Annotated in this window: 51 protein-coding genes and 4 pseudogenes (1 of these 55 running past the window's edge); 26 read left to right on the forward strand and 29 right to left on the reverse strand. The window is 60.7% G+C overall.

Going from position 1 to position 56,850, the window contains the following annotated elements; genetic code table 11:
- Positions 1–51: 51 nt before the first annotated feature.
- Both J4G43_RS05510 and J4G43_RS05515 read right to left on the reverse strand, forming a co-directional pair.
- On the reverse strand, positions 52–363 hold the full coding sequence (locus tag J4G43_RS05510) for a c-type cytochrome (protein WP_028151330.1): 312 nt from the start codon (positions 361–363) through the stop codon (positions 52–54).
- A 97-nt stretch (positions 364–460) separates the two neighbouring features.
- The gene (locus J4G43_RS05515; protein WP_038944204.1) at positions 461–1,024 is read right to left on the reverse strand and encodes a hemerythrin domain-containing protein; all 564 of its coding nucleotides are present in this window, start codon (positions 1,022–1,024) and stop codon (positions 461–463) included.
- Between the two features lie 630 nt (positions 1,025–1,654).
- Here J4G43_RS05515 and J4G43_RS05520 point away from each other — a divergent pair.
- Positions 1,655–2,359: a hypothetical protein gene (locus tag J4G43_RS05520; protein WP_225004633.1), complete on the forward strand. Its 705-nt coding sequence runs from the start codon at positions 1,655–1,657 to the stop codon at positions 2,357–2,359.
- A 96-nt stretch (positions 2,360–2,455) separates the two neighbouring features.
- Here J4G43_RS05520 and J4G43_RS05525 read toward each other — a convergent pair whose 3' ends face one another.
- Positions 2,456–2,908 carry a pyridoxamine 5'-phosphate oxidase family protein gene (locus J4G43_RS05525; protein WP_028151327.1) on the reverse strand — a complete coding sequence of 151 codons (453 nt, stop codon included), beginning with the start codon at positions 2,906–2,908 and terminating at the stop codon, positions 2,456–2,458.
- A gap of 208 nt (positions 2,909–3,116) precedes the next feature.
- On the opposite strand from J4G43_RS05525, the gene J4G43_RS05530 reads away from it, so the two are divergent.
- The 4 genes from J4G43_RS05530 (at position 3,117) to J4G43_RS05545 (ending at position 8,739) form a co-directional block, all read left to right on the forward strand.
- Positions 3,117–3,341 (forward strand): hypothetical protein, encoded by a 225-nt coding sequence (locus tag J4G43_RS05530; RefSeq protein ID WP_155257917.1) that lies wholly within the window; start codon positions 3,117–3,119, stop codon positions 3,339–3,341.
- Between the two features lie 128 nt (positions 3,342–3,469).
- Positions 3,470–3,709 (forward strand): c-type cytochrome, encoded by a 240-nt coding sequence (locus J4G43_RS05535; RefSeq protein WP_321576345.1) that lies wholly within the window; start codon positions 3,470–3,472, stop codon positions 3,707–3,709.
- Between the two features lie 15 nt (positions 3,710–3,724).
- Positions 3,725–6,010 carry a heavy metal translocating P-type ATPase gene (locus J4G43_RS05540; RefSeq protein ID WP_208084218.1) on the forward strand — a complete coding sequence of 762 codons (2,286 nt, stop codon included), beginning with the start codon at positions 3,725–3,727 and terminating at the stop codon, positions 6,008–6,010.
- Positions 6,011–6,120: 110 nt separating this feature from the next.
- The gene (locus J4G43_RS05545; protein WP_225004635.1) at positions 6,121–8,739 is read left to right on the forward strand and encodes a cation-translocating P-type ATPase; all 2,619 of its coding nucleotides are present in this window, start codon (positions 6,121–6,123) and stop codon (positions 8,737–8,739) included.
- Positions 8,740–9,065: 326 nt separating this feature from the next.
- Here the strand turns inward: J4G43_RS05545 and J4G43_RS05550 are convergent, their stop codons facing one another.
- Genes J4G43_RS05550 through J4G43_RS05560 form a run of 3 tightly spaced genes read right to left on the reverse strand, consistent with a single transcriptional unit; the run spans position 9,066 to position 10,652 of the window.
- Positions 9,066–9,761: a VIT1/CCC1 transporter family protein gene (locus J4G43_RS05550; RefSeq protein ID WP_038944201.1), complete on the reverse strand. Its 696-nt coding sequence runs from the start codon at positions 9,759–9,761 to the stop codon at positions 9,066–9,068.
- Positions 9,762–9,802: 41 nt separating this feature from the next.
- On the reverse strand, positions 9,803–10,369 hold the full coding sequence (locus J4G43_RS05555; protein WP_208084219.1) for a cytochrome b/b6 domain-containing protein: 567 nt from the start codon (positions 10,367–10,369) through the stop codon (positions 9,803–9,805).
- 10 nt (positions 10,370–10,379) lie between these two features.
- Positions 10,380–10,652: a PepSY domain-containing protein gene (locus J4G43_RS05560; RefSeq protein WP_028151323.1), complete on the reverse strand. Its 273-nt coding sequence runs from the start codon at positions 10,650–10,652 to the stop codon at positions 10,380–10,382.
- A gap of 147 nt (positions 10,653–10,799) precedes the next feature.
- On the opposite strand from J4G43_RS05560, the gene J4G43_RS05565 reads away from it, so the two are divergent.
- Together J4G43_RS05565 and J4G43_RS05570 are read left to right on the forward strand one after the other, a co-directional pair.
- Positions 10,800–11,114 (forward strand): PepSY domain-containing protein, encoded by a 315-nt coding sequence (locus tag J4G43_RS05565; RefSeq protein WP_028151322.1) that lies wholly within the window; start codon positions 10,800–10,802, stop codon positions 11,112–11,114.
- Positions 11,114–11,778 (forward strand): annotated as a pseudogene (locus J4G43_RS05570) (response regulator transcription factor). Before J4G43_RS05565 ends, J4G43_RS05570 begins: the two are co-directional and overlap by 1 nt.
- On the opposite strand, the gene J4G43_RS05575 reads toward J4G43_RS05570, so the two are convergent.
- Entirely contained in the window at positions 11,751–11,918 is a 168-nt protein-coding gene (locus J4G43_RS05575; RefSeq protein ID WP_225004637.1) for a hypothetical protein, read from the reverse strand. The pseudogene J4G43_RS05570 and the gene J4G43_RS05575 sit on opposite strands and share 28 nt — an antisense overlap.
- 45 nt (positions 11,919–11,963) lie before the next feature.
- Here J4G43_RS05575 and J4G43_RS05580 point away from each other — a divergent pair, with 45 nt between their 5' ends.
- From J4G43_RS05580 to J4G43_RS05595, 4 genes are all read left to right on the forward strand, one after another.
- Positions 11,964–13,160, forward strand: coding sequence for a sensor histidine kinase (locus J4G43_RS05580; RefSeq protein ID WP_225004639.1), 1,197 nt, complete (start codon positions 11,964–11,966; stop codon positions 13,158–13,160).
- Between the two features lie 1,046 nt (positions 13,161–14,206).
- Positions 14,207–15,331 (forward strand): efflux RND transporter periplasmic adaptor subunit, encoded by a 1,125-nt coding sequence (locus J4G43_RS05585; protein WP_028151318.1) that lies wholly within the window; start codon positions 14,207–14,209, stop codon positions 15,329–15,331.
- Between the two features lie 2 nt (positions 15,332–15,333).
- Positions 15,334–18,408 carry an efflux RND transporter permease subunit gene (locus tag J4G43_RS05590; protein WP_028151317.1) on the forward strand — a complete coding sequence of 1,025 codons (3,075 nt, stop codon included), beginning with the start codon at positions 15,334–15,336 and terminating at the stop codon, positions 18,406–18,408.
- Positions 18,405–18,728 carry a DUF3240 family protein gene (locus tag J4G43_RS05595; protein ID WP_038944196.1) on the forward strand — a complete coding sequence of 108 codons (324 nt, stop codon included), beginning with the start codon at positions 18,405–18,407 and terminating at the stop codon, positions 18,726–18,728. Before J4G43_RS05590 ends, J4G43_RS05595 begins: the two co-directional genes overlap by 4 nt.
- Positions 18,729–19,031: 303 nt before the next feature.
- Here the strand turns inward: J4G43_RS05595 and J4G43_RS05600 are convergent, their stop codons facing one another.
- Positions 19,032–19,481 carry a c-type cytochrome gene (locus J4G43_RS05600; protein WP_028151316.1) on the reverse strand — a complete coding sequence of 150 codons (450 nt, stop codon included), beginning with the start codon at positions 19,479–19,481 and terminating at the stop codon, positions 19,032–19,034.
- A gap of 330 nt (positions 19,482–19,811) precedes the next feature.
- On the opposite strand from J4G43_RS05600, the gene J4G43_RS05605 reads away from it, so the two are divergent.
- From J4G43_RS05605 to J4G43_RS05620, 4 genes are all read left to right on the forward strand, one after another.
- Entirely contained in the window at positions 19,812–20,234 is a 423-nt protein-coding gene (locus J4G43_RS05605; protein WP_408581405.1) for a baeRF12 domain-containing protein, read from the forward strand.
- A gap of 113 nt (positions 20,235–20,347) precedes the next feature.
- Positions 20,348–20,470, forward strand: coding sequence for a universal stress protein (locus J4G43_RS05610; protein WP_321576311.1), 123 nt, complete (start codon positions 20,348–20,350; stop codon positions 20,468–20,470).
- 121 nt (positions 20,471–20,591) lie between these two features.
- Entirely contained in the window at positions 20,592–21,014 is a 423-nt protein-coding gene (locus J4G43_RS05615; protein ID WP_233465584.1) for a CBS domain-containing protein, read from the forward strand.
- A 59-nt stretch (positions 21,015–21,073) separates the two neighbouring features.
- On the forward strand, positions 21,074–22,168 hold the full coding sequence (locus J4G43_RS05620) for an OpgC domain-containing protein (RefSeq protein ID WP_162137017.1): 1,095 nt from the start codon (positions 21,074–21,076) through the stop codon (positions 22,166–22,168).
- 30 nt (positions 22,169–22,198) lie between these two features.
- On the opposite strand, the gene J4G43_RS05625 is transcribed toward J4G43_RS05620, so the two are convergent.
- The 3 genes and pseudogenes from J4G43_RS05625 to J4G43_RS05635 form a co-directional block, all read right to left on the reverse strand.
- Positions 22,199–23,794: an MBL fold metallo-hydrolase gene (locus J4G43_RS05625; RefSeq protein ID WP_208084220.1), complete on the reverse strand. Its 1,596-nt coding sequence runs from the start codon at positions 23,792–23,794 to the stop codon at positions 22,199–22,201.
- Between the two features lie 85 nt (positions 23,795–23,879).
- Positions 23,880–24,710: pseudogene (locus tag J4G43_RS05630) on the reverse strand (ribose-phosphate diphosphokinase); the annotation flags it as partial.
- Complete coding sequence (locus tag J4G43_RS05635; RefSeq protein ID WP_208089247.1) at positions 24,707–26,239, reverse strand: thymidine phosphorylase family protein; 1,533 nt, start codon at positions 26,237–26,239, stop codon at positions 24,707–24,709. The gene J4G43_RS05635 and the pseudogene J4G43_RS05630, both read right to left, overlap by 4 nt.
- A 257-nt stretch (positions 26,240–26,496) precedes the next feature.
- On the opposite strand from J4G43_RS05635, the gene J4G43_RS05640 reads away from it, so the two are divergent.
- Positions 26,497–27,150 carry a DUF6064 family protein gene (locus tag J4G43_RS05640; protein WP_028154432.1) on the forward strand — a complete coding sequence of 218 codons (654 nt, stop codon included), beginning with the start codon at positions 26,497–26,499 and terminating at the stop codon, positions 27,148–27,150.
- Positions 27,151–27,197: 47 nt separating this feature from the next.
- On the opposite strand, the gene J4G43_RS05645 is transcribed toward J4G43_RS05640, so the two are convergent.
- Positions 27,198–28,085: an MBL fold metallo-hydrolase gene (locus J4G43_RS05645; RefSeq protein WP_038953836.1), complete on the reverse strand. Its 888-nt coding sequence runs from the start codon at positions 28,083–28,085 to the stop codon at positions 27,198–27,200.
- Positions 28,086–28,168: 83 nt separating this feature from the next.
- On the opposite strand from J4G43_RS05645, the gene J4G43_RS05650 reads away from it, so the two are divergent.
- From J4G43_RS05650 to J4G43_RS05660, 3 genes are read left to right on the forward strand one after another with little or no spacing between them, the layout of a single operon-like run.
- Positions 28,169–28,507, forward strand: a complete 339-nt coding sequence (locus J4G43_RS05650; RefSeq protein ID WP_193375979.1) for an ArsR/SmtB family transcription factor — start codon at positions 28,169–28,171, stop codon at positions 28,505–28,507.
- Between the two features lie 24 nt (positions 28,508–28,531).
- Positions 28,532–29,080 carry a rhodanese family protein gene (locus J4G43_RS05655; protein WP_038944633.1) on the forward strand — a complete coding sequence of 183 codons (549 nt, stop codon included), beginning with the start codon at positions 28,532–28,534 and terminating at the stop codon, positions 29,078–29,080.
- A gap of 29 nt (positions 29,081–29,109) precedes the next feature.
- Positions 29,110–29,889, forward strand: coding sequence for a sulfite exporter TauE/SafE family protein (locus J4G43_RS05660; RefSeq protein ID WP_208084221.1), 780 nt, complete (start codon positions 29,110–29,112; stop codon positions 29,887–29,889).
- 91 nt (positions 29,890–29,980) lie between these two features.
- Here J4G43_RS05660 and J4G43_RS05665 read toward each other — a convergent pair whose 3' ends face one another.
- From J4G43_RS05665 to J4G43_RS05675, 3 genes are all read right to left on the reverse strand, one after another.
- The gene (locus J4G43_RS05665; RefSeq protein WP_210387310.1) at positions 29,981–31,066 is read right to left on the reverse strand and encodes an Acg family FMN-binding oxidoreductase; all 1,086 of its coding nucleotides are present in this window, start codon (positions 31,064–31,066) and stop codon (positions 29,981–29,983) included.
- Positions 31,067–31,167: 101 nt separating this feature from the next.
- The gene (locus J4G43_RS05670; RefSeq protein WP_155258122.1) at positions 31,168–31,314 is read right to left on the reverse strand and encodes a hypothetical protein; all 147 of its coding nucleotides are present in this window, start codon (positions 31,312–31,314) and stop codon (positions 31,168–31,170) included.
- Positions 31,315–31,334: 20 nt separating this feature from the next.
- Positions 31,335–31,550: a hypothetical protein gene (locus J4G43_RS05675; RefSeq protein ID WP_208084222.1), complete on the reverse strand. Its 216-nt coding sequence runs from the start codon at positions 31,548–31,550 to the stop codon at positions 31,335–31,337.
- Positions 31,551–32,005: 455 nt separating this feature from the next.
- On the opposite strand from J4G43_RS05675, the gene J4G43_RS05680 reads away from it, so the two are divergent.
- Positions 32,006–32,560, forward strand: a complete 555-nt coding sequence (locus J4G43_RS05680) for a S1C family serine protease (RefSeq protein ID WP_162136548.1) — start codon at positions 32,006–32,008, stop codon at positions 32,558–32,560.
- A 113-nt stretch (positions 32,561–32,673) separates the two neighbouring features.
- Here J4G43_RS05680 and J4G43_RS05685 read toward each other — a convergent pair whose 3' ends face one another.
- The 5 genes from J4G43_RS05685 to groL form a co-directional block, all read right to left on the reverse strand.
- Positions 32,674–32,850 (reverse strand): hypothetical protein, encoded by a 177-nt coding sequence (locus J4G43_RS05685; RefSeq protein ID WP_193375980.1) that lies wholly within the window; start codon positions 32,848–32,850, stop codon positions 32,674–32,676.
- A gap of 22 nt (positions 32,851–32,872) precedes the next feature.
- The gene (locus J4G43_RS05690) at positions 32,873–33,595 is read right to left on the reverse strand and encodes a CBS domain-containing protein (protein WP_208084223.1); all 723 of its coding nucleotides are present in this window, start codon (positions 33,593–33,595) and stop codon (positions 32,873–32,875) included.
- A gap of 83 nt (positions 33,596–33,678) precedes the next feature.
- The gene (locus tag J4G43_RS05695; RefSeq protein WP_028153580.1) at positions 33,679–34,200 is read right to left on the reverse strand and encodes an Hsp20/alpha crystallin family protein; all 522 of its coding nucleotides are present in this window, start codon (positions 34,198–34,200) and stop codon (positions 33,679–33,681) included.
- A gap of 238 nt (positions 34,201–34,438) precedes the next feature.
- The gene (locus J4G43_RS05700; protein WP_080586738.1) at positions 34,439–34,657 is read right to left on the reverse strand and encodes a ChaB family protein; all 219 of its coding nucleotides are present in this window, start codon (positions 34,655–34,657) and stop codon (positions 34,439–34,441) included.
- Positions 34,658–34,734: 77 nt separating this feature from the next.
- The gene (groL, locus tag J4G43_RS05705) at positions 34,735–36,357 is read right to left on the reverse strand and encodes a chaperonin GroEL (protein WP_038953839.1); all 1,623 of its coding nucleotides are present in this window, start codon (positions 36,355–36,357) and stop codon (positions 34,735–34,737) included.
- 205 nt (positions 36,358–36,562) lie between these two features.
- Between groL and ftsH the strand changes: the two genes are divergently transcribed.
- Positions 36,563–38,362, forward strand: coding sequence for an ATP-dependent zinc metalloprotease FtsH (gene ftsH / locus J4G43_RS05710; RefSeq protein WP_208084224.1), 1,800 nt, complete (start codon positions 36,563–36,565; stop codon positions 38,360–38,362).
- A gap of 46 nt (positions 38,363–38,408) precedes the next feature.
- Here the strand turns inward: ftsH and J4G43_RS05715 are convergent, their stop codons facing one another.
- Positions 38,409–38,933: a hypothetical protein gene (locus tag J4G43_RS05715; RefSeq protein WP_049807895.1), complete on the reverse strand. Its 525-nt coding sequence runs from the start codon at positions 38,931–38,933 to the stop codon at positions 38,409–38,411.
- Positions 38,934–39,334: 401 nt separating this feature from the next.
- Between J4G43_RS05715 and J4G43_RS05720 the strand changes: the two genes are divergently transcribed.
- The gene (locus J4G43_RS05720) at positions 39,335–39,553 is read left to right on the forward strand and encodes a DUF6894 family protein (protein ID WP_028153577.1); all 219 of its coding nucleotides are present in this window, start codon (positions 39,335–39,337) and stop codon (positions 39,551–39,553) included.
- 129 nt (positions 39,554–39,682) lie between these two features.
- Here the strand turns inward: J4G43_RS05720 and J4G43_RS05725 are convergent, their stop codons facing one another.
- The 3 genes from J4G43_RS05725 to J4G43_RS05735 all read right to left on the reverse strand — a co-directional run bounded on the left by J4G43_RS05725 (position 39,683) and on the right by J4G43_RS05735 (position 41,468).
- Positions 39,683–40,147: a hypothetical protein gene (locus tag J4G43_RS05725; RefSeq protein ID WP_225004643.1), complete on the reverse strand. Its 465-nt coding sequence runs from the start codon at positions 40,145–40,147 to the stop codon at positions 39,683–39,685.
- Positions 40,148–40,293: 146 nt separating this feature from the next.
- Positions 40,294–40,635, reverse strand: a complete 342-nt coding sequence (locus J4G43_RS05730; RefSeq protein ID WP_049807892.1) for a c-type cytochrome — start codon at positions 40,633–40,635, stop codon at positions 40,294–40,296.
- Positions 40,635–41,468 carry a universal stress protein gene (locus tag J4G43_RS05735; RefSeq protein ID WP_208084226.1) on the reverse strand — a complete coding sequence of 278 codons (834 nt, stop codon included), beginning with the start codon at positions 41,466–41,468 and terminating at the stop codon, positions 40,635–40,637. Before J4G43_RS05735 ends, J4G43_RS05730 begins: the two co-directional genes overlap by 1 nt.
- Before the next feature lie 125 nt (positions 41,469–41,593).
- On the opposite strand from J4G43_RS05735, the pseudogene J4G43_RS05740 reads away from it, so the two are divergent.
- Positions 41,594–41,929 (forward strand): annotated as a pseudogene (locus J4G43_RS05740) (SDR family NAD(P)-dependent oxidoreductase); the annotation flags it as partial.
- 9 nt (positions 41,930–41,938) lie between these two features.
- Here the strand turns inward: J4G43_RS05740 and mgtA are convergent.
- Positions 41,939–44,482, reverse strand: a complete 2,544-nt coding sequence (gene mgtA / locus J4G43_RS05745) for a magnesium-translocating P-type ATPase (protein ID WP_208084227.1) — start codon at positions 44,480–44,482, stop codon at positions 41,939–41,941.
- Between the two features lie 126 nt (positions 44,483–44,608).
- Here mgtA and J4G43_RS05750 point away from each other — a divergent pair, with 126 nt between their 5' ends.
- Positions 44,609–46,246, forward strand: coding sequence for a PHA/PHB synthase family protein (locus tag J4G43_RS05750; RefSeq protein ID WP_208089249.1), 1,638 nt, complete (start codon positions 44,609–44,611; stop codon positions 46,244–46,246).
- Between the two features lie 9 nt (positions 46,247–46,255).
- On the opposite strand, the gene J4G43_RS05755 is transcribed toward J4G43_RS05750, so the two are convergent.
- The 4 genes from J4G43_RS05755 to J4G43_RS05770 all read right to left on the reverse strand — a co-directional run bounded on the left by J4G43_RS05755 (position 46,256) and on the right by J4G43_RS05770 (position 49,249).
- Positions 46,256–47,239 (reverse strand): zinc-dependent alcohol dehydrogenase family protein, encoded by a 984-nt coding sequence (locus J4G43_RS05755; RefSeq protein ID WP_028154412.1) that lies wholly within the window; start codon positions 47,237–47,239, stop codon positions 46,256–46,258.
- A 141-nt stretch (positions 47,240–47,380) separates the two neighbouring features.
- Positions 47,381–48,085, reverse strand: coding sequence for a helix-turn-helix domain-containing protein (locus J4G43_RS05760; RefSeq protein WP_028154411.1), 705 nt, complete (start codon positions 48,083–48,085; stop codon positions 47,381–47,383).
- 102 nt (positions 48,086–48,187) lie between these two features.
- Positions 48,188–48,607, reverse strand: a complete 420-nt coding sequence (locus tag J4G43_RS05765) for a response regulator transcription factor (protein WP_208084228.1) — start codon at positions 48,605–48,607, stop codon at positions 48,188–48,190.
- 45 nt (positions 48,608–48,652) lie between these two features.
- Positions 48,653–49,249 (reverse strand): LuxR C-terminal-related transcriptional regulator, encoded by a 597-nt coding sequence (locus J4G43_RS05770; RefSeq protein WP_225004647.1) that lies wholly within the window; start codon positions 49,247–49,249, stop codon positions 48,653–48,655.
- On the opposite strand from J4G43_RS05770, the pseudogene J4G43_RS05775 reads away from it, so the two are divergent.
- A pseudogene (locus J4G43_RS05775) lies at positions 49,173–50,298 on the forward strand (IS3-like element ISRj2 family transposase). The gene J4G43_RS05770 and the pseudogene J4G43_RS05775 overlap by 77 nt on opposite strands.
- A 195-nt stretch (positions 50,299–50,493) precedes the next feature.
- Positions 50,494–56,850, forward strand: the 5' portion of a protein-coding gene (locus J4G43_RS05780; protein WP_208084229.1) for a hypothetical protein. It continues 567 nt past the right edge of the window; the window shows 6,357 of its 6,924 coding nt (coding positions 1–6,357); it begins with the start codon at positions 50,494–50,496; the stop codon falls past the right edge of the window.

The following is a 56,850-nucleotide window of genomic DNA, read 5'->3' on the forward strand; positions in this document are numbered from 1 at the left end:
TCAACTCAACGCGCAGCATACCTCAACCACGCCGATGCGTTTCGGCTTTTCTTACTTGAGTGAGCGGATGTACTCGGCCAAATCCGATATTTCTGATCGCTGGAGCGACAGGCTTGGCATATTGGGGTGCGGCTTGAGCAGCAGGAACGCGAGTTTGTTCTGATCGAACTCGGGCATTCGCGCGATTTGGCTGAATGGCGGCGCATGGTCGATGGCACTCGTCTGGCCGGACTCGACGACATGACAGATTGAGCACCAGCGTTTTGCGATGTCCTTGCCGTGTTGGGGATCGGCCACCGCGGATTGCGCCAGAATCGCGAACACGAGCAATACCAAGAAGGAGGATTTGAGTGCTTCGGACATAGTAGGTCTTTTACGTTTCGGCTAGATGGCTTATCAGCCCTTCTGCATTTGGTCGGCGTATTCGCTATTAGGAACCTTATGGCCAGAGAAAACGCGGCTACTTTCGTTCGGCTTCAGCCTCTTGCTCCAGCCGCAGAATATGTGCGCGTAGCGCATCGAACCGCTCTTCGGCAACATCGCTGAACAGCGGATCCTTAAGACCGGTTTCCGCCGAGGCGATCTCGGTCCAATCCTGTGGCTTGAGTGCATTAAGCGCAGCGGGAAAGAAATCGCGATCTTCCATCATCACGTGACGGCGCTCGTGCGCGATAAAATCGCGAACGATGATATCCACATTTTCACGAAGGATTTCCCGATCTGCGAGTACGTTGTCGACCGCCCGAGCGACGCGGCCTAAAAGCTGGGCCCCTTTCTGGTGTTCGCGAGCCAGATCACCGACCTTCGCAGCAGCAGCTGGATCGCGTGTTTTTAGCTTGGCAAAGACGCGGTCTTCCTGGGGATGGTGATAAACTTCCGGGTAGACTTCGAAATAGCTAATCACCGCGCGAATGACCTCGTAGTCGGGACGTTCTCCGCGGTCGAACACCTCGAGTTCCCGCTCGAGGATGGCGAGCAGCGTTTCGATATTGCGATGCTCTTGGGATAGGCGTTCGATGATCATGGCAACACCCCACTGAGTGAACCGTTTTGAAGAATGATCCTCTGGCCCGTATCTGCTTTGCGACAGATCAAATCTGGTCAGATTTAGCATGCAGCCACGCGCTGAAATGAGCTTTGCCCGGGCAGGCTCGGCGACCAGCCGCACGCCATCAGGAGACCGTACACGAAGCCGGGATCGATTGTTTTGGATTAGGTGCTTCTAAATAGAAGTCATGTGGTCGAGGACTGCGCCTCTACGTCAGCTGCCGGAGAGCGAGCAAATCGTTGATCTAGATCATTTCGCCATACTGCCAACATCGCATGCTGCGCACCGGACATGAGGGAGGTTCCATATGGCACCGGTCTCAGCACTACACAACGAAAAATGCCCTCGCTGTGGTTCCGGGTTAGTGCACCTCGAGTGGCACGAACGCATTACTGCTCAGGAAGCCCAAGAGCTCTGGCGCTGCTGGAATTGTAAAAGCGAATTTGTCACCGCTGTCGAGTCGGACGGGACGGAGTCGTCAGCTGCCGACATCACCCAACCATTCTTTACGAACCTGCTTGTCTGATCAAATAGGCCCGATCCGCTCCACAGGGATGCTATCGTGCCCCATCCATTTCAAGCGCTGCCATGAAGTTACGGACTCTGATGATCGCCGCGATTGCTGCGATGCTTCCGCCATTCAATGCGGGAGCACAGGTGAATTTGCCTGCCGGCAGCACGTCAACCCAACTATCCGACCTCATGATCGCGCTGCAATTCCAACACATCAAGTTGTGGTTTGCCGGAAAGTTCAGCAACTGGGATTTGGCGAATTATGAGCTTCGACAGATCCAGATAAATTTGCGGAGGGCAATGCCGTCTCCCTCCGAAAGCTTGCGATCATCCCAAGCCACCGAACAGCTGCAAGCTCTGGATCGCGCCATCCAACAGAAAGATGGTGCAGCTTTCGCCAAGGCTTATTCGGATATCACGAACGGATGCAACGCCTGCCACCGGGCCAGCGGATTCGGTTCGATCACCATCCAGGTGCCGGCCAACTCGCCGTTCAGCGATCAGCTGTTCGCGGATCAGATCGCGCAGGGGCGCGCGCTCGCCCACGGGGCCTGCGGCCTCTGTCACGTCATCTCGGATTCTTCAATGGAGACGCCGGCCTTTCGTTTCCCCGCGCCAAGCTTCAGCGAAATTGCCAGCCGCCCATCTTTTTCAGCCAACGATCTCCGACAACTATTGACGTCAAACCACCGTCGCGTGGGCCCGAACCAGGCAATGCTCAAGCCAAAGCTCGTCGAATACCAGATTGACGCGATCGTGGCGTTCTTCGAGACCTTGCAAGCCGACCGGGCTCGCTAAGACCTCAGCTTACGGTCACGGTTTGGGCCGATCTGCCTTCTAATCCTGAGGCTTTAGGCTAAGGATAAAGTTCGAGAGAGCATCGGTCGCAGCTCTTTAGCACGCGATAAGGTCGGTATGTCCAAATCCCCTTGAGTAGTCCAGCAGCGAGACGATCGTGGGTGTCAGGCGAAAGACGCAGACCTCGGATGTTTTCGGCATGGGGAGATCGAGGCCTTTCTGGTTCGGATATCGCGAGATCAAGAGCCGCAAGGCTTTTTCGAATTCGGCGGGATCCGTCACAAGCTTCGCACGTGCCGCCATCGATAGACCCGCGATGTCCATCACCTGGGCGGGATCGTCGTCCACCGTTAGCGAGACCCGATCGTCCCTCGCAAGGTTGGCGGCCTTCTGGCTGTCCGCTCCGCAAAGAAAGTAGATGACGAGTCCATCGTTGGCGTAGCCGACGGTGGTCACCTGGGGCCAGCCGTCAGGTCGTACCGTAGCGATCCTCGTGGTCCGGTGCTGATTCAAAAGCCGAAGGATGTTCCGCCTGAACTTTTCGTCCATTGGTCGCCTCTGATTTAGACCAGTTTAGCTCCCGAGCCGCGGGCGCGTTTTGAGGCAGGTCAAGTATCAATGAAGCCGGCCGCCAAGTCTGGGCGCAGTCGGCCTATTCATACGCCTGAGGGCAATTGTGCCAATGCTCCCGGAGGAGGCGCTGCTATTTGGCGGGTACGTTTGTCGCTATAGCGGACCCATCCACCGAGCTGACTCGTTGAGCTGCATCAAGCTGGCTTTTAACAGCGGTGACATCGTGCGAGTAGGGAGGGCTGCTCTGATGCGCCGAGTTGCCCTGAAGGCTCTATTTACGGCCTTGGCTTTTAGAAGAGTCGAGAAGGAGCGAGTCGATTGGGATCGAAATATTTTGATCTTCTCGACGGCGGTGACCGTCGGGTTGGTTGCGCTCTATGTTTACGGCAAGACAACCTCGCGCTGGTGAACTGTTTCGCGGGAACGACTGCGACGATGCGATGCTTACTGATACTTTCGACAATAGTTCTCTGGTCGAGCACCGGCGCCCGCGCGCTCGACGAGGAACAGCAACATGGTAAAGAGTTGCTACAAAGAATGTGCGCACGCTGTCACTCTGTTGGCAGGACCGGGGCAAGTCCTAACAGGCAAGCGCCGCCCTTTCGCAGCTTTAGCGAAACCAAGCTCTACGATAGCGACTTCCTGGAGCGACTGCAGGAGGGCTACAGCAGCATTCATCCCTCGATGCCGACCTTCCGCTTCAACAGGGAAGATGCGATAGCAGCTCTGAACTACATGAAATCAATTCAGGAACCACCTAAACCGGGACGCAAGTAGCTGCGGAATGAGACCATGTCGTTTGAGCGGGTTCTGCGATGGGCCCTGGTTGCGATCGCAATCGCGGGATTGACCGCGGGTATTCTTGCGCGAGCCGCGGGTCGGCCTGATCTGGCCGGCCTCGCATGGGCAATCGGCACGGCGCCCGTGATAGGAGGACTGGCGGTCTCGATCGTCAGGGATCTACTGAGCGGTCGCCTTGGTGTGGACGCTATTGCGCTGTTGTCCATGAGCGCGGCGTTAGCCCTTGGCCAACCGCTTGCAGGGGCCGTGGTCGCGTTGATGTATTCCGGCGGCAACGTGCTGGAAGACATCGCGGTCGCTCGCGCGGAGCGCGACCTGCGGTCGCTGGTGGATCGTGCTCCGCGCCAGGCCCATCGCAAGAGCGGCGAACGGATTGAAGATGTTCCGGTTGATGCAATATCGGTCGGCGAAGGACTCCTGGTCCGGGCCGGTGAGATCATTCCGGTCGACGGAATCGTAGGCTCGGCTTTGGCCACCATCGACGAGTCCGCCGTTACTGGCGAACCAATCCCGGTCGAAAAAGCGCGTGGGAGTGCCGTTCTGTCAGGTTCGCTGAACGCGGGTGAGACTTTCGAATTGACCGTGACTGCGCCGGCCGGCGAGAGCACCTACGCTGGCATCGTGCGTATGGTGACGGCGGCGCAGACGGCAAAGGCTCCCTTTATACGGATGGCCGATCGCTATGCTCTGATCCTTCTACCGGTGACGCTCGTCATCGCCTTCGTGGCGTGGCGCATCTCGGGAGATCTGACCCGCAGTCTCGCCGTGCTGGTGGCGGCGACGCCTTGCCCGCTGATCTTGGCTGCGCCGGTCGCTTTCATTGCCGGCGTCGCGCAAGCGGCGCGCCGCGGCATCCTGGCCAAGGGCAGTGGGGCGCTGGAGGCGCTGGCGCGCGCGCATACGGTGCTGTTCGATAAAACGGGCACCCTGACCGTCGGAGGGGCGCGGTTGCTTTCGATCGAGGTTGCACCGGGAGGGGACCCGGATGAGGTTCTCAGGCTCGGGGCATCGCTTGAGCAGGCTTCGCATCACGTGCTTGCCAAGACCGTGGTGGCGGCGGCCGTCGAGCGCGGCCTCGAGCTGAAAGCACCCGAACAGGTCAAGGAGGCGATGGGCTCCGGTATGAGCGGCCTGATCGATGGACAGCAGGTCATGGCCGGCGCGCGACAGATGTTACCCTCGAATTCAGAGCTGTCGCCGTGGGAGCTGCGAGCAATTCGGCGCGCCTCGTGGCGCTCGGCGTTGATCGTCTTTGTCGCCGTGGATGGGCGTACAATCGGTGCGTTGCTTCTGGCGGACGAGCTGCGCGCCGATACGCCGCGGGCTATCCGGCTGCTGCGCGATGCGGGCGTCGCGCGCATGGTGATGGTCACCGGCGATCGCGCCGCGGCGGCGCAGGCCATCGGTGCGGCACTCGACCTCGATGCCGTGCTGGCCGATCGCGTCCCTTCCGACAAAGTCGAGGCGGTGCGGGGCGAGCAACGGCTGCGTCCGACCATCATGGTCGGCGATGGTATCAACGACGCCCCGGCGCTGGCCGTAGCCGACGTCGGGGTCGCGCTCGGGGCGCGGGGCGCCAGCGCTTCGTCTGAGGCGGCCGATGTGGTGATCCTGGCTGACCGCCTCGACCGCGTGGGCGAGGCGATCCTCATTGCGCAGCGGGCGCGGCGGATTGCCCTGCAAAGTATTGTCGTCGGCATGGGGTTGTCGCTCGTCGCGATGGTCGCTGCCACTCTGGGTTGGCTCGCCCCGGTGCCGGCGGCGATTACGCAGGAGGTGATCGATGTCGCCGTTATTCTGAACGCGCTACGCGCGCTCACTCCGGCCCTCGGCGCTGGTGGCCGTCGCATCACCCCGGAGCAGGGGCTGACATTGCGTCACGATCATCAGACCTTGTTGAGGGACCTGGACCGGCTGCGCAAAATCGTCGATGCCCTGGACGACGTGACGCCCGAATTGGCCGGGACGTTGATCGGGGAGGCCCAGCGGCTGGTTCAGAGCAGCGTCGTGAAACACGAGCGCGACGACGAAGACAGCGTCTATCCGAAGCTTGCGCAGGTGCTGCGCGAGCGCCATGGCCTCTCAGCCATGAGCCGCGCCCATCGGGAGATATTGCATCTTGCCCGGCTGCTCAGCCGAATCGTCGAGGACATGCCCTCGGAGAAAATCGACCGCTATATCGTGCGAGATGCGCAACGGGTGATCGAGGCCATCGAGACGCTAGTGCGCATGCACACGGCTCAGGAAGAGGACATCTACGAAGCCGTGGCGGCTTAGGCCCGGCTTAGCGACACAATATGTCCGTTCGGGCGCAAAGGAGGTTAGCCATCGCGAAGAAGGAAGTCGTTGGCCCGCTGATACTCCCGAAATTTCCGCATGCTCTGTCCGTGACGGAACTGCTCGGGCAGTTCCGGGTGACCGGCACGGAGGGGCTGTCCGAAGCCGAGGTCAACGCACGGAGAAAGCATTTCGGTGCGAACACCATCGCCTCGCGGCGTTCAGCCGGCGTGCTGCGCCTGCTGGTGCACCAGTTCAAGAGTCCAGTCGTCTATCTCCTGAGCGGCGCAGCCGGCCTGGCGTTTTATTTCGGCGAACTCGAGGAGGGCAGCGCCATCTTTGCGGTGCTTGCCATCAACACGCTGATCGGGTTCGTGACCGAGTTGAAGGCGGTCCGATCGATCGAGGCTTTGCGCGCGCTCGGCACGCGGACCGCCCGTGTCCGACGCGAGGGGCGGGTTCATGTGATCCCGGCCGAGGAGCTCGTTCCGGGCGATGTCGTGGTCTTGGAAGCTGGTGATGCCGTATCGGCCGACCTGCGCCTTATCGAGACATCTCGGCTTTCAACGGACGAGTCGTCGCTGACCGGAGAATCCGTCGCCGTCGACAAGCAGTTCGAGCCGGTCAGCGCAGACACCCGTCTCGGCGATCGCGCGTCGATGGCGTTCAAGGGCACCGCGATTACGCGCGGCACCGGCGCTGGTGTCGTGGTCGCGACCGGAATCATCACGGAGCTCGGGCGGGTGACGCGGCTAGTTCTCGAGGCCGATCCGGGTCATTCACCCCTTGAGCGCAAGCTCGAGCGTCTGTCGGTGCAACTCGTCTGGGCGACTATCGCTGTCGCCGCCATCATCGGTGGCATTGGTCTATTGAGTGGCAAAGACCCTCTCCTGATGATCGAGGCGGCCATCGCGCTCGCCGTCGCCGCGATTCCGGAAGGTCTCCCCATCGTCGCGACGCTTGCGCTTGCCCGTGGCATGTGGCGCATGGCACAGCAAAATGCACTGATCGAACGTCTCTCGGCAGTCGAGACGCTTGGGGCGACAACGGTCGTTCTCACCGACAAGACCGGTACCCTGACCGAAAATCGGATGACGGTGCGACGGCTCTGCACACCCTCAGGCGAGATCGAGTTCGGGACCGGCGCTCCAGAGGGGGGCGAGGGTCAGCAGGTCGCAGGCGATCCGCAGGCGGCCGAATTGCTCCGGATCGCGGTTCTATGCAACGACGCGCATCTCGATGGTCCCGAGGAGCGCGGCAGTGGCGATCCCATGGAGATCGCGCTTCTGCGTGCTGGGCTACGCGCCGGCTTCAGGCGGACAACCTTGCTGGAGGGGCGCGGCGTCGTGCGCAAGCATGCTTTTGATCCCCTCGCCAAGATGATGGCGACCGTTCATGAGCATGGGGAGGGTGTACTGATCGCCGTGAAGGGGGCGCCCGAGGCGGTCCTGGCGGCGACGACGCGCGTAGCCGTCGGCAATGGCGAGGTCGCGCTTGATGACACCATGCGAGCGGAGTGGCTCAGCCGAGCCGATCGGCTCGGCCATGACGGCCTGCGGGTGCTCGCCTGCGCGACGAGAATCGACCAGGTGGCCGATGCCGCACCCTATGACAGGCTGGTGCTTGCTGGTCTTGTCGGCTTGGAAGACCCCGCCCGGGCCGACGTGCCACCGGCCATCCAGGACTGCCGGCAATCGGGAATTCGCGTTGTCATGGTCACGGGCGATCACGTGGTGACGGCGAAAAGTATCGGTCGAGCCGTCGGTCTTGGGGAGAACGTTTCGAATGTCATGGAGGGCAAGAATATCAGGCAGATGATTGAAACCGGGCAGCCTGCCCTCCAAGACATCGGAATTTTCGCGAGAGTAACGCCAGATGAAAAACTCGCTCTCGTTCGGACGTATCAGGCTGCGGGCGAGATTGTCGCCATGACGGGGGACGGGGTGAATGACGCCCCCGCTCTGCGGCAGGCCGATATCGGAGTGGCGATGGGCTTGCGCGGCACCGATGTCGCGCGCGAAGCGGCTGCCATGATCCTGCTCGACGATGCGTTTCCAACCATCATCAAGGCGATCCACGAGGGGCGCGTGATTTTCGCCAATATCCGTCGCTTCGTCGCCTACCTCTTGTCCTGCAATCTCAGCGAGGTGTTGGCGGTCGGCCTCGCCGTGTCGCTGGCGCTTCCTTTGCCACTCCTGCCGCTGCAAATTCTGTATCTCAATCTGGTGACGGACGTATTCCCCGCTTTCGCGCTTGCCATGGGCGAGGGCGAGGAGGGCATCCTCAAGCGGCCGCCGCGGGATCCAAAGGAGCCGATTCTGGGCCGCCGGCAATGGATCACCATCGTCCTGCACGGGGCGGCGTTGACCGCAGGCACTTTCGGGGCGCTGGCTGCGTCGGCCTGGCTCGCTCTCGATGCCCGATCAACAGTCACTATCACGTTCCTCACGCTCGCCTTTGCCCAGCTCTGGCACGCGTTCAACATGCGTGATCCGCGCTCGCCGCTCTTGGTCAACGAGGTGACGCGGAACTCCTGGTTGTGGGGCGCGCTTTTGCTATGTGCAACGCTGCTTGCTGTGCCACCCTACCTACCGTCGGCTGCGGATTTATTGCAGCTTGCGCCTCCAAGCTCTGAAATGTGGTTGATCGTGATTATCTTCAGCGTGGTGCCGCTAATCGTCACGCAAGCTGGCAGCGCGGTCGTCGGATGGATTGCGAGAGTGCGATAGCAACAAAGGAAGCTATTTTTCCTTTCGTTTTCGAAACTTCTTCGGCCGCGGGGAAGCATGCAATTACTTGTCGAACGCGCGCCGACTGTGGCGGGGCTGCGCGGCTAAGGCGTCACCCTGATGAGGTCGCACCTTGTGATGCCTATACGTACCCAAAACTGCAAACACTCGGGAGGTTGAGGTGAGGCCAATGTTAAGCTACTTGCTGCCTCACATGATTGGCGTCATCTGCATCGGGGCTGTCATCTGGCTGATTAGTCGCGGATAACGTGTGGGCGCGCTGCGTTTCTGACCTTCGAGATGGGAGAACGACGAGGGTACAGGGCCTATCCGAACAGGTGGGCGAGCCAGTACGCTGCTCCGGCGGCCAATCCGCCTACCAGCAACGTCTGCAGGGCAGACTTGGTCTTGTTGACGCCGGTGAAGTGTCCTTTGACGGCTCCGAAGCAAAGCAGGGCGGCGCCAGTCGCGGCGACCGAGATCTGCAGGGCCGTTCCGATGTTCTGAGTGAACATGTAGGGCACGAGCGGAATCAGGCCGCCGACCACATATGAGCCTCCGATAGTCGCGGCGCTGATCGGCGCGCGCTTCGGATCCGGACGCTCCAATCCCAGTTCGAAGCGCATCATGAAGTCGACCCATCGCTGACGATTCGCCGAGACCGCGCCGACGACCGACTTGAGCGCATCTCCTGCAAGGCCGTACTCCCGGAAGATCTGCTCCACCTCCTCGATCTCCCGCTCGCGAAGCTGATCGATCTCACGGTGCTCGCGCTGTTCCTCGGCAGCATAATGTTCCGCGTCGGTGCGCGCAGCGAGATACCCGCCGAGGCCCATCGCGATCGCGCCAGCGACAACTTCGGCCAAACCGGCGGTGACAATCACGTCTGTGCTAGTGACGGCGGCCGAAAGACCCGCCGCCAGCGCGAACGGGACCGTCAAGCCGTCGGCCATCCCAATCACGACGTCACGTACGCTTCCAGTGGCGGTGAAGTGCTTTTCTATGTGAGGGGTGGCTGGCACAGGGACGCTCCTGGTTGCGGTTTCGGTTTGAAGAGAGCTGCCTAATCAGCAGTTCTCTTGCGGCCGGAGATCATGGAAGCCACCAAGTTCTCGCGATGCTCGAAGCTCGCGATGAGCACGCCAAGGACATGCGCCACGACCAGGCCGACGGTTAGGTTGGCCTGGAATTCGTGGACGTGTTCGATCATCTTGGAGCCCCAGTAGGCGTCCGTCGTCATCATGTAGCCCGTCGCGCACGTGCCGACCAGCGCGGCGAGGAGCGCCACGATCATGGCACCGCCCGCGGGGTTGTGCCCTAGGTAGCGGGTAGCTCTGAGCATTACGACATCACGAAGATAGGCGAGCACCTCGCGCGGCGGACGAACGAAGTTCGAAAAGCGCGCATGCCTCGGGCCGACGAACCCCCAGATGATGCGGAGCGTAAGGAGGGCGGCGATCGCGTAGCCGGCCGCGAGGTGGACCCGCTCGATCTCGTCGCCGGTGGCGTAGGCGATCACGAAGGTCGCCACCAGCGACCGATGGAAGATCCGGACGAACGGATCCCAGACCTTGACCGTGGCCGGCGGCATCGCGCCGCCGGCTTCGATGGTGTTGCTTACGGTTCTCATTTGCGGACCGCTACATCTGGCCGATGATTTGGCCGTTGGTCGGGTCAACGAACAGCTCGACCCGATTGCCGTTCTTGTCGAGCGTATAGAGCTCGCCGCAGGCGTTCTTGAGTTTGGCTTTCTGAACCTTGTATCCTTGGGCCTCGACCTTGGCCTGCAACTGCGCCATCGGCAGCCACTGGGCTTCGGGGGCCGACGTGCAGGGCTTGCCGAGGCTGCCGGCCTGGGCGCTGGCGGCGGTGAGGGTCACGGCGGCGACGGTAAGAATGGCGATCTTGCGCATAGGTATCTCCTGACGGTTGCCGGCCGCACCATGCGTCGGCGATGCGGGCAATCTGCCAGAAGCGGCCTGACCGGAGCCTGTTGAGCGAGGTCAGCGAATTGTCAGCTGATATCTGGCAACCATATCTACCCGATGACGAGCTGCTTCATGAATTTGTGCCCGCCCCGAATTTGCGCCCTTATCCTTGCGACCGCGCTTGTGGTCGCAGGCAGCGGGGCGCCGGCATTCGCGCGCGACCATGACGACGCGCTACGCGCCGTCAAGGCCGGCGAAATTCGTCCGCTCGCCGATATTCTGAGTGCGATAAAGGAGAAGCTTCCCGGCGACGTCGTCGGCGTGAAGCTCGAACGCGAAGCCGGCGTCTGGATGTACGAGTTCCGCGTGATCGACGACAAGGGGCGGCTGTTCGACATCCACGTCGATGCCCGCAGCGGCGAAGTCGAACGGACCAAGGAGAAGTGATGCGTGTGCTTGTTGTCGAGGACGACCAGCGGATCGCGTCGGATGTCTCGCGCACGCTCGAAGCCTCCGGTTACGTGGTCGAGACGGTTGCGAACGGCGAGGACGCCTGGTTTCTCGGTGATACCGAGGACTACGGGGCTATCATCCTCGACCTTGGTCTGCCGGGCATGGATGGCCTTGCGGTCCTGAAGCGCTGGCGCGCCAATGGCCGCCACATGCCCGTCCTCATCCTCACGGCACGAGGCAGCTGGGCCGAGCGGGTAGACGGGATCGACGCCGGCGCAGACGACTACCTACCGAAACCGTTCCGATGGAGGAACTGCTGGCACGCCTGCGGTCGATCGTGCGGCGTGCAACGGGGCACGGCTCCTCGGTCATGACCGCCGGCGAAATCACTCTGGACGAACGCCAGATGAAAGTGACGCGCCGTGGCGTGCCGATTACGCTCTCGCCGCTCGAGTACCGGCTGGTGGCCCATCTCCTCCGGAATCGAGGGCGGGTCGTCTCGCAGCAGGAGCTCGACGAGAACGTCTACGGTCACGGTGAAGACCACGACTCGAACACGCTTGAGGTGCTGGTCGGCCGCGTGCGCAAGAAGCTAGGCGCTGACGCAATCGAGACGCGGCGAGGGTTCGGTTATCTGATGCCGGAGGAGCCCGCGTGAACCGGCATTCGCTCCGGCTGCGACTTGTCGCCGGCGGCATCGTCGCGATCCTGATCGCGCTTGGGATCGCCGGCGGCGCGCTCGTTATCCTCTTCGAACGCCATGTTTCGCGCACCCTCGCTCAAGATCTGGACGTCCATCTGAAGCAGCTTCTCTCGAATATCGATGTCGACCCCCAAGGCAAGTTGGTGCTGACGCAGCCTCCCGTCGATCCACGGTTCGCGGAGCCTCTTTCCGGGCTCTACTGGCAGGTCGGCGATGATCACGGGCAGTTGCTTCGCTCGCGGTCGCTGTGGGATTCCGTAGTAGAGCTTCCGGCGGATCGGTTGAGCCATGGCGAAACGCACCAGCATGAAGCGTCAGGACCCGGAGGCCAACGCGTTCTGGTGGCCGAGCGAGCGGTTACGCTTTCTGCGGAGGGGAAGCCGGTCACCGTCCGCCTTGCCGTCGCCGAGGATCTCGGAAGGATGTCAGAGGCAAGCTCGGCGTTCGCCAAGGATCTTTCGATCGCGCTCGTCCTGCTCGGCTGCGCGCTGGCGCTTGCGACATGGGTCCAGGTCGGCGTCGGTTTGCGTCCGCTAGTCGCGCTGCGGCGCGGAGTTGCCGATATCAGAACGGGGCGGATTCGGCATCTGCCGTCCTCCGTCCCGACCGAGGTCCACCCTCTCGTCGAGGAAGTCAACGCACTCATCGATGCGCAGGAACACGAAATCGAACGGTCCCGCGGTCGTGCCGCGGACTTGGCGCACGGGCTGAAGACGCCCCTTGCTGCTCTTGCGGCCGATGCCTCGCGCCTCCGGGAGCGCGGCGAGCACGATATTGCCAAGGACATCGAGGCTGTTGGCGAAGCCATGGGGCGCCACGTCGACCGCGAACTTGCCCGCGCCAGGGTTCGTGGGCGCGCCAGAGGCGGCGTAGCGACATCAGTTTCCGTGAAACCGCTCGTGGGGTCTATCATCGCGACTGTGTCCCGCACGCCCGAGGGTGCGCGAGTAAGATTCGAGAACCTTGTCGCCGACGATCTTTGCTTACCGCTGGACAGGGCCGACCTTGCGGAAATCCTCGGTAATCTGATCGAGAACGCCGCCCGCCATGCTGCAGGATGCGTCCGTATCACCGCCGATGACAATCGGCCGCTTCTTGCCGTTGAGGACGACGGCGAAGGCATTGAACCGACCTACCTGTCACACGTGATCGAGCGTGGCACTCGCCTCGACGAGCGAGGAGGTGCCGCGGGCCTCGGTCTTGCCATCGTTCAGGACGTCCTGGACGCATACGAGTGGAGATTGGAACTCTCGAAGTCGGAGCTTGGCGGGCTGAAGGCCACGATCGCTTCGAGGTCTGCGTCTCGAGCACGATGCCCTTCAGGCCCATATCCCTGATTTGGAGCCGCAGCGACTGACATCGCATTTGGTCAACGCTCAGAAATCCAGTCGGAGAGTCCTCGCTTGGATCCAATCACTCGTTTTGGCTGAACGGGGTTTATTGTCCCGGCGGAAACGCGAAAGGCACTATCGAGGATCATCCGCGCAAATGCCTTCGCCTCAGCTTCTGTAGGAAAGGTCTTGGTTTCGCGCCGGTAAATGCGGTCCTTTCGGCAGCTGGCCGGTTCAAATGAGATGTACCACTTCGGCTCCATAGCCGGTTTCTCCAAGCGCGCAAGTTGACCTACCGGTTCTACGCTCCGGCCTGGGTCACGAACCGAGATCCGTTCCAGCGAAGGATCCGTGGTGCTCCGCTCGAGCGGTCTTGTACCTCCAGAAAGGCGGCATTTCGCTCGCGCACCAGGCGGACATCCTGAGCCCGCAGAGCCAGCACCTTCCGATATCGTCCCCGGGCTGCCACATACACTTCGTACAAACACCCTGATGCATTGCAAATGACCCCTCTGTTGCGGCACTGGAAATCATCGAAGTGAAGAGCAACGAATTGAGTGCCAAGAGTTGTGAGGTAAAGCGCAAATTGTTGCGTAGCGGCGATCGGGGCGCCACACGCGGCCTCCCACTTTTTTGCCTGGTCTCGTATCTCAGGAGGGAGATTGGTCAGGTGCGCAGGATTCCATGAATCTTGCCGAATGCCTCCATGGGAGGACGCCGATTGGGGCAAGGCCAATAAACAGAGAGCGAATACGGTCGCCGCAAGAGCGCGGTTCTTCGGCAGCACGGCGTTTTCTCCTAGGTACCTGACTGCTATCGCGGAGGCGCGATTAGCAATCATCATCGCAGATCTGACCTTACAAATTGCTGACATGGATCAACAGCTTCCAGTCAGTGAGGGTGCATCATAAGCGTTGCGTGGAAGCGCTCCGCTCCGTGCACCCGTTAGCGTCAGATTGCTGACGGGGCCGTGAGTCTTTGACCTGCAGAGCGCCGACAGTCGGTCTACGCCCCAAGACCTCAGTTTTGGTTACTGCAATGGGATCTTCGCAATGTTTCTGAGTTCATCAGCGCTCTTATGGCTGAAAAGGACCCGCGTCCTGATTGCAATAGCGTTCCTGGCTTTACCGTCCAACTCGGTGGCCGAGGACCAACTAAAGCTCAGCACCGAGCAGGCAACGAGCCTGGGCATTCGCGTCGTTCATCCCATTGCGAGTCCGACCGACAAGACGCTCCCTTATCCCGCCCAGATCGTCATTCCTACCCCGCAATTGTGGGTCGTTAGCGCTCCCGTGGCCGGAATGGTGACCAATCTTTCAGCGGCGCGGGGCGATCGCGTTGTTGCCGGACAGCCGCTCGCCACTATGGAGAGTCCAAGCTTTGTGTCGCAGCAGCGTGACTATTTACATGCTGTTGCGCAAGAAGTTCTGGTTGCCCAGCAACTCAACCGTAACACCCAACTGTTCCAAGGCAATGCGGTCGCACAGCGCGTTCTTGAGGCGAGCCAGGCGGAAGCCCGACAGGCAAGCATTGTAGTCGCGGAGCGTCGGCAGGTTCTCCGCCTCAGCGGCCTTTCGGATGAGACAATCTCAAGACTTACCAGCGAGGCAGCGATCAGCGCGACCCTAACGGTCGCCGCGCCACGACCGGCCACCGTGATCGATATTGCTGTTTCTCCCGGCCAACGTGTGGAGCAATCGGCACCGCTGATCAAGCTCGCACAGCTTTCTCCACTATGGGTCGAGATCGCGGTGCCTGCATCGAATATCAAAGCCATTCAACAAGGCGCGAAGGTGGAGGTCGACGGCTATGACACTCCAGGCCACGTGGTGCTGGTTTCTGAAACGACCGATCCGGCTACACAAACCGTGCTGGTCCGAGCCGAGGTGCCGAACTCAGGCGATTTGCGTCCGGGGCAGACTGCTGCTGCTCGGATCTCCTTTGTTTCCAAGCGGGAGAGCGCTTGGGAACTCCCTTACACTGCGCTGATCCGGAGGGGTGAGCAGGCCTCGGTGTTCGTGGCAATGCAGGACGGATTCCGTCTGGTGCCGGTCACGCTGCTTGAGGAGGACCAGGACCATGTCGTGATCTCCGGTACCATCACAGACAAGGACGAAGTGGCGGTCAGCGGCATCTCCGCGCTCCGCGGAATCCTGCTCAAGCTGGGCGCAGGCTAGTCATGCTCGCACGCCTTGTCGCATTTGCGCTTTCTCAGCGGCTTTTCGTCGCGCTTAGTGTGCTCCTATTGATCGGTGCCGGGCTGGTTGTGTTGCCCAGCCTGCCGATCGACGCCTTTCCGGATGTCTCGCCCGTCCAGGTCAAGGTCATCATGAAGGCGCCGGGTCTCACCCCGGAGGAGGTGGAACAGCGGGTCACAGTGCCGATCGAGCTCGAACTGCTTGGGTTGCCAAACAAGAAGATCCTGCGCTCTACCACCAAGTACGCCCTGGCCGACGTCACAGTCGATTTCGAGGACGGCACAGACATCTATTGGGCGCGTAACCAAGTATCCGAACGCTTGGCCAACATCACCCGTGACTTGCCAGAGGGGGTGGCAGGTGGGCTTGCCCCGATCACCAGCCCGCTCGGTGAAATGTTCATGTTCACCATCGAAAGTGCAGAACTTTCGCTGGCCGAGCGGCGGAGTCTGCTCGATTGGGTGATCCGTCCGGCGCTACGGACGGTGCCAGGAGTGGCCGACGTCAATGCGCTCGGGGGGTATGTCCGGGCTTTTGAAATCGTCCCGCTTAGCGATGCGCTTGCAGCCCGCGGCATTTCCTACGAGATGTTTCGGCGCGCGATCGAGACGAACAGCCGCAATGACGGCGCCGGTCGTGTCAATCAGGGCGAAGACAGCGCTCTCGTGCGTATCGAAGGCAGCATTCGGACCATCGACGACATCAGGCAAATCGTCGTCGATACCAAAGATGGGGTTCCGATCCGGGTCAAGGATATTGCCCGCGTCCAATTAGGGGCACTGACACGGTACGGCGCTGTCACCGCGGATGGTCGTGGCGAGACGGTCGAGGGCCTCGTGCTTGGTCTGCGAGGCGCCAATGCACGTCAACTCGTGGCCGACGTGCAGGCACGCCTCGACGAGATTAAGCAATCACTCCCTCAAAGTGTCAGTATCCAGGTCTTTTACGACCGTGGCCGGCTGGTTGACCGCGCGGTTGGCACCGTTATCCGCGCACTTGGCGAAGCAACCGTCCTTGTCGTCGTCCTTCTCCTGCTATTTCTCGGCAACTGGCGAGCCTCCCTGGTGATCGCCCTAAGTTTGCCGCTCGCGATCGTGATCGCCCTTATCGTCATGCGCATGGTCGGCATGTCAGCAAACTTGATGAGCCTCGGCGGCCTTGCTATCGCTATTGGCATGCTGATCGACGCTCTGGTGGTGGTGGTCGAGAACGTCGTCGGAAATTTGAGTAAGGAACCGCAGGGAAAGGCCGCGCCGCTAGTCCATGTCATCTACCGCTCCGCCTCCGAGGTGCTTCAACCGGTCGCCTCGGGCGTGCTGATTATCATGATCGTATTCGTGCCGCTGCTGACGCTGGAGGGGCTTGAAGGGAAGTTATTCATCCCTGTAGCGCTCGCGATCATCTTTGCGCTCGGCGGGTCGTTGCTCTTGGCGCTCACGGTCATTCCCGTAGCAACATCGTTTCTCCTCCAGACTACGTCGCATCAAGATCCGTGGTTGATCCGAATTGCGTCGCGGCTTTATGCGCCTGCACTTGCTTGGGCTCTGAAGAACGAGCGTAAGGTGGTCATCGCGGCAGTCGCGGCCCTCGTCGCTGCCGGCTACGCCTACACCCAGCTCGGCAAGACGTTTATGCCGACGATGGACGAGGGCGATACCATCGTCAGCGTCGAGGCGTTGCCATCCATCAACCTCGACGAAATGATTGCGATCAACGCCAGACTTCAAGCGGCCATCCTCGCGAAGGTCCCTGACGTCAAGAGTATCGTGGCCCGGACCGGGTCCGACGAGCTCGGGCTTGACCCGATGGGACCTAACCAGACCGACACATTCCTGGTTCTAAAGCCCGCAGAAGAGCGAAAGACAATCGTGAAGTCTGCCCTGATTGAAGAGCTGCGGCAGGTGCTCGGCAATTTCCCGGGACTATCGCTCAGCTTTACGCAGCCGATCGACATGCGCGTGCAGGAGATGATCAGCGGCGTCCGCGGCGATGTCGCGGTGAAAATCTTTGGAGCTGATATCGGCAAGCTCAATGAGATTGCGAGCAGGCTATCCGGCATTTTGTCAAGCATCGACGGCGCTGAAGATGTCTACACCACACTCAACGAGGGTGCCCAATATTACACGGTCGCCGTGAATCGGATGGAGGCGGGACGCCTCGGCCTGACGGTGGACGCCATCTCCACTTCGTTACGCACCCAGATCGAGGGACGCACGATAGGGACGGTGCTGGAAGAGGGGCGCCGTACCCCCATCCTCGTTCGCGGCAGCGAAACGACGCGCGAGGCGCCGACACTGCTCGCGAACCTGCCGCTAACGCTTGCCTCGGGTCAGCACGTGGCGCTCTCACAAGTCGCCCGCATTCAGCGCGTCGACGGTCCCGTTGTGGTTAATCGCGAGAATGGGAGTAGGATGAGCGTTGTGCGAGCCAATGTGCGTGGCCGCGACATGGTCGGCTTCGTCGAGGCGGCCCGGCAGAAAGTCGCTGCGGAGTTGCCCCTGCCGGAGGCTTACAGGCTGACTTGGGGTGGTCAGTTCGAAAATCAGCAACGCGCGGCGGCGCGCCTCTCGATCGTGGTGCCAGTGGCGATCGGGCTGATCTTTGTGCTGCTCTTCACGACCTTCGGTTCGATCCGACAAGCGCTGTTGGTCCTCGTCAATATCCCGTTCGCCGTGATTGGCGGCGTGTTTGCCTTGGTGCTTACCGGCGAATACCTTTCGGTTCCGGCGTCCGTCGGGTTCATCGCGCTTTTGGGAATTGCGGTGCTAAACGGCGTCGTTCTGGTCTCCTATTTCAACCAACTGCGTGCTCATGGCGTACCGGAGGGTCGCATCGTCGTCGAGGGGGCCATGCGCAGGCTCAGACCGGTTCTAATGACGGCGAGCATCACGGCCTTGGGCCTGATCCCGCTGCTGTTTGCGACCGGTCCAGGATCCGAGATCCAGCGCCCGCTCGCAATCGTGGTGATCGGTGGTTTGCTCTCCTCGACAGCCTTGACGCTGATCCTTTTGCCGATCCTATATCGCCGATTTGGCGGCATGAAGGAGACCAAATGAGTGCCGAATTCGTCTGTCTCACACTGATCGCCGGCCGGGCGCTTCGCGACGAATTGTTCGACTTCCTCAGCCAGCAGCGCGATCTCGTTTCCGGCTTTACGGCCTCGGACGCCGCAGGGCATGGTCCCGACGTCCGATTGCAGACGTCGACCGAGCGGGTCAAAGGGCATGCCGACGAGTTGATGGTGCGGACCGTCCTTGGAGTGCAAGAGGCGGCGCAGTTGCTCGAACGGCTGAAGGCGACCTTCGCCGGATCCAGGATCGTCTACTGGATCATGCCCGTCGCAGAATTTGGCGTGATCGATGCCCCCAATCGATAAGGCTTCTCTGATCTTTGGACGCTACGCTTTAGATCAGCATGAAAATGTAGATGACCCGCAGGGGCCGCATGCTCCCACAGGCCATGTATGGCCGTTCTTTCTTGTGACTACGCATGCTTCTTACCCACCCGAGCGGTATTGGTTGGGGGCTCATGCAGCTTAGTATCAAGCCACTCCGCAAAACTCGTTTGACCTGATCGCAATGGCCTCGATGGCTGTTTTGCTGCAATTCCTCCGGATCGGGTGCGCATCGAGGTAACGCTCAAGCGTCCCAAGGCCGCTAATCAGCGGCGCTGTCGCTTGCTACTCTTGCTGAATGCGGCTCAGATAATCGATAACAGCGAGGATGCGTTTTCGCACGACGACTTCCGGGCTTTGCTCCGGTCCAGCCATCTTCCAATAATACGGATCAACATAGTGAGGCAAGTTGACGACGGGGTTGAATCGCTCTCCCCAAATTGGCATTTCGCGAGTGCCGTGAGCTGGAATTGTCTTCAATCCCTCTACGGTCTCATAAACAGCGTTCGTGGGAAATACGCCGTTGTTGTTCTTGGCTAACATCGTCAAATCGGGAGGCGGTATCTTAAGTTGGTTGCTAACCGGTCCTTTGCCCCTCGCATCAGCACCATGACAGCTGGCGCACGAAGATTGAAACTCTGATCTACCCATGTCGAGGTCTTCAGCCTGGGCTGCGGCGGCGAAACCAGCGGTCAGACCGGCCATTACCAAACATTTTCCACCAAAGCTTACCATGTCGCACTCCGACGCTGGTTGGGAAGATGCAAACTATTAGCGGTTTCGCATCCCGACAGTTTGACGCACATCAAGGCTGGCTTTCGGCTTAAGCTCATAAGTGGTTTGAAATGCCGCACGCTGGCGGCAGCAGGCGCTCTCGCATAGCGGAACGGCGCGTCTCGTGCCCGCATGACAACCTCCGTATCAAGCGCTCGATCTCAACTATCGACATTTTGCCGGATTGAGAGCGGCCGAGATTGATCGGGATCAAGCAACAGGAGCGTCGAGCGGTCAGAATGGAGGCTGTGTAAGGAGGAGATCCCAATGATCAAGATACCGCATCACGCCGTGGTGTTCGTCGGCGATGGGCGAAAGGCTCTGTTCTTCCGGAACGAAGGTGACGAAAAATTCCCGAACTTGAGGGTGGAAGCCGCCTTCGAGGATCAGAATCCGGCAACCCATGACCAGGGAAGCGACCGGCCGGGCCGGGTGAGCAAAGCCGCGCATAGCGGGCAAAGAAGCGCCGTGGAGACGAGCGATTGGCATGAGCTCGAGGAGCGCCGCTTTGTGAAGCAGGTGGCGGTTGCCGTGGAGCGCATTGTACGCGGCGAGCCATCGACGGCGCTGATCGTCGTCGCACCGCCGCGCACTCTGGCGGCGCTTCGGTCGGACTTCCATCCCGATGTGAAACGCCGGATCGTGGCGGAGCTTGCCAACGACCTCACCAGGCACCCGGTCGGCGACATCGAAAAGCACTTGTTGCGCGAGTAGGGCAGATCGTGTGGGGCAACTTGGCCGAGGTCGCCTCCGAGCACAAGCGATTCGAGGGCGGACGAGAATATCCCGCTTGATGTGCGTCAAGTCTCATTCGCTTGGCTGCGGACGTGGGCGCCGACCTCATCGTTACAGGAGGTTATGGACATAGCCGGTTGGGCGAATGGATGTTCGGCGGCATGACGAATAGCCTTCTGCAGCAGGCGCGAGTCTGCCTGATGATGGTCCACTAGGCCGCGATGCTCGGTCTCGACAACGGCGGTTCGACGCTGCAATCGAGAAAGCCCGGCTCGCGATTTTGATGGGAGACAGGCAATGCGGGCATCAGATATCATGCGGAGGTCGTTTGCAACCGTGAAGCCGGAAGCGCCGCTGCTGGAGGCGCTCCATCTCCTGCTCGAGACCAATCAGCGCGGCCTGCCGGTCCTCGATGATGAAGGGGCCTTGGTCGGCATCATTGCCGAAGGCGACTTCCTCCATCGTCGCGAGTTGGGCGTCACCTATCCCGAAGGGTGTTGGCTCGAATGGTTACTGGGGAAGCAGGAGGGCGAGCTCGCTCGTGAGCGAACCAGGGGACTGCGGGTCGAAGCAGTCATGAGCCGTCATCCTGTTTGCGTCGACGAGAATGCCACGATCGATGCTGTCGTCAAGGAAATGGATGTCTACCAGATCTCGCAGGTGCCGGTGCTCCGCAAGAGAAAGGTCGTGGGTATCGTTGGCCGAATGCAGATGCTCACAGCGCTGGCAAGCTGTCTTGGGGAGCCTGGCAGGGCTTAAGGGATAGGGTCAGCCGAGCGGGGGTATTTCGAGCACTTGCGATGGGTCCACTCCACAAGATGCCAGACCGCGACATTCGGCTCGATGCCTGCAGAGGCATTGCACTCTGGTTCGTCTTCATCAACCACATACCAGGGAATATCTGTAGCTGGCTAACGTTGAGCCATTATGGATTCAGCGACACCACTGAAGTCTTCATGTTTGTCTCGGGGCTGACGTGCACGATGGCATATGGACACGTGTTCAGAAGCGCCGGGACTTGGGCGACGATCTGTCATACGGTTCGGCGGAGCTGGGAGATTTATTCGGCATTTCTGCTGTTGACGCTGTTTCTGGTCGTGGCAGTTCATTGGATGGATGCTGACCTCGCAGACGAGGCAAATGTGGCGATCGTCCTGCAGAAGCCGGGAGAAGCGCTGTCGCGTGCGGCGATCCTGCAATACCGTCCCGTCAATACGGACGTGCTGCCGACCTTCGTGCTCTTCCATTTACTGTTTGCGCCGTGGCTCCTGCTTTTGCTCAGATGGCCAAATGCGACCTTGGCCGCTTCGGCTCTGCTGTACGGCTTGGTCCAGACTTACGGCTGGAACTTTCGGGGGTGGCCGACGAACGACTGGTATTTCAACCCGTTCGCCTGGCAATTCCTCGTCACGATCGGTGGATGGTGGGCGGTGGTGGGGCATGGGCGGTTGGCGCCATTCGTGATGTCGCGTCCGGCGATCATGCTTTCGGCCGCATACCTGATTTGGTCACTGGCTGTTACAATGAGTTGGATCAATCCGGCTCTTGAGCTCGTAGTTCCTCAATTCCTGAAAGCCTTGGTCTATCCGATAGACAAGTCGGATCTTGATCCGCTGCGGCTTCTGCATTTTCTTGCGCTTGCGGTCTGCGTCGCCAACCTCGCGCCGGCGCATTGGAGCGTCATGCGGTCACGCATGCTCTTGGGAGCTGTTCGTTGCGGAGAGAATTCGCTAGAGATCTATTGTGTGGGGGTCTTGTTGTCCCTTGCGGCATATCTCGTTCTGAGAACCATATCTGACGGCATGCTCGCTCAAGTCATCGTCAGCGGCACAGGCATCGCTCTTCTTACCGTCTTTGCCACATTGCTGACCGGGTTCGCTGGCCTTGCCGCGCCTCGAATAAGGCTACTTTGATCAGGTACATCTTCGACATTTCGGACCGGCTCACATGCCTTCAAGCGCTCTGCGCAATTTTCGGATGATCACGCCCCGTGATCGATCGTCTGCGGCCGCTTCGATCTGGTCATTGATATCGAGAAGCAGTTTGGACATATCGTTGTGCCAATCGAGGCTGACGACTGCATCGGGAGCGAGCCTGCGGCGGCGAGCAACGTCGATCGGTGTCGGCGCGGCTGTCGATAATTCGTAGACGTCGTCCAGCATAGGCGTGAAAATCTGCGCGGTCGGAACGGTTCGCTCGGCGACCCGGTGCAGAAGGCCTCCGAGCGCGTGCTCCTCCCCATGCACGATGAACAGACCGCGATGAATGGGTCGCCGCGCGGCAATCCAGCGCGCGAGTTCCGGACCGTCGGCGTGCCCTGAGTATTCGTCGATATATCGAATCCTCGCAGCGACTTTGATCTCTTCGCCCTGTATCCTCACCGCTTTCGCGCCATCTCGCAGAAAGCGGCCTAGGGTACCTTGTGCCTGGAATCCCGCGAGCAAGACCGTGCACTCCCTGCGCCACAACCATCGCTTCAGATGATGGCGGATGCGGCCGGCGTCGCACATTCCACTTGCGGCAATGATGATATGGAAGCCGGAGAGCCTGGCGATCGACTTGCTCTCATCAACGGTTTCCGTGAAGTGCAACTGACTGGAAGTCAGAAGCCGGTCCAAATCGACGCTCGGATCGAGACTGGCCGTGTTATTCCGAAAGACTTCCGTCGCACGGATCGCCAAAGGCGAATCGAGGAAAATTGGTGCGGTCGGAATCTCACCGCGGGCCATCAAGTCGGCCAGATCGACGATCAGCTCCTGGGTCCGTTCTACCGCAAAAGCGGGGATTAACAGTGCGCCGCGTCCGCTGGCGGCATCGCGCACCTCCTGGGCGAGATGCGCGCGACGCAGTGCGTGAGTTGTGGACGGGCGGTCGCTATCGCCGTAGGTCGACTCGGAAAATACGTAGTCGAGGCTGGTCGGTGCCTCCGGATCCGGCTCCAGCAGTTTGGCGTCTGGGCCGATGTCACCCGACATCAGGACACGCAACGGCCCTCCGTTTCTGCCTTGCTCGGCGAATTCCAGCTCGATCGAAGCCGAGCCGAGCAAATGTCCGGCATTCCAATAGCGGGCGCGGACGCCAGGTATCACCGCGTACCACGCCTGGTATTCGACGGGCCGAAAGGCATCCAGGGTCGCAATCGCATCGGCTTGTGTGTAGATGGCCGTTACAGCGCCCCGCCCTCGGGCGGCGTTTCGGCGGTTCAGGGCGGCAACCTCCGTTTCCTGGATGTTGCCTGCGTCGGGAAGCATGTAGGAGCAGAGGTCGATGGTGCCGCGCGTCGCCAGGATCGGGCCTGAAAAGCCTTCACGCTTGAGCTTCGGCAGGAGCCCGCTGTGGTCGATGTGGGCGTGCGTCAGCAAAACGGCGTCGACATCCGCCGGGCGGAACGGGAACGCACCGTAGTTCAGCGCTTTCAACGTTTTCGGTCCCTGAAACAACCCGCAATCGACCAGGAATTGTCCTTTCGGCGTAACAAAGAGATAGCAGGAGCCGGTAACGGTGCGGGCGGCGCCGCAAAACTGGATGGTGACGCTCACGGGGGGCTCCCAGTCTCCGGCATGCCAACAACTCCCGCCGCAACGCGCGGGCGAGAAGATCGTCGAGGCGGATGGCGTTGGTTGGATGTGGCACGCTGTTGGTGGATCGGACGGAACGAATGCCGGCGCGACCGAACTCTGTCATAAACGCCGGCGGAAATAGTGCATGAACGATAATGGCCTCGATAGAAGAGGCTCCTGACGCGGCAAGAGCTTCCGCGCAGGCGGTAAGGGTCCCACCGGACGACACGATGTCGTCGATGAAGAGCACGGGACGCCCGGCGAACAGCGTCGTGTCCGGGAATGCGATCTGCACCGATTGATCAGTCCGGCGTACTTTTCGCGCCACGCTGTACGAAAGTCCGAGACGGCTGGCAATGTCGGCCACCCAAGATCGCGACTCCTCATCGGGGCCGACCACGACCGTCGTGGGCGCGACTGTGTCGGCACGAAGCACAGCTTCGATCGCAGGAGCCGCCGACAGGTTGTGCGCTTCAATGCCAGGAAAGACGCCGGCGAGATTGGGCGTCCGATGGAGATGGGCATCAAACGTGATGACGCAATCGAAGGTGTTCGCCAGAAGGGTACCGATTGCGCGCTGACTGATCGCCTCGCCGGGATGGAACGCTGCGTCCTGGCGCATGTAGCCGAGATAAGGCGAAACGAGCACGAGCCGCTTGGCTCCATCGCGCCGCAAGGCTTCTGCAGCAAACAACAGCGCAATCAGCTTTTCATTGGGCTGATTGAGCGAGCAACAGACTATCGTGGTGGTTGCCGCTGGGCCGACGGTTGCCCGCAGCTCGCCATCGGGAAATCGATGCAAGATGATTTCATGGCCGACAATACCCAGAGTTTCAGCAAGCCGAGGCCCGAAATGGGTGGAAGTGGGCAGCCATTGAACTGCACTCGGGATCATGCTGCTGCCCCGGTCTGCGGTTCGACCCGGTAAGCGGAGTCTTGCTGGGCCATGCCGACGGCAAGGTCAAACCCCGACGGCTCGAAGGCGTGAATGCGATAGAGCGGCTCGCCTTGCTCGACCCGATTTCCGATCTTCTTGAACAACTTGATGCCGGCGCCCTTGTCGAGCGGGGCGCCTGCCGTTCGTGCCAGCCGGTTGAGCCGCAAGCAATCGATCGCGGAGACGACACCATCGCTTGCGGCGTGAATGTCGAGGGTAAGGCTACCGATTTCGCTGGCGGAGGGCGCGGGGCCCTGGGCCTCAATGATCTTTTCCATCTGTCGAAGCGCCGCCCCGCTCTCCAGGAGCTCGCTTGCGCGTGCATAGCCTGTGCCACCGCGCAAGTCAGGGTCGTGTTCCAGAAGGTGGGCGGCCAGGCGCAACGACTTCTCACGAAGATCGCGCGGGGCCTGGGGCTCATTGGCGAGCACTGCCATCACGTCCTGTGCCTCAAGCGCCGGGCCGATGCCACTGCCGATGGGCTGCCGTCCATCGGTGGTCACGACCTCCACTTCGAGGCCAAACCGATCGCCGACGAACTGAAACAGCTTGCGGAGCCGCATGGCCTGCGATGCGGTCGTAAGCTTGGCGTTAGGCCCCACCGGAAGGTCGATGAGAAGATGCGTCGAGCCGGCGGCCAGCTTCTTCGACATGATGGATGCAACCATCTGTTCGTGCGTATCCAGCGCCAGTGGTCGCTCGACGCCGATCAGGATGTCGTCTGCCGGAGACAGGTTGACGTGTCCGCCCCATGCAAGACAGCCATTGCACGACGCGACGACCTCTTTCATAGCTTCGACGCTGAGGTCGACCCGGGCCAGCACCTCCATGGTGTCGGCCGTTCCGGCTGGCGACGTGATTGCGCGTGACGACGTCTTCGGGATTGTCAGCCCGTGTGCGGCTACAATCGGCACCACGATCATCGACGTGCGATTGCCGGGAATGCCGCCAATGCAATGCTTGTCGACGACAGTCTTCGTATTCCATCTGAGCTGCGTCCCGGCTCTGGCCATGGCCTCTGTGAGCGCGATCAACTCCCCGGATGTCATGAAATTTGCGGAGCTGACGAGGAATGCAGCGATTTCCATGTCCGAATAGCGGTAATGCACGAGATCGTCGACAATTGCGCCGATCTCGGGAGCTTCAAGTGTCTTGCCCTGAATCTTGGCGCGAACCGCGTCCAAGCTTGGCGGGGAGGGAGCAGGGGTAACTGCAATGTAGGTGCCTGCCGGCTGTCCAAAGCGCCGAAACGCCGGCTCCGCCATGCCAAGCTGGTCGGGCCCGACCAGGCCGTCATCATCGGTGAGAAGCACCGTCGCCAGTTGCGTCTTCGAGCCGCTGCGCAGCTCGACCCTGGAAAAGCCTCGAAACAGGTCCGGCCGGAGCGCCGTTGACCGGCGGGAGATCACGACGACGCTTTCCCGGCCGGTGTCGAGATTGACACGGCGGGATCTGAGCTGGGCGCGGCCGGGTGGAATGACGTTCATCGATGAAGACTTCTTTGTCGCGGTGAAGCGAGGATAGGGCTCGCCCAGGAGCCCCGATTTGCGACAGATCAATCCATCGCCGGTCCTCAAGCACGGAGAGGTCGTGGGGCGCCGGCGATGCGGCTGCCTCAGTGAGGCCGATGCGCACGTACTGTCTCCAGGTACGCGGCAGGTGAGTGGGGGCACTTCCGACTTGATCCGCGTCAAATGACGGGCATCGGAAGCAGCTAACGTTAGATCGCCAGCGGAGCAGTGATATGCTGCCTTTCTCTGTCGAGCAATTTTTCGGGGTCTTCGCGAGCTACAACAGAGCGATCTGGCCGGCGCAGATCGTTGCCTTGATGATAGGGGGCTTGGCGTTCGCACTGGTATTCCGCAGGTGCAAGCGATCCGATGAGATCATCGCCGGTGTCCTTGCTGCGATGTGGGCGTGGACGGGGCTCATCTATCATTTGATATTTTTCGCGCCCATCAACAAAATGGCCTATGCATTCGGTGCGCTGTTCGCAGTTCAGGCCATGGCGTTTGGATACGTTGGTGTCATACAGGGTCGAATGACTTTCGGCCGGAGCAACGGTCCGGCGGCGTGGATTGGCATTGCATTCGTTCTCTATGCGGCTGCCATCTACTGGCTTCTTGGAGTGGCGGTCGGTCATGACCTTGCGGAACTGCCTGCGTTCGGTGTAACGCCATGCCCCGTCACGATCTTCACGTTCGGGATGTTGCTGCTCACAATCCGGCCGATTCCCCGCCTGCTGCTGATTATTCCTATCCTCTGGTCGCTCATCGGCGGCAGCGCGGCAATCCTGCTGCGTGTGCCGCAGGACTGGGTGCTGCTCGTGAGTGGAATTGTATCAGCCGCTTTGCTCGCTGGCGGTGATCAGAGGCTGGCGTCAGCCTCCTCACGGTGAGCGGTAGCGTTCTGCAATCTTGCTTCAGTGCCCGTCCCTGGCCTGCCTCAAACGCAGGTCTCCGCTCCTCCTTTCAGCGTCACGGGAATGGTGAGATAGCGTACTCCGTTGGCTTCGGCAGGCGGAAATTTGCCGGCGCGGATGTTGACCTGGATGGAAGGCAGCAGCAGCCTGGGCGCTGAGAGCGTGGCATCGCGTGCCTGGCGCATGGCCACAAACTCATCCTCGGTGACGCCTTCCTTGACTTGAACATTCTTCTCGCGTTCTTCGCGCACCGTTGTCTCCCAGGCGTAGGTGTCGCGGCCGGGAGCCTTGTAGTCATGACACATGAACAGCCGCGTCTCGGGCGGCATTGCCAGGATTCGCTTGATTGACCGGTAGAGCTTGTGCGCGTCGCCGCCGGGAAAGTCGGCGCGTGCCGTGCCGTAGTCCGGCATGAACAGCGTGTCGCCGACGAACACGGCATTCCCGATCTTGTAAGAGATGTCGGCCGGCGTGTGCCCGGGCGTATAGATCACCTCCGCCTCAAGTTCGCCGACCTTGAAGCGCTCGCCGTCCCGGAACAGGTGGTCGAAGTCGCTGCCATCGGTCTTCAGGTCCGTGGCGTTGAATATTGGTCGGAAGATGCGCTGCACGTCCTTGATGTGCTCGCCGATGCCGATTTGCGCGCCGGTCGTGGCCTTGATGAAAGGGGCGCCCGAGAGGTGGTCGGCATGGGCATGCGTCTCGAGCGCCCAGTCGATGGTGTTGCCTGCATCTCTTGCAGCCTTCAGCATCGCCTCGACCGAGCGCGTATCCACCTCACCCGAGTTGTGGTCGTAATCGAATACCGGGTCAATGATGGCGGCCCTCCTGGTCGCCGGATCGGCAACCAGATAGCTCACCGTGTTGGTGGGTTCGTCGAAGAACGCTTGGATGATGGGTTGTCCTGACATGGCCTGAACCTCCTGGATCCACCTGTCGGTTGATCTTGACATATATATTAGCAACAGCTAAATAAGCAATATCTAAAATAAGGATGCGGCCGATGGCCTCCCCAGCATTCGATCTGGAGGCTTTTGAAAAGCAGGCGGTTGAAGTTGCCGGCATTCTGCGCGCGCTCGCCAACGAGCGTCGACTGATGATCCTGTGCCAACTCGTCGAATGCGGCGAGAGCAACGTGAATGCGCTCGCGGAAGCCGTGGGTCTGTCGCAATCGGCACTGTCGCAGCATCTCGCAAGGATGCGCGAGGAGGGCCTCGTCACCTTTCGGCGCGAAAGCCAGACACTCTGGTACCGCATCGCCGATCCGCGCATCGAGCAACTCTTTGCCACGCTGCACAGGCTGTTTTGCAAGCCCACCAAGGCGAAGAACTAATTCAGGAAAGTAGAGGAGCTAATCATGTCACTACCCGCAATCAAGCCAGCCGAAGCGCGCCGCCTTCTCGACAGCGGCGCCCTCCTGATCGACATCCGCGAAGTCGATGAGCACGCCCGCGAGAAGATCCCAGGCGCGCGGCATCTCCCCCTGTCGAAGCTCGACGAGATCGACCTCGCCGTGCATCAAGGCAAGCCGGTCATCTTCCACTGTAAAAGCGGCGCCCGCACTCAGACCAACGCGCCGCGGCTCGCCCGGAAGCTCGGCGACGCCTGTGAAGCCTTCATCGTCGAAGGCGGGCTCGACGCCTGGCGCAAGGCTGGCCTGCCGGTCGTGACCGACCGGCGCCAGCCGCTGGAGCTTCAGCGCCAGGTGCAGATCGGCGCCGGCAGTCTTGCTGTCACGGGTACGCTCCTCGGCCTCTTCGTGTCGCCGTGGTTCTTCGCGGTGCCGGCCTTCGTCGGCGCCGGGCTGATCATAGCCGGTGTCACCGGCTTTTGCGGCATGGCCCGTATTCTCATGCGCGCGCCCTGGAACCGTAGCGTGTACGGCTCGCCCGCGCGGGCCGCGTGAGCGGAGCTTAAAATCAGGAGTCGTCCACTATGCTGGCGTTGACCCAAGGTGCGCTCGGTCTCGCCTCCGGCTCGTTGGTCGGATTTTCGCTGGGGCTGGTCGGAGGTGGCGGCTCAATTTTGGCCGTGCCGCTCCTCGTCTATCTGGTCGGCGTGTCGGATCCGCATGTGGCGATCGGCACTAGTGCGATCGCAGTTGCGGCGAACGCTGCAGTGAACCTCGTCAACCACGCTCGGGCTGGTAACGTGAAGTGGCGTTGCGCCTCTGTGTTCGCGCTCGCAGGCATGGCCGGCGCCTTTCTCGGCTCTACCCTCGGCAAGGTCATCGAAGGACAGAAGTTGCTGGCTTTGTTCGCTATCGTCATGATGGCGGTGGGCGCGCTGATGCTGAAGGGCCGCGCCGGCGCGGGCGAGCCATCGGTCCGGCTTAACCGAGAGAATCTGCCGAAACTCTTCGCCCTGGGGGGGCTCTCGGGAGCCTTGTCCGGCTTCTTTGGGATCGGCGGCGGCTTTCTGATCGTACCGGCGCTGATTGCGGCCACTGGCATGCCAATCCTCTATGCGGTCGGTTCCTCCCTTGTGGCGGTGACCGCCTTCGGCCTGACGACGGCGGTCAACTACGCCCTGTCCGGTTTGGTGGATTGGTATCTCGCTGCGTTGTTTATCTCCGGCGGAGTTGTTGGCGGGATGCTCGGCGCCGGCTCGGCAAGCTCGCTCGCCGCGCGCAAAGGTGCATTGAATGCCGTATTCGCGGCCCTGATATTCGCGGTGGCGATCTATATGCTGGTCCGCAATCTCGGCTTCACGTGATTGGGGACTTCGAAACAAGCGGTCGATAGACCAAAGCGCCCGCACGAATGAGGGCAACCAGTATGAACCCAAGTAAGGTTTCGCTCGGGCTTCAGGAGGGATCAATCACAGCAGTCACCGGTCGACGCAGTGAGGGGGGCAGTGATGCGCCGCGACCAAATCGCACCATCAGATCCGGGCGCCGGACGCCAAGCCCCAGATAGTCTGCAATCTGCGGACGCAGGGAAGAGACCTCGATCGGCTGATTGAGAAGAGCATTTCGAATCCCGAGCATCGTCGCTTGCAGCGCGAAACGCTGATAGGCGCGTCCGGCAGCGACCCAGCCAGCCTTGTCGTTACGCGGACTGACGAAGACGGCAATGCCCGCTGACGAGCGAACATCCTCGGCATACTTGTCATTCTCTCTCTTCTCGGTCAGCGCGAACTTCAGGAGGCGACGCGCGAGCCAAGCCGGCAGCGCCGGATTGCCGGAGCTCCGCACGGCAAGCCCGTCCAATTGCTCGATCGCCATGGAATCATTGAAGCGGATCCAGGAGATGAGCTCTGCCATGAACGCGGGATCGCGCATCTGCATCGTGTTGCCCTGAATAATGTAGTCGAGAATTGCCTCCATGCGCGGTCGCTCGGTCACAATGAAACACTCGACGCCACTTAGCGCGCCGGCAGTCTCGATCGTGCGTAGGTCCTCCGAGCTCACGGCACGGCCATCATACTTGGCGCGCGTGCATTGGCGCTCGGTGATCGCATCTGCGAGCGCGTGGCGCGACGGCGCAGTGCGGTCGAGAGCGATGGAGACCGAGCCCGGATTGGCGGTATCGACTGCAACATTGGCGTTCAAACCGAGCATCGGGGCAGCCTGCACGATGTTCTCAGCTGCGCAGCCAAGTGAAGCAAAAAGGTGATGATCGTCGGGATCGACCACGGGGCAGCGACGGACGAGGTCCGGACGGATGGTGATGACGTTGTCGGAGAGGATGAACCGCCAAGGCTGCGTGTTGTGGCTGTTCGCGGCCAGCGTCGCTGCGCGCACGAGCTCGCGAGCTCCGCGCGCCGGGTCGAGCGGACGCCACACAAGTTGCACGGCCTCCTCGTAGGTCGAGGGCTGTGAGGCGCGGGCCATTGGCATGCGGGCTGCGTACATGGCAACCGTTCCGAAAAGCAGAGATCTACGATTCATTCATGCCTCGCAGACAGTCAGCGTAGACACAGCGACAGATGGCCGATGAATCACAATGGCCGCAATCCGGAGCGAACGCCGCGCCTTTACGAGCGCAGGCATTAGCCTTCCGGTGCTCGACTGGTTTCCGCTCGGCGATCGCGGGCGGAGCGCATGGCAAGCTGCTCAATCGACGAATAGAAGAGCGTGATCTCGAGCACGCCATACAGCGCCAACATCATCAGCGCTTTGATTGCTTCGCTAGTCATCTCACGATCCTCCAGGCGATCTAAATCGGATGCCTCTCACGTTGTACGATCTCTGGAAGAGCATGGTTTGAACGGGCTTCGTAGACAGTCTGGGCCGTCGCCTTCTGCACGTCTATTTCCGGATGGGTCAGGCGGGCGGTTAGTGTGATCGCCACGATGGCGATGCCGGCGAGCAGCACAGAGATGACCACCTTCAGGTGCGTTGCCCTGTCAGCCGAGTAAATCGAGTGGTTCATTGCAGGCCCCTTTGTCAACGAGCCAGATGCGTGCTGGTGAAATCGTTCTAGAGCATCGGCCGAACAGCCGAAATTCGGGGGCTTCACCTAAGGAAGAATCCGTAGGCCGGGAAGAGAGGCGGCGCCGCTCGCGGCCATCCAACGTTCACCCGGAGATCTGCGAGGATGGCGAGACAAAATTTGAGAATCCTCAAACCGTCCCAGATCCAGATCGTTACGCTCTTTAGGCAATGTTACTCTGATCATCGGACGGGCGTCCTATGCCATGCATCATCTTTTGCCGATGTCTAAGATGGATAGGCGTCTCGGCGTGGAGTCTGGCGCTTGTCCTCGGGGCGGGTGCCTGTTGGGGCAACGACTTTCATAGAGATCAAGGCGAGACTTACCCGACGGCGAGGCTTGCTCTCCTGGTGAAGCGCGTCGCGCCGGCCGTGGTGCGGATACGAGGCTGGGGCGTGCAGTCAAAGTCGCGAATATTCGACCCGGAAGCTGGATTCACAGATCCTCCCACGCGTCAAGAGTGGCAGGGAGCGGGCATCATCGTGGATGCCCTGGCAGGCCTGGTCGTGACCGCAAATCACCTGGTCGCAAACGCAACGACTGTAAAAGCGGTGCTCCAAGATGGACGAGCACTGGACGCCGTCGTGCTTGTCCGATCCGATCGAGATGACGTTGCGCTACTTCGGATCGAAGCCGGCAACCTTCGTGCGCTGGATCTGGAGAAGCCCGGCGCGCTTGACGTGGGAGAGCCAGTTCTGGCCATCGGTGATCCCCACGGTTGGGGACAGAGCGTGACATTCGGCATCGTTTTGGGGCTGCAACGTTCCTGTCCAGGAACCGGTAATAGCAGTCTGGTTCAATCAGACTTGCTTGTGGGCCAGGGAAGCTCGGGAGGCGCGCTCGTGAATCTACAAGGTAGGCTGATCGGTGTGATCGTTGCGCGAAGAGACGGACTTGCTCTTGCGGCACCGGTGGAAGCGGTCGAGAGGCTCTTTGTTGCTGCCCAATAGGAAGTGAGTGCTCCTCAGCATCATCGCGAGAGCCGTCACGTCGCGGAGTTGCTGCTGTCCTCGTTCTGAGGCCCGTCGCAATCGCGGTGAAGTTTACCCATAAGCCAACGTATTCAATGAAGAGCGCGTTTGCGTCCGGAGTAGGCGGCGATCAACCCGACCAGGGCCGTGACGAGGAGCATCGCAACAAAGGTCTGAATTAAGCCGAAGGTTAACGCGTCGCGCGCAACGAACAGCGCCGTGATCGGCGCTGCTATGACAAATATTATGCGGACGATCCATCCAAGCATGATTGCTCCGATCTGAGGATTCTCAGCCCGCCGCCTTCATGTCTTCGGGGGGCTCGACATAATAGCCGGAGTAGGAATCAACGAAGCAGAGATGATCGTGAACTTCCTTGACGCCATTGGTGTTCTCGGCGGCAATGATCGTCGCGCGCCGAGCCTCACCGGTCGTGATGAGGCCGTGCAGATGCACGACCCCTCGGCGGCAAGTCACCCTGAAACCGATGGGCCGCCAGTCGGTGGCTTCCACAGCACGCATAACGCGCTGGCAAATGTGCTCATCGTCAGCCTTCGGGTCCGGGATTTCGTGCGCGAGACCTGCCATCGCTTGCAGGAGATTGTTTCTCGTCACGATCCCAATCGTACTCTTGCCGCGCATCACGGGAAGTCGCTTAATGTCGTGCTTCTCCATCAGAGCGACGATCTCCGCCAAGGACGTCTCCTCCTGGACAGTGATGACCTCCCGCGTCATGACGTCCTCGACTTTTCGGCCGCGCTCGTGAATGAACTCCGCGGCCGCCCGCCTTGGTCCCATGAAAAATTTCAACCAGGCCGCGTGGCGGCGTCCAGTTCCGATCTCGCTGCGGCGGAGAAAATCGCTCTCCGAGACGACGCCGACGAGATTGCCAGCATCGTCGATGACAGGCAGCCCACTGATATGCATCTGAAGCATGATCTTCGCGGCTTCTTCGATTGTCGTGTGCGGCGTTACGGCGACGACGTCTCTCGTCATGACATGAATTGCGTGCATTTTGTGCCCTCCGAAAGTAGATAATGAGAATCCTGCGTCAGCGCGAGGCTGCGATTAGTGCAGCCTCGCGCCGGCGAAGATCGTCAGGCCGCTTTCACGTTGATCGTCTTGGCCGGCTTCTGCGCTTCTTCCGTCTTCGGGAGCGTGACCTTGAGAACGCCGTTCTTGAAGGTGGCCTCGATCTTGTCAGCGTTGACACCGTCCGGCAGGGTAAAATAGCGCTCGAAAGTTCCGTAACGGCGCTCGGAGACGTAGTAGTCCTTCTTCTTTTCCTCGGTCTCTTCCCGCTTCTCGCCCTTGATAGTGAGGGCGCCGTTTGCGACCGTGATGTTAATGTTCTTTTCGTCGAGGCCAGGCAGCTCAGCCGTGATCTCGTACGCCTTGTCGCTTTCAGCGATGTCGACGGCCGGCGCAGCGATCGACTTGGAAAGGTCGCGTTCGAGCCGCGCGAGCGATCGGAACGGTCGATTCCAGAAGCCGCTGCCGAAATCGTCGAAGATCTGGTCGATTTCGTTTCTCAACGTTTGAAACGGCCGCCACGTCTCACCAGCGGTCGCGGGCGTAGTGGACGATTTTGTGACGGGCAATTTTGTCTCGGTTGCCATGATCATGTCTCCTTGGAGGTTGGACCATCTCGGTCGCCGGAAAGAATAGTCTCGGCCATCGAGCCGGGCTTGATTTCGCTCAACTCGAAAACGATGCCTCGAAGCTTTTGTGATCTTGGAGGCGATGAAATGGGGTGCGAGTTGTGCCTGTCCGATGCGGTGCGAGGTCGTTGACGAGCGTCCATCCGAGCAAATGAGGCAGGAAGCCGGACGCTTCCCGACGTCGAGCGCACATCGGTTATGCTTCCGATTCTCTTGGTACCCAATGGTCGCCAAGTTTCACGTAGGAGCGCTTCACGGCGGCCCAAGCCGTTCGATGTGCGATCTCTTCCTGCCGGAGGTCCCCGACATGCGAGATAAACGAATGATTGAAGGCTTCCCGGTAGATGTTCAGGGCATGAGGCGGCAAGTGGTGTCGTACGCCCGCGGGAAGGTCTTCGTTTGACCGATAAGGCATCCCTGCTTCCTACGCCACGATCTGCCCGAGCCGAAGATTGGCGATGGGCCTGAGTCCTAGAGTTCGCGGCTCTGCAGCTACATCGCCATGTCGGGCTCGGGCATCCGCTCGCGCTTTGGCTCCGGGATTTCCGTCATTGTCGCCTCTGTCAGAAGAAGCACGCTTGCGACCGAAACCGCGTTTTCGAGCGCGGTCCGCACGACCTTCACCGGGTCGACGATGCCGGCCTCCACCAGGTCGACATAGACCTTCCGGGCCGCATCGAAGCCAAAATTGCCTTCGCTGTCGAGCATTCGTGCAACCACGACGCCGCCGTCGGTCGCGGAATTTTCGGCGATCTGCCGGGCTGGGGCTTCGAGCGCGCGCCTCAGGATCTGTACGCCCGTTCGTTCGTCGCCCTCGCAGGCGGCCTCTTCTTTGGCCACAGCGGCGACAGCCCGAAGCAGTGCAAGGCCGCCGCCCGGCACAATGCCTTCCGCGACCGCAGCCTTCGTCGAGCTGATCGCATCGTCCAGCGCTTCCTTCTTCGCTTTCATCTCGGCTTCGGTCGGTGCTCCCACCCGGATCACGGCGACGCCGCCCGACAGCTTGGCGAGGCGCTCCTCGAGCTTCTCGCGATCATAGTCGCTGGTCGTCTTCTCGATCTCGACGCGAAGTTGCGCCAGCCGAGCCTCGACCCGGGCGCGATCGCCACCGCTGCCGATCAGCGTGGTATTCTCCTTGTCGGCGACCACGCGCGCGGCGCGACCGAGCTGTTGCGGCGTAGAGCTTTCCAGTTTCAGGCCGATCTCCTCGGAGATTACCTGCGCTCCCGTGAGTATTGCAATGTCCTCCAGCATGGCCTTGCGCCGATCGCCAAAGCCAGGTGCCTTGACGGCGCAGGCTTTTAGCACGCCGCGAAGTTGATTGACGATGAGGGTGGCGAGGGCTTCGCCCTCGATATCCTCGGCGATGATCAGAAGTGGGCGGCCGCTTTTGGCGACCTGCTCGAGCAGAGGAACCAGATCGCGTAGAGCGCCGATCTTGTGATCGCATAGCAGCACATAGGGGTCCTGCAGCACTGCTTCCATCCGGTCAGCATCCGTAACGAAATAGGGCGACAGAAAGCCGCGATTGAATTTCATTCCTTCGACGACGTCCAAAAGGGTCTCGGTCGTCTTGGATTCCTCGACCGATATCACGCCTTCGCCGCCGACTTTTTCGATAGCATCTGCCACCAGTTCGCCGATGGAGACGTCGTTGTGCGCTGAAATCGTGGCGACCTGTACCTTTTCCGCCCTGGTCTTCACCGGCTTCGCCATGGCATGCAAAGCGGCGATGGCGGCCTGCGTCCCGCGATCGAGGCCGCGCTTCAGGTCGATCGCGCTCGCGCCGGCGACGACGTTACGAACCCCGTCAGAGAGGATGGCGTGGGCAAGGATGGTCGAAGTGCTGGTGCCGTCGCCGACGACGTCGCCGGTCTTCTCGGCGGCTTGCCGTAGCACCTGAGCACCCAGGTTCTCTTCTGCATCCTTGAGATCAAATTCCTTGGCAATGGTGACGCCATCGTTGCAGACGATCGGCATCCCCCACGCCTTCTGAATCAGGACCGATTTTGACTTCGGGCCCAGCGTCACGCGGATGGCATCTGCGAGCAGGGATGCGCCGCGCAAGACTTTTTCACGCGCTGCCGAGTGGAACAGGACCTGCTTGTGCGCCATTTGAATGCCTCAGGTTTGCTGCCGTTGCCAATGAGGGCTGGGTACCAGTTTGTGCGATTGCGCCAAGGTCATTAAGCGATCGTTCGCGGCTGCCGGTGTTGACCTGAATCAAGCGAAGCGCGCCGTCCAGGGTTACCATCACAGCCGACGTCGATGGGAGGAGCAATTGGGGCCCGATCAAGTGTCGCGAAAGCAGGCCATAGCGATGAGCATCATTTTCGCGGGCGGCATGCTGCTCGTGATCGTGCAGTTTATTCTGTCGACGTACAATTCAATCGAAGCCATTCCCTATAGCCAGTTCGAGCAGTTGCTCGCGCAAGATAAGGTTGCCGAAGTCTCCGTCGGACCCGATACGATAACTGGACGATTGAAAGAGCCTCTTCCGAGTGGAAAGTCCGCGTTCGCTACAGCGCGGGTCGACATAGCATTGAGCGAAAGGCTCGCAGCCAAAGGTGTGAGCGTTACTGGCGTTCCCGGAAATGGCGCATTGCAAACATTGATATCCTGGATCTTTCCGGTCATCGTCTTCTTCGTGATCTGGTTCTGGCTCGGTCGTAGCATGACCGGTCGACAGGGCTTCGGAGGGCTTATGGCGATCGGTAAGTCTCGTGCGAAAGTCTATTTCGAGAAGGCTATCAAGGTCACCTTCGCGGACGTGGCCGGCGTGGAGGAGGCGAAGTTCGAGCTGCAGGAAGTGGTCGCGTTCCTCAAGGATCCCAACAGCTACGGCCGGTTGGGCGCGCATGTGCCGAAGGGAATCTTGCTGGTGGGCCCGCCGGGGACGGGAAAGACCCTGCTTGCCCGCGCCGTGGCGGGCGAGGCCGGAGTGCCATTCTTCTCGATCTCGGGCTCGGAGTTCGTCGAGATGTTCGTTGGGGTTGGTGCTGCGCGCGTTCGGGACTTGTTTGAGCAGGCCCGTAAAGCGGCGCCTTGCATCATTTTCGTCGACGAACTCGACGCGCTGGGACGTAGCCGCGGACCGATGTCGTTCGGGAGCCACGACGAGAAGGAGCAGACCCTCAATCAGCTCTTGTCCGAGCCTGACGGCTTCGACCCGAGCGCAGGCGTCATTTTGCTGGCTGCGACTAACCGCCCCGAGATCCTGGATCCCGCGCTGCTGCGGGCGGGCAGATTCGACCGACAGGTTCTCGTTGACCGTCCCGACAAGATCGGGCGCGTTGCCATTCTCAAGGTGCACGTCCGCAAGATTCGTATGGGCAAGGATGTCGACCTCGACAAAGTGGCGGCCCTTACGACCGGGTTCACGGGTGCTGACCTTGCAAATCTCATCAACGAGGCCGCGATCGCTGCGACCAGACGGAGCGGCACGGAGGTCACGTTCACCGATTTTGTTACGGCGATCGAACGGATCGTGGCCGGGATTGAGAAGAAGAGCAGGGTGCTCAGCAAGGACGAACGGCGGAGGGTTGCCTATCATGAGATGGGCCATGCCCTCGTTGCGGCCTGCCTGCCCGGCGTCGACCCTGTACAGAAGGTATCGATCATTCCGCGGGGGATCGGTGCACTCGGGTACACCATCCAGCGCCCGACCGAGGACAGGTTCTTGCTTACGGTTGAGGAGCTGAAGAACCGCATTGCTGTGCTGATGGGAGGACGCGCGTCGGAGCGCATGATCTTCGACGGTTCCATTTCGACCGGCGCGGCCGACGATCTTCAACGTGCGACCGAAGTCGCGATCGAGATGGTGACCAAGTACGGCATGGATGAGACAGTGGGGCAGCGCACCTACGCCCCCAAGCCGCAAGCGTTCCTCGCTGCGGCGCAGGATGCGGTCGTTGCGGCTGCGGAAGAGACAAGCCGCGAGATCGATCTCGCCGTGCGTAACCTGATTGAGGAGGGCGATCGTTGCGCCAGGGACATCTTACTACGACGACGCACCGAGCTCGAAGCCGGTGTCGAACTGCTCATCGCAAATGAAACGGTAACGTCGGATCAGTTTGCTTCGCTGCGCGGCACGTCCAGCAGGGAGCCGGTCGCCGCATGATTGCCGCGTGACTCGGCCCTTGAGCCGGGTTCGGAGTAGATCGAGTTCAGCCGGCGGTGCGCAGCAGCGGTTCCCGACGGCTCGCTGGCGCCTCCTGCCGAACGACGATGTCGTGCCACAGCTTTGCGATGCTCGCTTGCGTTTCGATCGCCAGGAAACAATGACCTTCGTTGTCGAAGTCGCAAAAGTGAGCGCCTGGATCACCACGCAGTTCAGCAAGGGCGGCGTTGATGGCATCGAGGCCGGTCATCACCTGCTCGATGGTCTCTAGCTTGGTGTTGTGCAGGATATCCATCAGCCGGAAGCTCTTCAGGGGTGGGTTTCCGAAGGCGATGCCGGGCTGCCTGAACTCGAATAGGACGCTGAGCGCGACAGGCATTCCCCGCAATTGGCCGAATATCGCTGCGATTTCGTCCTCACTGCAGACAGCTGGATGGGTGGAACGTGGAGGCGACGAAGCGGCATCTCGTGGCGCCATGCGGAGGCCGGCAATGACCTCATGTTCAATCCATCGTCGCACCTCAGTCGGTGCATTGCAAATCTGATCTGCGGTCAACGTAATTCCGATCATGGCGATGCCTCCTGTTTGTCTCAGCATAGGACGTCGTCTGGAAACGATCTTGATGCCGATCAAGAAAGGGAAATGGTGACGCCAGGCGCGGCGCCGTCAACGGCGCGCCGAGTGTTTGAGTGGGCCGAGCGCAAAGAACGGGAATGACGAGTACCTTAATTTTATCGCGCGGGCGATGACAAAAGTCCTCACTCACGCGCTTGCGTCCCGCTGAGGGCAGCGCTTGATCCAGGTCAAGTCAGGGCTGAACGAGGCTGTTAGCTTTCGTCTTGCGTAACTCGACCCAAGGTTACGTCCCAACGTTGCCGCCGAGATCCGTCCCCCTGGGCTCGGCGGCTCCCTTTCTTCCGGGCCAATGAGTTTAACCGACCCGAACGGCCGGACCGCGCGGGAATGAGCCGATGCGCACCTACTATTTCGACATGAAGGACGGGGTGCCCGTCCGGGACAAATCAGGCCTGGAGTTTGTGAGTGATGGCGCTGCCATCGCGCACAGCAAGAGCCTTGCGGACAAGGTGCGCAGAGAGAATCCGAAAGGGCATGCGGAGCTTCGCATCGTCGTTCTCGACGAGAGCGGCCGTGAAGTTCACCGTGAGCAAATCTATCCGAAAGAAGCATGATCAATGTCGTGTTGACGCCGGTGCTGTCAGCGCGACTGCCTTTTTCGGATGCCGCTGCAGTGAACAATATCTAAGGCGAAATCCGGCCCCCGAGGCCGATCTTTGTGGTGCCCGGTTTGCGTTAGCTCGTCATTTCTTGGGGGCCTTTTCGGCCGGCGCGAATATCTGATTGGCGGGCGGCGGCTGGTCGGTCGGCAGGCCTATCGCGATAAAGCTGCGTTCCAGCGAGGTGTGGCAGGCATTGCAGCGATCGGTCAGTGCGCGCATGGAGGCGGTGAACCTGCGACCATCCCCAGCGTCGATCGCATCTGCGATTGAGAGCAGCGGATCCTTCATCGTGGTTGCGTTGCTTACGGGAATGCCGGGGTACAATACGGCAGCTTGGGCCAGACTATCCGTCAACTGGCGCAATTCGAACGCAGCAAGTTCCCAGTTCTTCGACTTGCCCGCGAACCACAGTTTCAGATGCTGAAGCTGGGCCGCGTTCATGACTTCGACCAGGCGGGGCGCATATTGTCTGACAGTTGGGGAAGGTTCAAAGTCCGATTGGGCAGTCGCCGATGTGCCCACGCTTGCCAAGATCGCAAGAGCCAAGCACGAATTCCGTAGAGTCATTTGACTGGTCTCCAGAAATCTCGTTTCCTTGAGATGCCTTGTGAAGCACTCGCCGAAGGCTCCACCAAGTAGGGCCGGAGATGCTGAGCCAATTCCGATCAGGCCTCTGTGGCGTGCGCGAGCCTTCATTGCTCCAACGTCTTCAGGAACGCCATGAAATCGCCGACCTGATCGGCATCGAAACGAAATTCCGGCATTGTCGGATGCCCCGTGACGATGCCCTCGGCTAGGGCCTCCTGCAGCATCTCGATTGGATATCGTTCGTGTAACGTCCTGAACGGGGGAGCGATCTTGAGAGGGCTGGGGCTGACCTTGTCGGTCGAGTGGCACTTTCCACAATACAGCAGCGCAAGACGCCGGCCCTGTTCGACGCTTGAAGCCGCAGTTGGGCTTGAGGAGACGAGCAAATTCGCAGCGAGTATGGCGCCTGCAATGGCGCGTACAGTTCTCCTCACATTGTGCTCCATCAGTGCGACATCATGACAGGAACGGTCATGCTGCGGAACATCTCCTGCGTGACGCCGCCGAACACCGTTTCTTGAAGTCGAGAATGGCCGTAACCGCCCATAACCAGCAGGTCGAGGCTTTCATCCGCAGCGATCGACAGGATGCTCGCTTGCAGATCGCCACGGTCGGATTGAAGCGAAACGGTCCTTGCCGGCAAGCTCTTCCGCGCGAGGTGTGTCAGAAGGCGTTCGGGCGATGCGTCGGACGGTACCTCGGACGCATTGAGGGTGATCGTCGTCAGAGCGTCTGCCTCGGTGATGAATGGCATCGCGTCCCGTAAGGCGCGGGCGGCAAGGCGACTGCCGTCCCAGCAGATGCCGACGCGTGCCGCTTTGAATGTGCCCTGGAAAGTATAGGGAATGAACAGCAAGGGTCCACCCGACTGCAAGAGGAGCTCCTTCGGAAGCTGGTTGTCGAAGGTATCGCAATCCGGATCGCCTTGTGACACGATCGTCAGATCATAGAGGCGCGCCGCTGCCCCTGCTTTCGAAACGGCCTCGGCGATAGTCTCGCTCAGTGCGTATTTTCCGTAATTGATCCGAGCGTTCTTCGCCTCAACCTCGAAAATACGTAGTGCTGCTTGGGCGCGTTCCAGCGCACGTTCATACTCGAATTGCAAAGACGCTGCGATGGCTGCACCGCCTTCCGCAACAAATGGCACGTTCGTGGAGGCATATCCTGTTGCAAGTGCATCCAGATGCGCGCCAGCACTCGTCGCCAGGGAAACGGACGCATCGATGGCGGGTCGCGGTGACCGCTCTGTTGGAATATGCACCAGTAGATCTTTGAACATGCGTGCCTCCCGCTCCGATCTTGCCGCCAAAGAGCAGCACATGTCGCCATTGGGAGTCTTGACGCACGTCAAAGTGGCCGCATGAGCGTCGGATATCGTCCTAACCGCAGGCGGGAGTGCTAGACATGGCGCGGATGGCATTGGTGACGGGCGGTACCAGAGGTATTGGTGCCGCCGTGCCTCAAGCTCTTCAGACGGCGGGTTACCAGGTAGCCGCCACTTATGCCGGAAGCGCCGAGGCTGCCAAAGCCTTCATGAGCCGAACGGGCATCGCGTCCTATCAATGGGACATCGGTGATTTCGATGCATGCGCTATCGGAGTGAAGTCCGTTGAGTCCTCGCTCGGACCAATCGACGTTCTTGTCAACAATGCCGGGATCGTTCGTGACGCGGCGCTTCACAAGATGAGCCGACCGCAATGGGAGGGCGTGATCCGCACCAATCTTGACGGTGCGTTCAACTCCCGGGCCTTACAGAATTGAAACTGCGAGGCGCTTGGCAATCTCCGCGCAGACGAGATAAGTGACGGCGATAGCGAATATCGTCGCCACGAGTGCCGCAGAAGGAGCGGTAAAGCCGAATAGTTGTCCCCATGGGCCGAGCGCTAGTCCTACGCCCATGATGAGGGCACCGAAGGACGTCGCGACCAAGATGGTGTGGGGACGGTTTGCGCGCCACGGCATCCGGCGAGACCTGATTATGAAAATCACCAGGATCTGCGTCGATATTGATTCCACGAACCACCCGGTCTGGAACTGCGCCGCATTCGCTTCGAATAGCTTCAGAAGAACGGCGAAGGTAATCACGTCAAACACGGAAGAAACAATTCCCATGATGATCGTGAAACGAAGGATGCTTGCCATGTTCCAGGCTTCCGGTTGCGCAAGGTCTTCGCGGTCGACTTCATCGAAAGGGATGCCGATTTCGGAGAGGTCGTAGATCAGGTTGTTCAGCAGGATCTGCAGCGGCAGCAATGGCAGGAACGGAAGAACGATCGAGGCCAAGGCCATGGAAAGCATGTTGCCGAAGTTAGAGCTCGTTCCCATTCGCACATACTTCAGGATGTTGGCAAATGTTCTGCGGCCTTCGCGCACACCGGCCGCAAGCACTGAAAGATCGGGAGCCAGCAGGATCAAGTCGGCGGCTGCGCGGGCGACTTCGGTCGCGCCCGTGACGGATATGCCGACATGGGCCGCGTGGATGGCCGGGGCATCGTTGACGCCGTCCCCCATGAAGCCGACCACGTGATGGCGATGGCGGAGTGCGGCAATGATCCGTCGCTTCTGATCAGGATCGATGCGGGCAAACAGATCAATATTGTCGACCCGGGCCACCAGCGCTGCATCTGTGAGCCCGGAGATCTCAACTCCGGTCATGATACGATCCGATTGAAGACCGACCGATCGAGCGACGTGAGAGACCACTGCGCCGTGGTCGCCCGAGAGAATTTTCACTGTTATGCCTAGCGAGGTAAGGGCTTCAATGGCTGAGGCCGCATCCTGCTTCGGTGGATCAGCGAATACACAGAAGCCAATCATGGTCAGATCCGCCTCGTCGCCAACAGCAATCGTCTGCTGCCCGGGCGGGATTGATCTGACGGCGACGGCAAGAAGCCGAAGACCGTCGCGGGCATATTGATCCTGGATGTCCCTCATTTTTTGCTGCCAAGCGGCGTCGAGCGGATGGGCCAGACCATCGATGCCCACGGCGACGCAGCGGGCCAGGATGGATTCCGGAGCGCCTTTTGCGATCAAGATGTGTTCGTCGTTCTGTGCCACCAGTACCGACAGGCACCTTCGCTCGAAGTCGAACGGCACTTCCGCGAGTCGAACCCAGCCATCTATGGCGCCGTTGCGCGCGGAGAGTATTGCATCATCGAGGGGGCTTCTGACGCCGGCCTGGAAGGTGCCGTTGAGGTACGCGAGGCTCAGAACGCGATCGTTAGGTCGCCCCTTCGGATCGACATGCGCTTCGAGCGTGATTTTGGCTTCCGTCAGCGTGCCGGTCTTGTCCACGCAAAGCGTGTCCATGGCACCCAGATCATGGATTGCGGACAGTCGCTTGACGATAACGTTTCGGTCCGCCATGCGTAGCGCGCCGCGGGCGAGCGTCACCGTCATCACCATGGGCAGCAGCTCAGGCGTTAGGCCGACGGCGAGTGCGACCGCGAACAGGAAGGACTCCAGCGCGGCCCGTTGCGCGACGAGATGAGCCAACAACACAAAGAGGGTCAGAAAGAGCGTAAGCCGAAGGATCAGGAGTCCAAGCTTGTGCACACCCTGCTCGAGAGCCGTTGGCGGAGCATTGGCAGCCAGTGCCGCAGCGATCGCGCCAAACCGGGTCTGGCCTCCGGTTTTCACCACCAACATCCTGCCGCTTCCGCCGACAGTACTAGTTCCGGCGAACAGGGCATTCGTCGCCTCCGCCGGCGATGCCGCGGAGCAGGGAGCGTCCGTTTTGAAAGCAGGAAACGGCTCACCCGTCATCAAGGCCTCATTGATCTGCAATTCCTGGGCATCAAGGACGATGCCATCGGCGGGTATGAGGTCGCCGACACGGAGCTTCACGATGTCTCCGGGGACGAGCGCCGTCACCGGTACCGTAACGTCCTTGCCATCGCGGACGGCGTCAGCCCGAATGGCCACCGATTCGCGCAACGCTTCGGCCGTTAGCTCGGCGCGATGTTCCTGAACAATGTCCAGTGTGATGGACAGAGACAGCACGGTTGCGATAATTACAAAACTGCCAACGTCGCCGCTTAATCCGGATACGAGGGCAGCCGCCAGGAGCATCGCAATCAACGGGTTCCAAACGCGTTGCCCAAGCTTGCGCAGGACCGATCGGCTTTGAGAGGCATCAGCGTGGTTTGCTCCGAACATCGCCAGGCGCCGGTCCGCTTCGACCTGCGATAGCCCGTTCGGACCGGAGCCGAGCGCGCGGTAGAGGGCGTCCTTTGGTGTTTGCCAGAACTCGGCAGCGGCCAAAGCCTTGGCCGCGCTAGGCTGCTTGATCATCAAAGGGCTCGCCGAGCTGTTGGTCACTAGGCCAGGAAGGTAAGAGGCAGCTCAATTTCTAAGTTGACGCAGCTCAATTCGCTCTCGGACAACTTGGTTAGGTTGCGGGGGCCAAAGGAGCTCCCCATGTCGCCTCCAGCATCGGTCGGCCGTATTCCCATTGTTTCGAATTCTGACCGGATCCCCGTCGAGCCCACGGCTATTGAGGCGCAGGCGACAGTGCAGCCGTCCAGCTCCGATACAGCCGTCGATGACATCGATCGATCCTTTCACGCGGCGCTGGCGCGGTTGACCGGCGGCGTCTCGCCGGCAGCGCTGGCCCTAGCTTTTGCCGACTGGCAACTGCACCTCCTGGCCTCACCTGGGAAGCAGGCCAGCCTCGCCGGCCAGGCGATCCAGAATGCGTTTGATCTTGTCGATGCCATGCTGCCGAGGCATGCGGTATTCCAGCCTTGGTCCGTGATCCGGCCGCTGGAGAACGACCGCCGTTTCACAGGCTCCGATTGGGAGCTGCCATCCTTCAATCTCCTGGCCCAGGCTTTCCTGCTGAACCAGCAATGGTGGCATTCGACGACGACCGGTATTCACGGACTGGCCCATTCGAACGCGGCGATCGCCGACTTCGCGCTTCGCCAAGGCCTGGACACGGTGGCTCCAACGAATTTCGCCGTCAGCAATCCTGAAGTTCTGCGCAAGATCATGGAGACTGGCGGCGGCAACTTCGTCTATGGCCTGCACAACTTTGTCGAGGATTGGCAGGCCCTGCTCGCTGGTGGAAGGCTCAGGAGCGATCAGACTTATGTGGTGGGTAAGGACGTTGCCATCACACCCGGCAAGGTCGTCTATCGCAACGAGCTGATCGAGCTCATCCAGTATTCCCCGACGACGTCGACCGTGCGTGCCGAACCCGTTCTGATCGCGTCTGCATGGATCATGAAGTATTACATTCTCGACCTGACGCCGCGTAATTCTCTCGTCCGTTACCTGGTCGAAAGCGGCTTCACTGTCTTCATGATTTCATGGAAGAACCCAACACCCGAGTATCGCAATTTCAGTCTCGAAGACTACCGTGAGCTCGGAGTGGATGCCGCGATCACTACCATCAACTCGCTTCGGCCTGGACAGGCTATCCACGCCGCCGGTTATTGCCTTGGCGGTACCCTGTTGTCGATCGCGGCGGCCAGGCTGGCTCGCGAGCGGCCCGACTGCCTGCGAACGGTGACGCTGCTCGCGGCGCAAACCGATTTCACGGAAGCCGGCGAGCTCACCTTGTTCATCAACGAAAGCCAGGTCGCGTTCCTGGAGGATATGATGTGGCGGCAGGGGCTGCTCGCAACGGCACAGATGGCCGGGGCCTTCCAGATGTTGCGAACCAATGACCTGCTTTGGTCGCGCGTCGTGCGGGACTATCTAATCGGAGAGCGGGCCGCGCCAAGCGAACTGATGTCGTGGAACGCCGATGCCACGCGTATGCCCTACCAAATGCATTCGGACTATTTGCGGCGCCTGTTCCTCAACAATGATCTCGCCGAGGGGCGCTATCAGGTTTATCAGGTGCGTACAAAGAAGGCTCATGATCCCTATATTGGCCCCGACGAATGGATCAGGCGCGCACCGTCCCACGAGGGATCATGGTGGACGGAGTGGACGCGATTTCTCGCCGCGCATTCCGGTCAGCCCGTTCCGACCTGCTTGGCGGCAGATTCGGGACAGAAGAGCGCGCCCTCGTATGAGGCGCCGGGCTCTTACGTGCTCGAGCAGTAGACGCGACAGTCAAGGCCGCAAAACGGCTGCGCCAGTCAGCTTGCCCTCCCTCAGGCGGGCGAGCGCTTCATTGGCCTCGACGAGCGGGAATACCGTCGTGTGTGTCTGGATATTGATCTTTGCGGCGGCGGCGAGAAAATCGATGCCGTCCTTTCGCGTGAGGTTTGCAACCGATACGATCTGCCGTTCGCCCCAAAGAATGCGATAGGGGAACGATGGGATGTCGGACATGTGAATGCCGGCGCACACAACGCGTCCGCCCTTGCGCACCGAGCGCAGGGCAAGCGGTACCAATGCTCCGACTGGCGCGTATATGATGGCGGCATCGAGCTCGGTCGGCGGGATGTCCTCCGAAGAGCCGGCCCAGTCAACGCCGAGCGAGAGCGCAAGTTGCTGTGCTTCCTGGTCGCCGCCGCGGGTGAAGGCGTAAACTTGCCGTCCCTCTGCGCGGGCCACCTGTGCCACGATATGGCCGGCCGCGCCAAAGCCATAGATGCCGAGCGTTTTGCCCTCGCCGGCCATCACCAGGGATCGCCAGCCGATCAGCCCGGCGCAGAGCAGGGGTGAAAGAGCTGCGTCCTCGCCGTTCTCGCCGAGTGGAAAGCAATATCGGGCGTCGGCGACGAGGTGGCTGGCAAAGCCGCCGTCGCGCGTGTAGCCGGTGAATTCGGGACGATCGCACAGATTTTCCTTGTCGGTGCGGCAGTAAAAGCACTCGCCACAAGTGAAACCGAGCCATGGAACACCTACGCGCATGCCCAGCTCCAACTCATTGACGCCCGGGCCAAGAGCATCGATGCGTCCCACGACTTCATGGCCCGGGATAATCGGATAGGAAATGTCGGGTAGCTCGCCATCCACCACGTGCAGGTCAGTCCGGCACACGCCGCATGCGCTGACCTTGACGCGGACCTCGCCGGGGCCGGGGACCGGGTCGGCTCGTTGCTGGAATGTCAACGGCGCGCCGCGTGCGGAGAGAACCATCGCGTACATGTCGCATTCCCGCGGCTCGAAGTGCATCGTCCGGGTCTTGTCCCGTCGGATCTAAAGTCAGTGTTCGCCGTTCGCTACGCCGGCGCAACATGCGACTTCCCCGCAGGTTCTCGAAGCTGGCCCAGATACTAGGAGGACAAATCAGGCGTCGAGATTGTGCAGGCGCTGGCGGTTGCGCAGCACAATCTGGCGAGCGCCAGAGAAACCGAGAATGCCCTGGGCCTGAAGCTGAGACAGCGCGCGCGACACGGTCTCTAGCGTGAGGCCGAGATAGTCGCCGATGTCGCGACGGCACATCGGCAGCGCCATCATGCCCGCGACGGCGAGGCGGCGGTCCATTTCGAGCAGGAAGGTAGCAACGCGCTCCATCGCAGTCTTACGTCCGAGAAGCAGCATGTGATTTTCGGCGTGGCGCAGCTCCGAGGCGGTCATGGTCCAGAGCTTGCGGGCGACCTGGACGTCGGTGCCGGAGGCCTTCTCAAGGCTCGCACGCTTCACCAGGCGCACCGTGGTGTCGATGATGGCCTCGGCGGCGAGCCGGTGACTGGCACCGGATTCCAGACCGAACACGTCGCCGGGAAGGTGAAAGGCGCCGATCTGGCGGCGGCCGTCGGAAAGAAGCTTGTAGCTGCGCACCGCGCCGGTGACGACCTGGTAGACATATTCGGCCGGCTCATCCTCGCCGTAAATCTCCTCGTCCTTGCGGTACGAGAATTCCGTGGCGACGAGGCCGGCATGGCCGGTGATCGCGCCGAGCCGATCGGCGACCGGATCGATGGAAACGGCAACCTTGCTGCCGCTGATCGGAGTGTTGATCGCCTTGGTGTTGAGTGACTGGGTGAGCATCTGAGCCATCTCCGTTGTGATGACCAATGCTTGCGCGGGATTGAGCGTCGCGAAAGTTCGAGCGATACCTTAAGGGGGCCTACCTACGTAGAATCCCGCAGGTCAGTGTCCGCGCCGGTCCTGGATGGCCCGGCGGATACATTTGACCAGGTTTTCATCGAGAAGAAGGGGCTTTAAAACCACGTCTTTCACCCCGGCTGCCGCGGCCCGGGTCGAGATGTTCTTGTCCGGATAGCCGGTGATTAGGATCACGGGCACATCGCGATCAAACTTGCGCAACCGGCCGGCGAGTTCGATGCCGTTGATGTCGGGCATCTTGTAGTCGATCACGTAACAATCTGCACTGGGCATATCGCCAGCATTCAGGAACGCCGTTGCACTCCGAAAGGTCCGCACGGCAAAGCCTTCGGTTTCCAGCAAGAACCGCAAGGATCCCAGAACTGCGGCATCGTCATCAACCACAAAGACGGTAGATTTTGCAGGGGGCGACAGCCGCTCATTGTGCGAGCTGATCTCAATCATGTCGTCTTGACTAGCAGAGGATGTGAAGAAGGGCCTTGACATGGCTCAATCGTTGAGCAGACCGGCGCGCATCGCCAGCCGCACCAATTCCGACAGGCTGTTCGCCTGCATCTTGGTCATCACGTTGGCCCGATATACTTCGATCGTGCGTGGGCTGATGTCGTAGTCGCGGGCGATCAGCTTATTTGAGAGGCCCGCGACCAGACCTTGCATAACCTGGCGTTCTCGGGGACTCAGGGAGGCAACACGCGCGGCGATGTCTTGCGCGATCGCTTCGTTTTTGGCCGCCGGTGCCGCCTGGCGGAGCGCAGATTCGATCATGGCGGTGAGGGGATCGTCTTCGAACGGCTTCTCGACGAAGTCAACCGCCCCGAGCTTCATCGCCTCGACGGCAAGCGGCACGTCGCCGTGACCGGTCATGATTAGGATCGGAAACGGGCTGTGCTGCGCCTTCATCCGCTTCAACAGCTCGATCCCAGAGCTGGCCCCGCAAATTCGGACAGTAGCTTGAGTGGATTTTCTGCCTGACAGCGGCGAGGATTCTTGCTGCGAATCAGGAGCGAAGATGACGAAGAAGAGCCGCCGGACGCATTCTCCGGCATTCAAGGCGAAGGTTGCTTTGGCTGCGGTCAAAGGCGACAAGACACTGGCGGAGCTGGCGCGTTTGATGTTCATCCGAACCAGATCACGATCTGGAAAAACCAGCTCCTGGAAGGCGCCGCCGGCGTGTTTGGGCATGACAAGACATCGGCCGAGACGCCGGTCGATTTGAAGGCGTTACATGCCAAGATCGGCGAGCTGGCGTTGGAAAACGATTTTTTGTCCGGCGCGCTCACCAAGGCGGGCCTGCTGAGCGCAAAGCGATGATCGACCGCGATCATGATCTTTCTATCGTGCGCCAGGCGAAGGTCCTGAAGCTGGCTCGCAGCACGGTCTACTATGAACCTCGGCCAGTTTCGGCCGAGGACCTTGCCTTGATGCGTCGGCTCGATGAGCTGCATCTCGATTATCCCTTCGCGGGAGCGCGTATGCTGCGATCGTTGCTGCGGCGGGAGGGCGTATACGCCGGTCGCCGCCACATCGCGACGCTGATGAAGCGCATGGGGATCGAGGCGGTCTATCGTCGCCCGAACACGAGCAAGCCGGCTCCGGGTCACAAGATCTACCCGTACCTGTTGCGCGGATTGAAGATCGAGCGGCCCGACCATGCGTGGGCAATGGACATCACCTACATTCCGATGCGGCGTGGCTTCGTCTATCTCGCGGCGGTCGTCGATGTGTTCAGCCGACGGGTCCTGGCCCATCGCGTCTCGATCACAATGGAGGCGGCCTTCTGCGTCGAAGCGGTCCAGGAGGCGTTGGCGAAGCACGGCAGGCCCGAGATTTTCAACACGGATCAGGGCAGCCAGTTCACCAGCCTCGAGTTCACCGATGTGCTGCTGGACGCGAAGATCGCCATCAGCATGGACGGCAAGGGCGCCTGGCGCGACAACGTGTTTGTCGAGCGGCTCTGGCGCACGGTCAAATACGAAGAAGTTTATCTCCGCGCCTACGACAGCGTGTCCGAGGCGCGAGCGTCAATTGCCAAGTATCTGGCCTTCTACAATCAGGGACGCCCTCACTCGAGCCTTGACGGGCGCACGCCCGACGAGGCTTACTTCGGCACGCAAGCTATGGTGATGGCCGCATGACCGTCGCCGACGGTTTTGTCGTCGCTCTGGTCGGGCTACGCCCTCCCGACGCAACGACAAAACCGTAAAGCCCCGCGTTCAGCATAACCCGGCAGGAATCCACTTAAATCCAGCGGGGCGCTGTCCAAACAACCGGGGCCAGCTCTCTATGCCAAGCCGGGAAACAACGCACAGGATAAGCAGCCGTGGGCGCCGGTGACGCTGGACTCGATCGATGTCGAATTTTTTGCCGAGAACAACCGTTCAAATTGGCAGCCCACGGCGACCGGCGCCCGGCCGAGAGACCCGTTTGATGATCCGAGAGGCGACCGCACGAAGGGGCGCGAAGGGGAGCTCATCAAGAGGTTTATCCAGCAGATCGTCGGCGACGATCCCTCGGGCTTTTCCGAGCTCAGCGATGCAAGGCTTGCGCAGCCGACCCGACTGGCCTTCCATATCAATTGCGCTCCGGTGCCGAATGCGACGGCGGAGGAGGCGGGACTGAACTACAGTTCCGACGCCTCGCCGCGAACGCCGAACAGCGGCGGTTTCACCTATCCGGAACTCGACTTTACATTCGCCGACCTGACCGATTGGTCGCGGCACGAGCCGGCCGTCACGTTGCGCGCGCGCAAATTGTTCAACGGCAACGCAAGCGGGATCGTGCCGCCGATCGGCGCGCGCGCCGCCAATCTCGCCGACCATGACGTGCTGACCTATCAGGGGCTTTCGATTGGCGGCGTCACCGCCGAACAAAGGCTCGGAGAAATTCGCGCCGCGCTGGCCAGGAAGCCGACGCCTTACGAAACCGCGATCGAGATTCCAGCGCGCCTCACACTTTCCACTGCGCAGGACGCGATCTGGCTCGACAGGCGCAAATTGCCTTGGCAGGTCGTTCATGAGCAAGCCGGCACGGTGCCGAAGATCACTCCGGCAGAAGGACCCGGGGGCGAGACCGTCATGAAGTCGGGCGATCCGGTGAGGCGCTCGCATCGCCCCTTGTGGGTCGTCCAACTGGCCCTGGACGGCCTCGAGCCTAATCTGCGCATCGTCGATTCCCCCGATCTGCGGCCGAACGCGTTGACCTGGCTGAAACCCGGCGATGTTCGCCAGATCGGGCAGGGCGCGCCGCCACGCGGACCGCTCGCTCCCTGGTTCATTGGTCAGGAGCAGATGGACGCGGCGACATTGACGGCCGACGGCGTCAACGCCAAGTTGCCTCCCGCCGCCCAGATCCCGACGCCGGCCCCCAGCGCCACGCCGAGTCCTGCCCCCAGCGCGACGCCAAATCCCGCACCTAGTCCGGCACCAAGCCCGGTGCCCAGCCCGACGCCCATTCCGGCGCCGACTCCAACGTCTTCGGCGCTGTGTACCCCGCCGTTGCGCGACCGCATCTGGCGCATCCTGCGCGTGCTCTGCGGTCGCGACGACGACCGCAAGGCGCTCGGCAACCTGCAGTTCTTCCGTTCGGCGCTTGATGCCTACGACCGTCACGAGCTGGTTTTGCTTTCTTCGGCCTACGGCCTGCCGGTCATCGGTAAGCGAAAGCCGCGCGAAGGCGATCCGGCTGGCTCCAAGGTGGCGGGAGGCCTGGTCGCCGGTTCCGGCCAGATCGAACCCGGCGACGATTTTTCGGTGCTCGACGCGGACGACGCGCAGGCAATCCAGCGCCCGCAACAACTGCGTGTTCGCGAGCTTTGGCTGAGTGCGCTCGGCGGCTCGTTTATCCACGATACGCAGTTCCTGCCGTCGGCCGGCGCCAACGACTTGTGGGGCGGCAAGATATTCGACGGCTTTTCGATCGAGCGTTGGCGAGCAGAGATCGTGCTCGGGCGCGATATCGTCGGCGAGGTCGTCTACAAGGGTTATTTATTCCCGCTCGGCCATCGCGCCTCGCTGGTCAAGCTCACGGAGCGGCTGTTCCTGCGATCGGAAACGCTGGGTGTGAAGGCGGTGCTGGTGCAACGCATTTTCATACGCATCGGGCGCAAGACGCAGGCTTATCCCGCGGTGGGCCAGCCCTTCGAGGGGCGTCTGTGGTGCGCGCGGAACGTGACAATGCGCACGGTGCAGACACCGGACCTGCAAGACCCCTACCAGTTGCCGAAAGACCCCTCCACGAATCCCGAAAACCCCATGGGAGGTCGCATCGACCTGGCACAGTCACCCGGCCTTGCGTTCTGGCCGCGAGTGAACGAGACCGACCAGGGATTGATCAAATTTGACTTCACCATCGACGGCGCCGAGACGTCGATGCCGCTGATCTTTGTCGACAACATCGCGGCGACCACCGGTGCGTCGTTGAAGGCGCTGGTCGAAACGTATCGCAAATGGGCCAATTGGCTGCCACGCCGTACCGCTGCGCTCCGTGACCAGAACATCCGCTATGCCCAGGAAACGAAAACGGGCGACTGTACCCTGAAGACCCAGACGATCGTGGTCAGCGTGCATGCAGGTTTGAAGAGCTCCGGCGACGTTTGGAACGGAGACCTCACCGCTTACGACACCACGGCAATCCTCGAAGGTGCGGAACAGCCGCCGTTCTATCCATCGCTGGAGACGGCGACAGTTCGCCTCGAGAACGTCGAGCGCTTCAGCGGCGGCGTTCCACGGCCGGTGGACGTGCAGTACGACGGACGTTACGTGCGCTTCGGCTTTTCGCCGAAAGCCACCGGTTCGGACAAGCCGACAAATCCGCTCGAGATCTTCCTGAACCTTCGAACATGCATCGCCATGAAGATGGGCAGCAATGGCGATCGCAGTGGAGGAGTCGGCCGGCCCGAGTCGAATATCGTCGCAATTGGCCGGGGCAACGGCCCGATCGGCGCAACCGGGGCGATCATCTACGAAGCGTCGGGACCGACGTTATCCACCGAACCCAAGGGCACTCCGGAGCCACGGGGGCCGATCCAAGTTTCCGACGGCGCTACGTTGATTGCTCCGGTATCGCCGCACCCCGAGTTTCATGACCTGCTCTCGCTCGCCGATTTCTTCGACCCGCAGAACCCGTATCTGAATAAGGTCCAGCCGGCTTCGGGATCCTCAAGTGCCGCCCCGACCACTGGCGTTGCTTCCCCAGGCGCGGCAAGCGAGGTGAGTTCGGCTTCGGATGTTTTCGACTCCATCCGTAAAGTTCTCAGTACCTTTTTCAGCGACGATGCCAAAATTCTGGGCGTCGTCAGCTATCGCCAGCTGCTCCAGGTCCTGGGCTTCGATACCACCTCGCTTCTTGGAGCAACCCCGGTTCTGCGTGAGACCCTGCAATTCGGCTCGGACGCTGCGCTTAACGCAGACCCGCAAGAGCTGGTTCAGGATATTCACGCCCATGTGCTGGCGCCGCTCCAAGACGCGATAAATAAACTGGAGACGCAGTGGCAGAAACTGAGCCGCGACATACAGAGCCAGTTCCCCGGGAAGGGGGTTAGCCTCGCGCAGGTCTTTCCTGAAATCGATGCAGGTTTGCGTGACCTCGATGGAAAAATCGCGACCGCGCAGACGGATGACGATCCGGTCGGCATGTTTCTCGATCTTGCCGCTGTCTACGAGAGTGCCCGCACATTCGCTGCGGCGCTCGACCGCATCGCCTCCAATCCGGTTGCGCGGCTGCAAGCCGCGGCCGTCGGCGCGGTGCAGGACGCGCTCGTGCGGTTCCAGCAGCCGACGTCGCAGTTCCAAGACACGATGAAGCAGTTTGGAGCGGGTCTTTCCAGCGTCCTCAATGCGGACAGGATCGACGCTTGGCTGAAGAACCTTGTCGTCCAGGATACGAGCCACGAGCTTGACGATACCCTGACGTTCGCGGTCGCTGCGCCCGATCTTGTCGCCCTCGCGCAAAAAACAACTACCGGCATTGGAAACGCGTTCGACGCTATCAATACCCAGTTCAAGCAGGATTTGACCATCACTGTCGCGGAGTTTGCGAAGGCCGTCATTGCCGACGTCCTGACCGGCAAAAGCCTCGACGAGACCTTCAAGAATTTCCAGGCTGCCGTCGCAGATCAAGTCAAGAAGGCAATCAAGAACGCCAAGGACGCCCTCGCTCAGCTGGGCAGCAACGCCGAAAAGCAGGCCGCCTTCATCATTGAAGCTGAACTCGATGCTTTCGCCGCGTCCATCCTGGATCCTGCCAATGCGCCCATGATGCAGGATCTGTACAGTGCGGTGACATTCATATCCAACCTCGTCGCTGCTGCCGATAGCCTGCGGAAGCACATTGCCGCGGGCAAGATCGATGCCTCGCTGAAAGATTTGGCGGGGCTATCGGATATGATCATCGGCGTTGGTCAGGAGCCGTTTACTAGAATCGACCAAACGCTCAGGCAGGGTTTCAAGGGCCTGCAAAGTCAACTGGTGAGATCCGATCTGATGCCGCCAGCAACCGGCGCGGATTTCGCGACTTTCACCGCGGAAATCGCCAACTGCAAGACCTACCACGATTGGTCAATCGCGCAGAAAAAGAGCAACTTCCCGCCTTCGACCGCGACCCCGGCTGCGTTCGAGCCGATGAAATCGCTCGATGCGTTTCTCTCGGCAATGAAAGTAGCGCAGACGACGGTCAACAGTGTCGCAGACCTTGTGACGGCTAATGCCCAGGATATCCAGAACAAGGCAGCCGCGGTGGGGCTCGACGTTACGCTTCAACTCAAGTTGATAAGTGATGCCCGCGGGCTCATGGCGGGGTCGGCCGCGAGCGATCTTGGGCTGGTGGGCGATGCCAGCGCGTTGTATTGCGCCGTCGTCACCGGGCTTGCCAGAATGGGCGCCGCAGTCTCCCTGATTCCGAACGCTGACTGGACCAGTGTAGACAAGGATCTTGTCGTCAAGCTGACCGGCTACGAACAGGCCTGCGCGCAATCTGCCAAGGAGATTGGCGACGCCTTAGCGGGTGCCATAGGACGCCTCGCAGAGTTTATCAAAGGGCACGCGGCGGTCATTGTTGGGAGCGCCCTCCTTGGGGGCGCGCTGGACACGATTGGCAACATCAACGGCCTGTCAATCGGCGGTCAATTGCAAACCTATTCTACGAGTTGGAAAGACACGGAAAAAAGTGTCGCCGCTGCAATGACAAGCGCGTTAAATGTCCTCATCAAGTTTCTAATAGACGGAGGCAAGTTCGCCGCGGCTGTCAAAACGACGCTTGGAAACGCCACGGCTTCGCTCGACACTGTGCTTGGTCCAATCGGTTTGAGTCTAAAGCCGGACGAAGATAACCTTGTATCGGCATTGAAGGACCTTTCCGACGCGTCTGGGAAATTTGCGAACTACACGACGATTGCGACCGCGCCTGCAACCATTGCCGGGCTTCTCGCGACACCGGTCGTTGCATCCGGCACGACGCCGACCGTCCAGTCGCTCTTTACCAGCACGGCGGAGCAGACCTATCAGCAGCTTTCCGCTGGTCTGCACAAAACCGAGGCCGCCGCGTTCGCGGCTTGGCGGGCACTGCAGGCGCGCGCGAATGGACTACCGCAATATCTGCAGCGTGCCGTAGTGGTTTTGGCACAGGCGCCGTTGCAGACCTTCAGTTCGGCCTACAAGACCCTTCGCGAGCTTCGCAACACCGCCGCCGACAACATCAACTCACCGTTGCTCAGTCTCGAGGCGCGGCGCTCGCTGTTCGTTGCTCCGGTTTTCGATCCGCGGGGTGTCGACGTCAACGATCCGACCGATAACGATGCGATCCTCCAGGCTCTCGAGACCAAAGACCGCCTGGCCGAAGAAGCCGAGGTCCTGAAAAAGATCGCTGCGTACACGCCGCCGGTTGCACCGCCCGACATCACCATCGGCAATTTCGTGCGCTTCATTGACGGTTGGAGCACGGGAAAGGCAGCGCCGCTGCAAATCGCTGGGAACGTTCAGAATCTCGCGGCGCAGGTGCTCAAGGGCAACATTCTCGCGCTGATCGACGTTGCTGCCTTCCGCGATGCGATCCTTGATGCCATCGCGCAACTGGTGCCGACAAAGGCTGTTTTCTCCTACGACTTTGCCAGCACGGTGACCAAAGAGCCTGATGACGGCGCAATCTTCCAGGCCCAGTTAGGCTCGCGTTTCGTGCTCACGACGAAGATCGAGGTCGATCTGCTGAACGGAGGGAAGACCGATTTCGCGGCGTCAGGTTCGCTCGGGCCGTTTGCGATCAAGCTGGTGGGCTCGGTCATCGATGCGCTCACGCTGCGCTTCGGCGGCGCCAGTTTTGTGGCGAACAACGGCGCGGCCCCGCGGTTCGACGTTGTCTATCAATCCTACGAGGTCGGTCCGGCGCTCGATTTCATCCAAGAGCTCCAGACTTATCTGACACCGAGCGACGGTGCCGGCTTCCACATCGGGCCGCTCGATTGGGCACTGGGAATTGAAGTGGGTTATGGCGTCAACCTCGGCAGCATCGGCATCGGGGAAGTTTCCTTTTTCAACATCATTTTCGACGTTTCCGCCGATCTGCCGTTTACGTCCGATGGGGCTTTGTTCAAGACTTCGCTCGGCACGCGGCTGGCGCCATTCACGATCAGCATACTTCCCTATGCCGGATCGGGCTATTTCTCGCTGTTCTCGGCCGCGGACGGCATCCGGGGCTTC

The sequence above is a fragment of the Bradyrhizobium barranii subsp. barranii genome, assembly GCF_017565645.3.
GTDB lineage: Bacteria > Pseudomonadota > Alphaproteobacteria > Rhizobiales > Xanthobacteraceae > Bradyrhizobium > Bradyrhizobium barranii.

Coding starts and splice junctions, on each gene's coding strand:
- J4G43_RS05510 (WP_028151330.1), bottom strand. CDS start 363: ATGTCCGAAGCACTCAAATCCTCCTTCTTGGTATTGCTCGTGTTCGCG.
- J4G43_RS05515 (WP_038944204.1), bottom strand. CDS start 1,024: ATGATCATCGAACGCCTATCCCAAGAGCATCGCAATATCGAAACGCTG.
- J4G43_RS05520 (WP_225004633.1), top strand. CDS start 1,655: ATGATCGCCGCGATTGCTGCGATGCTTCCGCCATTCAATGCGGGAGCA.
- J4G43_RS05525 (WP_028151327.1), bottom strand. CDS start 2,908: ATGGACGAAAAGTTCAGGCGGAACATCCTTCGGCTTTTGAATCAGCAC.
- J4G43_RS05535 (WP_321576345.1), top strand. CDS start 3,470: ATGTGCGCACGCTGTCACTCTGTTGGCAGGACCGGGGCAAGTCCTAAC.
- J4G43_RS05540 (WP_208084218.1), top strand. CDS start 3,725: ATGTCGTTTGAGCGGGTTCTGCGATGGGCCCTGGTTGCGATCGCAATC.
- J4G43_RS05555 (WP_208084219.1), bottom strand. CDS start 10,369: ATGAGAACCGTAAGCAACACCATCGAAGCCGGCGGCGCGATGCCGCCG.
- J4G43_RS05560 (WP_028151323.1), bottom strand. CDS start 10,652: ATGCGCAAGATCGCCATTCTTACCGTCGCCGCCGTGACCCTCACCGCC.
- J4G43_RS05565 (WP_028151322.1), top strand. CDS start 10,800: ATGAATTTGTGCCCGCCCCGAATTTGCGCCCTTATCCTTGCGACCGCG.
- J4G43_RS05575 (WP_225004637.1), bottom strand. CDS start 11,918: ATGGACGTCCAGATCTTGAGCGAGGGTGCGCGAAACATGGCGTTCGAA.
- J4G43_RS05585 (WP_028151318.1), top strand. CDS start 14,207: ATGTTTCTGAGTTCATCAGCGCTCTTATGGCTGAAAAGGACCCGCGTC.
- J4G43_RS05590 (WP_028151317.1), top strand. CDS start 15,334: ATGCTCGCACGCCTTGTCGCATTTGCGCTTTCTCAGCGGCTTTTCGTC.
- J4G43_RS05595 (WP_038944196.1), top strand. CDS start 18,405: ATGAGTGCCGAATTCGTCTGTCTCACACTGATCGCCGGCCGGGCGCTT.
- J4G43_RS05600 (WP_028151316.1), bottom strand. CDS start 19,481: ATGGTAAGCTTTGGTGGAAAATGTTTGGTAATGGCCGGTCTGACCGCT.
- J4G43_RS05620 (WP_162137017.1), top strand. CDS start 21,074: ATGCCAGACCGCGACATTCGGCTCGATGCCTGCAGAGGCATTGCACTC.
- J4G43_RS05635 (WP_208089247.1), bottom strand. CDS start 26,239: ATGAACGTCATTCCACCCGGCCGCGCCCAGCTCAGATCCCGCCGTGTC.
- J4G43_RS05640 (WP_028154432.1), top strand. CDS start 26,497: ATGCTGCCTTTCTCTGTCGAGCAATTTTTCGGGGTCTTCGCGAGCTAC.
- J4G43_RS05645 (WP_038953836.1), bottom strand. CDS start 28,085: ATGTCAGGACAACCCATCATCCAAGCGTTCTTCGACGAACCCACCAAC.
- J4G43_RS05650 (WP_193375979.1), top strand. CDS start 28,169: ATGCGGCCGATGGCCTCCCCAGCATTCGATCTGGAGGCTTTTGAAAAG.
- J4G43_RS05655 (WP_038944633.1), top strand. CDS start 28,532: ATGTCACTACCCGCAATCAAGCCAGCCGAAGCGCGCCGCCTTCTCGAC.
- J4G43_RS05660 (WP_208084221.1), top strand. CDS start 29,110: ATGCTGGCGTTGACCCAAGGTGCGCTCGGTCTCGCCTCCGGCTCGTTG.
- J4G43_RS05665 (WP_210387310.1), bottom strand. CDS start 31,066: ATGAATCGTAGATCTCTGCTTTTCGGAACGGTTGCCATGTACGCAGCC.
- J4G43_RS05670 (WP_155258122.1), bottom strand. CDS start 31,314: ATGACTAGCGAAGCAATCAAAGCGCTGATGATGTTGGCGCTGTATGGC.
- J4G43_RS05675 (WP_208084222.1), bottom strand. CDS start 31,550: ATGAACCACTCGATTTACTCGGCTGACAGGGCAACGCACCTGAAGGTG.
- J4G43_RS05685 (WP_193375980.1), bottom strand. CDS start 32,850: ATGCTTGGATGGATCGTCCGCATAATATTTGTCATAGCAGCGCCGATC.
- J4G43_RS05690 (WP_208084223.1), bottom strand. CDS start 33,595: ATGCACGCAATTCATGTCATGACGAGAGACGTCGTCGCCGTAACGCCG.
- J4G43_RS05695 (WP_028153580.1), bottom strand. CDS start 34,200: ATGGCAACCGAGACAAAATTGCCCGTCACAAAATCGTCCACTACGCCC.
- J4G43_RS05700 (WP_080586738.1), bottom strand. CDS start 34,657: ATGCCTTATCGGTCAAACGAAGACCTTCCCGCGGGCGTACGACACCAC.
- groL (WP_038953839.1), bottom strand. CDS start 36,357: ATGGCGCACAAGCAGGTCCTGTTCCACTCGGCAGCGCGTGAAAAAGTC.
- ftsH (WP_208084224.1), top strand. CDS start 36,563: ATGAGCATCATTTTCGCGGGCGGCATGCTGCTCGTGATCGTGCAGTTT.
- J4G43_RS05715 (WP_049807895.1), bottom strand. CDS start 38,933: ATGATCGGAATTACGTTGACCGCAGATCAGATTTGCAATGCACCGACT.
- J4G43_RS05720 (WP_028153577.1), top strand. CDS start 39,335: ATGCGCACCTACTATTTCGACATGAAGGACGGGGTGCCCGTCCGGGAC.
- J4G43_RS05730 (WP_049807892.1), bottom strand. CDS start 40,635: ATGGAGCACAATGTGAGGAGAACTGTACGCGCCATTGCAGGCGCCATA.
- J4G43_RS05735 (WP_208084226.1), bottom strand. CDS start 41,468: ATGTTCAAAGATCTACTGGTGCATATTCCAACAGAGCGGTCACCGCGA.
- mgtA (WP_208084227.1), bottom strand. CDS start 44,482: ATGATCAAGCAGCCTAGCGCGGCCAAGGCTTTGGCCGCTGCCGAGTTC.
- J4G43_RS05750 (WP_208089249.1), top strand. CDS start 44,609: ATGTCGCCTCCAGCATCGGTCGGCCGTATTCCCATTGTTTCGAATTCT.
- J4G43_RS05755 (WP_028154412.1), bottom strand. CDS start 47,239: ATGTACGCGATGGTTCTCTCCGCACGCGGCGCGCCGTTGACATTCCAG.
- J4G43_RS05760 (WP_028154411.1), bottom strand. CDS start 48,085: ATGCTCACCCAGTCACTCAACACCAAGGCGATCAACACTCCGATCAGC.
- J4G43_RS05765 (WP_208084228.1), bottom strand. CDS start 48,607: ATGATTGAGATCAGCTCGCACAATGAGCGGCTGTCGCCCCCTGCAAAA.